The sequence below is a fragment of the Micromonospora sp. H61 genome, from assembly GCF_018070325.1.
Lineage (GTDB): Bacteria > Actinomycetota > Actinomycetes > Mycobacteriales > Micromonosporaceae > Micromonospora > Micromonospora salmantinae.
In genome coordinates this window covers 1-57,015 of sequence record NZ_JAGPXY010000039.1, presented here as the reverse complement: position 1 = coordinate 57,015, position 57,015 = coordinate 1, and the positions used below count along the sequence as shown (strand labels likewise).

The window sequence follows — 57,015 nt, the reverse complement described above, 5'->3', positions numbered from 1 at the left end:
GGAGGCGGCCCGTAGTGTCCGCATTCCTTCCGTGATTTGTTGCCCAGCCACCGCTGGGGCCGCCAACGAGGCGGCCGACATGTCTCGGGTCAGGCCCAACAGTCGGTTGGTGAATTCCTCGGCGCTGTCGGATTCGCTTCGCGCTCGGGGAAAAGGGTCAGCCGCGATGGTGAATCGCCATGTGAGCGACTTGATGGATTCGGAGAGGGCTCTGCCGACGTACCACCGTTCATTGGGGCGATTGGTGAGGAGGAAGACCTCGACGATCGAGGTGGCGGCGAAGGCGCCCGCCGCGAGCGCCGGGCCCGGGGCGAAATTGTCGAGTTTCCACGTGGCGACTCCCGCGATCGCGGCCACCAGGAGCAGGGACAGCCGCAGCGCGATCAGGGTTGCGTACACGCGTTGGCCGCGCTGCGACTCGTAGGACACGGCGCGCTGAAACGGGGGGAGATCCTCGGCCTTCAGCATGTCGTTGACCTCTCGACAGAACGTCCAGGGCGTCGGCGGGGGTGAACAGCGATCCCGACGAACAGTCGGTACGTAGGCGGTGTAGACAGTAGACCCAGCCGTCCACCCGGACCGCCCGCAGCGACGCCCGTCCCATCCAACGCCGTCCCCCACCGCTATCCCCGTTGAGCAAGGGGTTTGCGGCAGGACACCCGGGTTGGATGGCGCAAAGCTCTTGATCAACCGTGCTGGGGGTGGACGTGGGGGGCTACGGCTCGGTGGTCTTGTCGCAGGGGAGGCCGATGCCGAGGGTGACGCTGTCGTTCTGGCCGTTCGACGTCACGATGAGCGGTACGCAGGCGGCCTGCGCGACCCAGGTGCCGCCGACAAAGGCCATCCACTGACCCTGCCCACTCTCCGGCGCGCAGGCGTGCACCGTGACGGTCGACGCGGGGGTGCCGGTGCCGCCCCAGCCGAGCCGGGCCTTGTCCTGCCAGCCCGGTGCCACTCGCAGGTCGACGACCGTGCCGGCGCGGACGACGAGCCCCCATTTGGCGAACAGCCGTGCCGCCGGATCGGCCTCCCCGGAATCTTCCGCCGACAGCACGGGAGTGGTGGGCACCGCCACGTCTTCGCCCACCGACCGGTAGCCCGCCGGCGGTGCTGGCAGCGTGTCGACCGATGGCGTGCACGGCGGCCCACCAGCGCTGGCGCTCGAAGACGGCGCCGCGCGGTTGGCCGGCGGCGTGGTGTGTTGGCGCGAGTCACCTGCCGGCGTGCAGGCGGACAGGGCCACCGCCAGGTACAGGAATCCCCACCGGGCCGTGGCGCGGCCGATCCGGTGTTCGGTGGAATTCGAATTCATTCGATATTCATAGCAGATTACCGATGTACGCGTTGGTAACATTGCGGTGGGCGACCGTGCTCGCGCCGATGGTGGAGTTATGTCTAAATGAACGATCGCTCAGCAGTCGATCTTGCGTGTGACATATCCGACTGCCGCCTTTTCCAGCCGCCACAGGAATTGGGCGGGTAAACCTCGCCGGGTACGTTCCTGTCGTGCCAGACGCCTCTCGACAGTTGATTGCCGATCGCTATCGGCTGGTCCGTCCGCTCGGCCAGGGCGGGATGGGCCGCGTGTGGCAGGCCCGCGACGAGATGCTCCAGCGCGACGTCGCCATCAAGGAGTTGGTGGCGCCGCCCGGCCTGCGTGACGACGAACGCCGGGAGATGCGCGAACGGTCCATGCGCGAGGCGCGGGCCGTCGCCCGACTGGGCCACCCCAACGTGGTACGCGTCTTCGACGTGCTGCACGCGGGCGATGATCCCTGGATCGTGATGGAACTCGTGCCGTCCCGGTCCCTGCAACAGGTGCTCGAAGCCGAGGGGTCGATGCCGGCGGAGCGCGCCGCGCGGATCGGGCTCGGCATTCTGGGTGCGCTGCGCGCCGCACACCGGGCCGGCGTGCTGCACCGGGACGTCAAGCCGGCCAACGTGCTGCTCGGCGACGACGGCAGGGTGGTGCTGACCGACTTTGGTCTGGCCACCCTCCCCGGCGACCCACGGATGACCCAGACCGGGATGGTGCTCGGCTCGCCGGCGTTCCTCGCGCCCGAGCGGGCCACCGACGGCGACGTGGGACCGGCGGCCGACCTGTGGTCGCTCGGCGCCACCCTCTTCGCGGCGGTCGAGGGACACACCCCGTACCACCGCTCGTCTCCGATCGCCACGTTGGCAGCCCTCGCCACCGAGCCACCACCGTCGGCACAACGAGCAGGTCGGCTGACCCCGCTCCTGGCGGGACTGCTGCGCCGCGAGCCGGATCAGCGGATCAGCGCCGATGAGGCGGATCGTCTCCTGCGGCAGGCCGCCACCCCGGACGTGCCGGCCGCCGAGGTGAGCACCGCCGGCGGCGGGCCGCTGACCCGGATCACCGCCACGACCGCCACCGCCGTCGGCGATGGGCCCCGTCCGACGATCGTGCCCGAGTTCGTCACCGTCGAGCCCGACCCGCCCGCCGCACCGGCTGTTCCTGCCGCGCCGGCTGTCCCCGCGTCGGGGTCCGGGGCGGGCCGCAGGCGTCGGGCTCGGCTGATCGGGTCGATCGGTGCCGCCGCGCTGCTGGTCGTCGTGCTGGTCACCGCGTCCCTGCTGAAAGACGGGCTGTTCGGTGGCGCGGGGGACGGCGGAGTGGCGGCGCCGGCAGTGAACCCGTCGCCGATCGGCGAGACGCCGGTGTCCAGGGTGCTGCCACCGGCGCCCGCGGGTTGGCGCTACTACCGTGACGATCCCCGCTTCCTCGTACCGGTGCCGGACGGCTGGCAGGCGCGACGCGACGGTGCGCGCGCCGTGTTCCGCGAGCCGGACGGCAGCCGCGTGCTCGTCGTCGACGAGCTGCGGGCCGTCCCGGCGGACCTGGTCGCCGAGTTGCGGGAGCGGGAGGAGGCGCAACGCGGGCGCTACGCCGACTACCGGCAGGTACGGCTCGACGCGCTGCGCTACCAGCTGCGGGCCGCCGAGTGGGAGTGGGCGTACACCGACGAGGACGGCACTCCGATGCACACGCTGAGCCGTGCCTTCGTCGGTCACAACGGGCACGCGTACTCGATCGACTGGACCACCTCCGCCGCCGAATGGTCCGCGAGCGCGGCGGTCTTCGCGCTGATCGCGGATGGTTTCCAAGGCCTGCCGGTCGCCGGTGTCCCGCCGTCCCGACCCGCCGGTCCGCCACCGTCGGCGAGGGTGGGGCCGCCGTCGCCCGGAACTGGTAGCGGCACGACGACCGGCCCGGGGGATCCGACGCAGCAATCGGCTGCTCCGCCGCCGTCCCCCACGCAGGGCAGCACGCCAGCCGGCAAGCAGATCTCCAGTTTCGCCAGTGACCGCTGCATCGACATCCCGGACGGCAACGCCGTCGCCGGTGCGCGGCTGCAGATCTGGGACTGTCGGCGGACCGCGAAGCAGCTGTGGACCTTCCCGGCGGACGGCACGGTCCGTTCGATGGGCAAGTGCCTGGATGTCGCAGGGCACTCCACCGAGGACGGCGCAGCAGTGCAACTCGCCGAGTGTTCCGGCGCGGCATCGCAGAGGTTCACCCTCAACAAGGCGTACGACCTGGTGAACACCAGGGCGGACAGGTGCGTCGACGTGCTCGACTCGAACCCGGACAACGGCGCCCGGCTGCAGATCTGGCAGTGCAGCGGCAACGCCAACCAGAAGTGGCGGGCCAATTGAGCCCTGACGGCAGGGGCTGGGGTGGTTACGGTCGTGGATGCCGAGGTTCCCGACCGTTCGAGGAGTGATCGCATGCCCCCCTCTCCGTCCCGGCTCTTCGCCGAGATAGCGACGGCCGAACCACCCGCCGAGACCAGAGTGGTCATGCGGCGTGCGGTGGTGCTCGGTGGCAGCATGGCCGGGTTGCTGGCGGCACGGGTGTTGAGCGACCACGCCGAGGAAGTGCTGATCATCGAGCGGGATCCGTCCGATGTCGACGCCGGTCCACGGCCGGGTGTGCCCCAGGGCAGTCAGGTGCACGCGCTGCTGCCCGCCGGTCAGGTCCAGTTGGAGCGCTGGTTTCCCGGCATCGCCGACGAGGCGCTCGCGCTCGGCGCCCCGCCGCCACCGCGCGACCCGGGCACGGCGAAGGTCTTCGTGAACGGCATGTTGGGTCTGCCGCCCGCGGCGACCGGCACCGGACCGGCGCTGATCACCACGCGTCCGTTCCTGGAGGCGCTGGTCCGCCGACGCACCCTCGCCATCGACAACATCCGGATGGTGTACGGCCGGGCGGAGGGTCTGCTCTTCGACGAGCGGCGGGTCAACGGCGCCCGGTACGTGCCCGAGGGTGGCACCGAGCCCGTCGTCGAAGCGGCGGACCTGGTGGTCGACGCGATGGGGCGGTCCAGCCGGTTGAGCGACTGGCTGGCCGAGCACGAGTGGCCGCGCCCGCCGCTGCACCGCATGCCGATCAAGCTGAACTACGCCACGGCGCTCTTCAAACGCGACGAGTTGGTCAGCGATGCCTGGGTGGCGGTCTTCCACACCATGGCGGGCAAGGGGCGTACCGCCCGGATCGGTGGGATCAACTCGGTCGAGGGGGCCGCTGGATCATGCTGGTGGCCGGCTACGACGGGGACCGCCCCAGCCGCGACGTCGCCGACTTCACCGCCCGTTGCCGGGAGCACTACCCGCAGATGTTCGGTGACATCGCCGAACACGGGGAGATGCTCGGCGGGGTGGTCACCTACCACCAGGCGGACAGCCGACGCCGCGACTTCCACAAGCTCGACCGCCTGCCCGCCGGGTTGGTCGCCGCCGGTGACGCGGTCGCGTCCTTCAACCCGGTGTACGGCCAGGGCATGACCTCCGCGACACTGCACGCCTCTTGCCTGTCGAAGTACCTGCGCTCCGGTCCGAAGCCGCACGACGGTCCCGCGCACGCGTACTTCGACCAGGTCCGCGTGGTGGTCGACGCCGCCTGGCAGATCTCCACCACCGCCGACATCGAGCTGCCGCACGTCGACGGGCCGTACCCGCCCGGCTACAAGGTCACCAAGTGGTTCGGGGACCTGCTCTTCCGGGCGTCGCTGACCGACCCGGTGCTCAACGCCCGGCTGGGCCGGGTCACCACAATGCTCGACCACCCGGCCGCCCTGAGCCGCCCCGGCACCCTCTTCCGGGCCCTGCGGCTCGGCCTGCTCGGCGGCTCCCGGCGGTGATTCGTCGCCAAACCCGCCGCCCACCGCCGGGCGCGGTGGAGAATGGTGGGCCGGGGAGGGGTGCCGCGACGAACCGGGGGAGCGGTAGTGCTCGGAACCAGCCTCCTTGGCCGGCTTCGCCGCCGTGACCCGGGTGACGCCATCCTGCGACGTGCGGCCCGGCTGACGCTCGTCGCGTCCGTCGTCTTCTACGGCTGCCGGTACGGCGCGGACAACTCGACGCTCGCCACGTACGGGTTGTTCGGCACGATCGCCGCCGGGTCGTTCGCTCAGCTACCTGGTCCGGCGCCGCAACGGGCGCGGATCCTCGTGCTGTCGCTGCCGGTGGTGTGGGCGCTGATCGCGGCGGGCTCGCTGTTGGCGTGGAGCACCTGGGCGGCAGCCGGTGGCATGCTGGTCGTCGGGTTCGTGGTGGCGTTCGCCGGGGTCGGCAACCCGCGCCTGGTGGGGTTGGCCAGCGCCTTCCAGCTCTTCTACATCCTGGCGTCGTTCCCGCCGTACCAGCCGGGCACCCTCCCGGAGCGACTCGGCGGGGTCACGCTCGCCGTCGTGCTGCTCGCCGCGGCCGAGGTGTTTCTCTGGCCCGACCCGGTGCCGGTCTCCTACCGGCAGCGCCTGGCCGAGGCGGCGGACGGCGTCGCCGCCTTCATCGACGCCGCCGCCGGGCGGTTGACCGACCCGCACGCCGCTGCGGGTGATCGGGACAGGCGGCGCGAGCGGGCGTACGACGTGGTGGCGGCGATCGAGCTGAACCGCAGCCCTCCGGCGTGGGCGCCCACCGCGGCGGGCGCTCAGGATCGGGCGTTGCGGATCTGCGCGGCCGCGTTACGGGAGGTGCTCGCCGAGGCGGACCGGTTGGCGGCGGACGCCCCGCCGCAGCCGATCCCGGACCTGGCGGCGGCGCGTCTGCTGCGCTCGTGTGCGGACACCACCCGCGCGGCCGGTCGGAGCCTGTCGCCGGGTGCCCCGGCGGTGGCCCCGGCCGACCTGGACGTGGCGGTCGGACGAGCCGAGGCGGCGTACCCGGTGGGAGACGGCCAGGTCCGCGACTCGCCGGACGTACCCCGGTTGTGCCGGGACGCGACCGCCGTGGCCCTCGCGGACCAGGTACGGGTCTTCGTCGTCGGTTCCCGGGTGGCCACCGGGGCGCGGCTCGGCGGCGACGACGCCTCCTCGGCGCTGTTCGAGTACGCCCGGCGCAGCCCGTGGACGCTGTACTGGTGGCAGTTCCGCTCCCACCTGGCGCCGCGCTCGGTCCACCTGCACAGCTCGCTGCGGCTGGCCGTGGCGCTCGCCATCGCCCGGGTGGCCGCCGGGGTGTTGCAGCTGACCCACGGCTTCTGGGTGCTGCTGGCCACCCTCACGGTCCTGCGCACGTCGGCCGCCGACACCCGCACCGCCCTGCGGCCGGCCGTGCTGGGCACGATCATCGGTGCGGTCGTCAGCGGCGGGGTGATGCTCGTCGTCGACGAGCCGATCGTGTACGCCGTCGTCCTGCCGGTCACCCTTCTGCTGGCCTTCGGCGTCGGCCGCCTGCTCGGCCCGGTGTGGCAGCAGGCGCTGTTCACAGTGCTGCTGACCGTCGTCTTCGCCCAGCTCAGCCCGGAAGGGTGGCGGATCGCCGAGGCCCGCCTCGTCGACGTGCTGCTCGGCACGGTGATCGGCGTGCTCGCCGGGGTGGCGATCTGGCCGCGCGGCGCGGGCCACGACCTGCGGCACAACGCCACCCGCTACCTGGCGGCCAGCGCGGACGCTGTCGAACAGACGGTCCAGGCGGTGCTCGGCGACGCCCCGCCACCCGAGGCTGCTCTCGGCCGGGTCCGTCGCCGGATGGTCCTGATCGACTCGTCGTACTGCCAGTACCACTCGGAGCGGCACGATCCGCACCGTCAACAGGTGAACTGGGACGCCGTGCTGAGCGCCGGGCACCACGTCGTGCCCGGCGCGGAGTCGCTGCTGCGCCGCAACCCACCCGGCTGCCTCGCCGGTTGGCCCGGTGCGGCGGCGCTGCTGCGGGACTCCGCCGGGCGCCTGCGATCGGCGTACGGCCTCCTCGCCGACGAGGTCGCCCACGGCCGGACATCGGAGCGGGCGCCAGTCTCAAGCACCTGCGTCGACCACCTGGACCGGATCCGTCCGCTCCTCGGCGAGGCCGACCATCAGTCGGTCCGGCACCTGGTGGAGGTCGACCGGTGGCTCGCCGGCCTCGCCGACAGTCTCGCCCGGATCCACCCGCCGCCCGGTTCCGCAGGGCGACCGTGAGCCAGTCCGGGTCAGGGGATGACGGGTAGGCCGCTGTGGTAGAGGTGCTCGAACTGACGGTGGACCCAGAGGATGCGGCCGTCGGGGCGTACCACCTTGCGGAGGTCGGCGATGGTGACGTCCTGGGCGCGGAGCGCGACGTGCAGCATCCGGAGGGTGGCGCCCTCGGCGTGGACGGGAGCCGTTGGTGCGGTGGGGGCCTGTTCCGCGAGCCCGGCGCTGTGGTCGTCCGCGGTGAGGTGGTTCGCGGCCTCCGCCGCGGCGTTCAGCGTCTCGTTCGCCAGGGAGACCTGCTCTTCGATGGCTTTCCACTGCTCGTCGCTGAAATCGAGTTTGAGCTCGGCCAGCCCCACGCCCAGGAGAGGCTTGAGGAGCATTGTGGTGGCCTTCAGGAGTGGGACAGCTCTGGTCCACCACTCGCGGGAAACGTCCGTGTCGTAGACCCCGGCATCGTGCCGCGCAGGCTCGAGGACGTGCACAGGCTGAAGCGAGTGCTCGCAGTACAACGTCAGCCGCATCCGCTTGGTGGTCCACTGCGGGTTGCGAACGGACGCCTCGACGGGGGTGAGGGTGAAGAGGCGCGGTCCGTCCGCGGCCTCGTCGTTGAGCTGCCACATCAACGCGGTCAGCTGTGCGTTCACGCCCGCGAGATTGGCCTTGACGGTGTCGTTGAGCTCGGTCACCCGCTGACTCAGCCCGCGGACATGGTTGTCCATCAGCGCCACGCCGTCCTGCAGAACGGCGAGCGCGTCCTGGGTCGCGCCCGAACCGCCCAGCAGCGAGTTGATGGCGGGGAAGGCGTCGCAGCCGGATATCGGGCACTGCGCGATGCTCTGCCCGTGCCGGTCGCGCAGTTTGATGAGCTTGTCGACGTCGAACAAGCCCGCACCCGGCGTGGGCAGGCCGCACCCGTCCCGGCAGGCGACGAGGGCGACGGTGCTCAGGCCGGGCCAGAACCGCTCGATGCAGTAGCGGATCTCGTCGGTGACCTGGCGTAGGTAGGTGACGGCGTCCGGGCCGCGCACCTGGACCTGGACACCGACCCCGGTACGTACCGTGAGGAGCGCGCGGGCACCGTACCGGCTCTGCAGGACCATGCCCTGCTGCCAGTGCACACCCTGCAGGGAATCGGGCTCCGTGTAGCGCTGGTGGTGGAGTCGAACGATGAGCCGGTACATCAGGGAGTCGGGAATGACCACGCTACCTGCGGGACCTTCCGAGATCCGGCACACCTCCAGGTACTCGCGGTCGCCGGGGCGGAACTCGACCCATGCCATCCGCAGGTCCGGCTGTGCGGCAGGGACGAGTTGCGCGATGAGACTCACCGGCTCGGGTGCGGCGTCGAGGGAGACCTGGTAGGTCAGCTCGAAGCGCCCCATGAGTGCCAGGAACAGTCGCTGCTGTTCCCTCGTGTAGAGCGTGCTGTCGGGAGCCTGGGCGGCACTCCACAGACTGCCGAGCATGCGGTGTGAGACGAGACCGAGGGCGTCGACGGCGTCTCGACTGTCGAGGACGGCGGCGATCGCGACGTTGAGCCAGTCCGGTTGAAGAATCACGAACGCGGCCAACGCGTCATCGTCCGCGTAGTAGATCCACTTTCCCAGGTGGTGGGCATTACTGGCCAGCGTTCGTGCCTGGAAGTCGTTCAGGCCCTGCGCTGCGGCTACCGCTTCGTAGCTGCGGTAGTCGACCGCCTGCTGACCGCCGGCCGTGACTGCCTCGATCGTCCGCTGCCAGTTGGCCGGGTAGTTACGGTGTACGTGCGGGAGCGTGCCGGCGGTCATCGCGATCGCCTCCCGCAGCGCCTCCAGCCGATCGTCCGGGACGGCGCTGTCGACCTCGTGAAAACCAACGATCAGATTGCCGAAGCGCTGTTTCAGGTGAGCCTCGTCGATGGCATCGGCGCGAGAGGACGGCCCGCCGTGGGACGCGACCACGAGGACCCGGGCGTCCGGGGCCCGGTGGGCGATCATGGCGATCCACGATTCCACCATGCCGGCCGCGACACCCGGACGGGGTTTCCAGACAACGACGTAGACGGCCGGCGCACTGAAGAACAACTGGTGCGCCGGCTGGTATGCCTGTTGGCCGCCAAAATCCCACCCGTTGAGGGTGATCTCATGGCCGGCGTGACTCACCACCAGTGGCTTGATCTCCATGCCCTGCGTCTGGTAACGATCTTGCCAGGGCTCGCCGCGCAACGCCCCGAGCAAGGAACTCTTCCCAGCCTCTCCGGCGCCCACGAACAGCAGTTTCGCCTCCGAGATCGAGATCCCATCGGTGGCGACATCCCTGAGGAACGCCAGCAGCGCCTTCGTACCCTCCACCTCGGCGGCCAGCACCTCAGGCGGAAGTGGATTGCCCTGTACGACGAGCACCTGAAGCTCTGTGAGCCGACCAATGGCGTCGGGCAGGGTGGTGAGCTGGTTGTTGTCTAGGTGCAGCTCGGCGAGGGCGGTCCAGGCGGCGATGGCGTCGGGCAGCGTTTTGAGCTGGTTGCGGTCCAGGTACAGCTCGGTGAGGGCGGTCCAGGCGGCGATAGCGTCGGGCAGGGTGGTGAGCTGGTTGCCGTCCAGGTACAGCGCGGTGAGGGCGGTCCAGGCGGCGATAGCGTCGGGCAGGGTGGTGAGCTGGTTGCCGTCCAGGTACAGAACATCGAGATGGGCCCAGGCGGCGCTCGCGCTTGGCAGCGCCGTGAGCTCGTTGTAGTCCATATCGAGCTGTGTCAGGGCAGTCCAGGCGGCGACAGCGTCCGGTAGCGCGCTGAGCTGGTTGCCACCCAAGTTGAGTTGTGTCAGGGCAGTCCAGGCGGCGACTGCGTCCGGTAGCGCGCTGAGCTGGTTTCGGTAGGCACTTAGCAGGGTCAGGCCCCTCCAGGTGCCGACTGCATCGGGTAGCGCGGTGAGCCGGTTCTCACCCAGGTCCAGTTCGGTGAGGGCGGTCCAGGCGGCGACCGCGTCGGGTAGCGCGCTGAGCCGATTCTCACTCAGGTCCAGTTCGGTGAGGGAGGTCCAGGCGGCGACCGCGTCGGGTAGGGCGGTGAGCCGGTTGACGTCCAGGCGCAGCGTGGTGAGGGAGGTCCAGGCAGCGACGGCGTCCGGCAGGGTGTCCAGGTTGTTCTGGGCTAGATTGAGGCTGGTCACATCAGCGAAAGCCGGGATGTCGCGCAAGAGCTCGGCAAGGTCGCCAGCGGTCAGGCCGAGACTGCTGAGGTTGACATGCCCGCCGGTAGCGGCAGCTATCCGGTGCTTGGCCTTGGCAATCGCGCCGTCATCCATGCCGAAGCAGCGTAGTCCCTCATGCACAATCAGTATTGCCGGCTGGGTCGATTCTCGGCGCGGTCGGTCCGGCAACCGAGCATGCTCCCTGACAGGCCGCCGATCGCCGATTGGCAGTGCCCGTTCGACGCCACGCCGCCTAGCGTCGACGGCATGGAGATCGAGCAGGCGCAGAAGCTGTGGCAGCCGGAGCCTGGCTGGTTGAACACCGCCAGCTACGGGTTGCCGCCGGAGCCGGCGTGGGCGGCGTTGCAGGAGGCTCTCGCGGCCTGGCGGGTTGGTCGGACGTCGTGGGAGGGCTGGGGCGAGTCGGTGCACCAGTCCCGTGCGGCGTTCGCCGACCTGATCGGGGTGCCGGTCGGTGACGTGGCGGTCGGCGCGGCGGTGTCGCAGCTCCTCGCGCCGGTCGCGGCGGCGCTGCCGGCCGGTGCCACTGTGGTGGTCCCCGAGGTCGAGTTCACCTCGAACCTCTTCCCCTGGCTGGTGCAGGAGGAGCGTGGCGTCACGGTTCGCACGGTGCCGCTGGAGTCGCTGGTCGACGCCATCGACGCCGATACCGACCTGGTGGCGTTCAGCCTGGTCCAGTCGGCCGACGGGGCGGTCGCGGCGTACGACGAGATCGTGGCAGCGGCCCGCGCCCACGACGCGCTGGTGGCGGTGGACGCTACCCAGGCGTGCGGCTGGCTGCCGTTCGACGGCAGTCGGGCCGACGTGGTGGCGGTGGGCGGCTACAAGTGGCTGATGAATCCGCGCGGGACCGCGTACGCCTATCTGGCTCCCGGGTTGCGCGAGCGGCTGCGCCCCGACGCGGCGGGCTGGTACGCGGGCCGCGACCCGCACGCCTCCTACTACGGCCCGCCGCTGCGGCTGGCCGACGACGCCCGCCGGTTCGACATCTCACCGGCCTGGTTCAGCTGGGTCGGTGCGGCGCCCGCCCTGGAGGTGGTCGCTGAGATCGGCGTGTCGGCGATCGGGGCACACAACGTGGCGCTGGCCAACCGGTTCCTGACCGGGCTGGGCCGGGCGCCGGGGGAGAGCGCCATCGTCAGCGTGGACGTGCCGGACGCGGAGCAGCGCCTCGCGGCGGCCGGCATCCGGGCGGCGGTGCGCGCCGGACGGGTCCGGGCCTCGTTCCACATCTATTCCACCGAGGCCGACGTGGACGCCGCGCTCACGGCGTTGACCGGCTGAACCCGGCGCCGAGGACGGCCGGGCGCGCAGCCGGCCGTCCTCAGCGGCATCAGAGATGCGGCTCAGGCCAGGTGGCCGCCGATCTTCGTGTAGCCGCGCAGCAGGTCCCGCGAGATGATCAGCCGCTGCATCTCGTCGGTGCCCTCGAAGATCCGGTAGAGCCGGACCTGCCGGTACCAGCGTTCGATCGGCAACTCTCGGGTGTAGCCCATGCCGCCGTGGATCTGGAGCACCCGGTCGACCACCCGGTTGACCATGCCGGCGCCGTAGAGCTTGCCCATCGACGAGGCGTGCCGGGGGTCCAGGCCCGCGTCGACGGTCCACGCCGAGCGCAGCACCAGCCAGCGGGCCGCCTCCAGCTCCGTCTCGGAGTCGGCGATCATCCACTGGATGGCCTGGTTGGCGCCGATCTTCGTGCCGAAGGTCTCCCGGGTGTTGGCGTACTCGATGGCCATCTGCAACACCCGCTCGGCGATGCCGATGGCGTGCGACGGGATGGTGTAGCGCCCCTTGCCGATCCACTCCATGCCGAGCGTGAAGCCCTGCCCGATCTCACCGAGGATGTTGCGGTGCGGCACGCGTACGCCGTCGAAGATGAGCGACGCGGGCCCGCCCTCGCCCATCGTCTGGATGAACTCCGAACGCCAGCCCATCGACCGGTCCACCAGGAACGCGGTGGCGCCGCCGTTGCGGGCGCCCTTCTCCCGGTCGGTCACGGCGACCACGATGGCGAAGTCGGCGTCGTGGCCGCCGGTGATGAAGGTCTTCTCGCCGTCGAGGATCCAGTCGTCGCCGTCGCGGCGGGCGGACAGCCGGATGTTGGCCGCGTCGGATCCGGCGCCCGGCTCGGTGATCGCGAAGCAGGAGCGTCGCTCGCCCTCGATGGTCGGGATGAGGAACTCCCGCTTCTGCTCCTCGGTGGCGTGGAACAGGATGTTGTCGGCCTCCCCGCCGAAGCGGAACGGCACGAACGTGCGGCCCAGCTCGGTCCAGATCAACGACTGGAGTACGGCTGGCAGGTTCATCCCGCCGTACTCCTCCGGGGTGGCCAGGCCCCAGAAGCCGAACTTGCGCGCCTTGAGTTGCAGTTCGCGCACCTCGGAGTGGTCGAGGCCCGGCTGGTGCGCCCGTTCCCGGCGGAGCACCTCCGCTTCCAGGGGCATCACCTCGCGGGTGATGAACGCGCGCACCGTGTCTCGGACGGCGCGTTCCTCGTCGGACAGTGCGAAGTCCACGGTTCCCCCTCGGTCGGCGTGGTGGTGCGCCGCCACGGGCCGTGGCGGTCCCTCATAAACTAGCGGTGTAAGTTTTCATTCGTCCAGACCCCTTCTCCGGCCGACGTGGTGACGCCTGCCCGCAGGCGGTCCCCGATAGGGTGCGTGAACAGGTGGTTCCCACGGGGAGGGACACCGCAGACCGAGGAGTTCTGACGTGCCCCGACCTCGACGGCCTCTGCTCACCCGCGACCGGATCGTCGAGACGGCGCTCGCGCTGATCGACGCCGACGGGCTCGGCGCGCTCTCCACCCGCCGACTCGCCGCCGCGCTCGGCGTACAGGGCCCCTCGCTCTACAACCACTTCGCCACCAAGGACGAAATCCTCGACGCGGTCGCCGACACTGTCACCGGTGCCGTCGACACCAGCGGCTTCGCCAGCCGGGACTGGCTCGCCGCGCTGCGGGACTGGGCCTGGTCGTACCGGCGTGCCCTCACCGCGCACCCGAACATCGTGCCGTACCTGGCGCAGGGGCCGGGTCGTCGACCGGCAGCCCTCGCCATGGCCGACGCGGTCTACGGCGGGCTGGTCCGCGCCGGCTGGCCGCCGGCCCGCGCCACCCACATCGGCGCGGCGCTGCGTTACTTCGTGGCCGGGTCGGCGCTCGGCTCGTTCGCCCGTGGTTTCGTCGAGGACCCGGAGCTGTACGCGGCGCACTACCCACACCTGCGCCAGGCCCACCGGCTCGCCGAGCATCAGCAGAGCGTGGACGAGGGCGCCTTCGCCCTCGGCCTGGACGCCCTGCTGCACGGTCTGGCCGCCGAGTACACCCGCACCGTCGAGACGGTGGAGTCCGCCCGGCCCAACGGGTAGCGTCCAAACTCCCAGCGCTAGTTTCATCGCCCGTCCCGACCCCCGTCGCCATCGCCCATCGCCCACCCTCGAAGGGACGACATGGACCTCGCCGCCCCGCCGTCGCTGTTGCCCGACTCCCTGCGCCTCCGGCGCCACCTGCACCTCGGCGGGGAGTGGACGCCTCCCGCCGATACCGGTCTCATCGACGTGGAGAACCCGAGCACCGGGGAACCGATCGGGCAGGTGCCGGCCGGCAGCCCGGCCGACGTGGATCGCGCCGTGGCCGCGGCCCGCGCCGCGTTTCCCGGCTGGTCGGCCGCCACCCCCGCCGAGCGCTCCGCCCACCTCGACCGGCTGCACGCGGCGCTCACCGCCCGCGCCGACGACCTCGCCCGCACCATCGCCGTCGAGCTGGGCTCGCCGCTCAAGCTCGCCACCCGGGTGCAGGTCGGGCTCCCACTGACGGTGCTGCGCGACCACGTCGCGCTCGCCGCCCGCGCGCCGGTCGAGGAGAGCATCGGCAACTCCCTCGTCGTCCGCGAGCCGATCGGCGTGGTCGGCGCGATCACCCCGTGGAACTACCCACTGCACCAGGTGATGGCGAAGCTCGCACCCGCCCTGGCCGCCGGCTGCACCGTGGTGCTCAAACCCAGCGAGCTGACCCCGTTGACCGCGTACCTGCTCTTCGACGCGGTCACCGAAGCCGGCCTGCCGCCGGGCGTGCTGAACCTGGTCCCCGGCACCGGGCCGGTGGTGGGTGAGGCGCTCGCCGGGCACCCCGACGTCGACCTGGTCTCGTTCACCGGCTCCACCGCCACCGGCGCGCGGATCATGCGGCTCGCCGCCGACCGCATCGCCCGGGTCGCGCTGGAGCTGGGCGGCAAGTCCGCCAACGTGATCCTCCCCGACGCCGACCTGGCCACCGCCGTCAAGGTGGGCGTCGGCAACGCTCTGCTCAACTCCGGGCAGACCTGTACCGCCTGGACCCGGATGCTGGTGCACCGCGACCGGTACGACGAAGCCCTCCACCTGATCGCCACGGCGGTAGCCGGCTACCGCCTCGGTGATCCGTTCGACCCGGTGACCCGGCTCGGCCCGCTGGTCTCCGCCGCTCAGGCCGGGCGGGTGCGTGGCCACATCGACCGGGCCCTGGCCGACGGCGCCCGGCTGGTCGCCGGCGGGCCCGACGCCCCGGTGCCGACCCGGGGGCACTTCGTCGCCCCGACCGTCTTCGCCGACGTGCATCCCGACAGCGCGCTCGCCCAGGAGGAGGTCTTCGGCCCGGTGCTCGCCGTCATCCCGTTCGCCGACACCGACGAGGCGGTCGCCATCGCCAACAACTCGAAGTACGGGCTGGCCGGCGCGGTCTGGTCCGCCGACACCGACGCGGCGCTCGCGGTGGCCCGGCGGCTGCGCACCGGCGCCGTCGACATCAACGGCGCGCCGTTCAACCCGCTCGCCCCGTTCGGCGGCTACAAGCAGTCCGGCCTGGGCCGGGAGTTGGGCGTGCACGGGCTGGCCGAGTTCTGCGAGCTGAAGGCGATCCAGCGATGACCGACCCCGAGCTGTCCCCGGCCGCGCCCGCGGGCCGCATCGAACCGTCCCCGGCCGCGCCGGGTGGCGGCACCGAGCCGGCGTCCGCGCCGGTCGTTGTTCGCGCGCTGGTCGCGCGCGGGTCCGGCGCCGAGCTGCGGGTCGAGCGGGTACGCCTGCCCGCGCCCGGCCCCGGCGAGGTGCGGGTGACGATCAGGGCGGCCGGTGTCTGCCACTCCGACCTGTCCATGGTCAACGGCACCCTCGCCGCGAGGTTCCCGCTGGTGCTCGGGCACGAGGCGACCGGCGTGGTGGCCGAGGTCGGGCCGGGCGGCCAACTGACGGTCGGCACCCCGGTGGTGCTCAACTGGGCGCCGGCCTGCCGGGCCTGCTGGTGGTGTCGGCGCGGCGAGCCGTGGCTCTGCGCCGACACCACCGCCCCGACCGTGGCGCGCGGCGAGACCGACGACGAGGTTCCGCTGCACCTGACCCTCGGCCTCGGCGCGCTCGCCGAGGCGGTGGTGGTACCCGAACGTGCCGTCATCCCGATCCCCGCCGGGCTGCCGCCCGAGCAGGCCGCACTGCTCGGCTGCGCGGTGCTCACCGGCGTCGGCGCGGTCCGGAACACCGCCCGGGTGGCGCCCGGCGAGTCGGTCGCTGTCGTCGGGCTCGGTGGGGTCGGGCTCGCCGTGCTCAGCGCGGCCCGCCGGGCCGGTGCCACGCCGATCCTGGCCATCGACGTCGCCGAGGCGAAACGGGACCTGGCGCTCGCCGCCGGGGCGACCGACTTCCTGCTCTCCGACGACCGGCTCTCCAAGGAGGTACGGGCGCGCACCGAGAGCCGGGGCGTCGACCACGCCTTCGAGTGCGTCGGTCGGGCCGCCACCATCCGCGCCGCCTGGCGGCTGACCCGGCGTGGGGGAGCGGTGACGGTGGTGGGCATGGGCGCGAAGGACGACATGGTCAGCCTGGGCGCGCTGGACATCTTCCACTCCGCGCGCACGCTGCGCTCCTCGGTGTACGGCTCGTCCGATCCGGACCGGGAGGTGCCGGTGCTGGCCGCCGAGTTGGCCGACAGCGCACTGGATCTGGGTGTGCTGGTCAGCGGGACGGTTCCGTTGGACGAGGCGCCCGCGGCGTTCGACCGGTTGGCGCGGGGAGAGGGCGCTCGCTGGGTGGTCACCCTGGACTGACGCTCGTCACAGCTGTCGGGCGACTGGCGCGGTTGGCCAGGTGCCCTGGGTCGACCCGGGAAGGGCCAACCCTGGGCACCCGGGCGACGAGAGCCGGGCGACTGGTCAGAAGGGTGGGGCGTCCTCGCCCATCAGCGCCAGCACGACGCCGCCCTTGCCGCTCTTGAGGCCCTGGACGACGACCTTGCCGGTGCTGCCGTCGGGCAGCTCCAAGGTGAAGGTCTTGCCGACCGCGTTCTTGGGGCCGTTGCCGGCGCTGTTGGCGGGCCGGAAGTCGCCTGCCCAGGGCGGAATCCCGCCCCTACGGGCCGGCTCGGCGAAGAGCGCGGCGGTGCCGGGGGTCCTGGTGCCGTCTGAGGAAAGGAGCACTGAGGCGCTGCGAAAGGTAGCCATATGCGCCAAGGCTAACCCGGACCAAGCCGTTCGCGGCACCACAGCTGCCCGGAACGGCGATTCGGTCGACCCCTTGCCCCGGGAGTGATACCTAGCAGTACCATGCATCGTACCTCTAGGTTTGGAGCGTGAGGTTTCATGAAGGTCGCCAAGGATCTGGTCGCCGCCTCGGCGACGCCGATGGTGCTCGGCATCCTGGCTGAGGGTGAGAGCTACGGGTACGCCATCCTCAGGCGGATCAACGAACTGTCCGGGGGTGAGCTGGACTGGACCGAAGGGCTGCTCTATCCGTTGCTGCACCGGCTCGAGCGCCTCGGTCACCTGGAGTCGAGCTGGCAGGCGGTCGCCGGCGAGCGGAAGCGCAAGTACTACCGCGTCACCGACCGGGGTCTGGCCGAACTGGCCGAGCAGCGTCGGCAGTGGGACACAGTGGTGGGCGCGCTCAAGGAGATCTGGCACGACCGCGCGCCGCTGACGGTGCGCCCGTTGGAGGGCCTGGCATGACGGCGCACGAGGGGCCGCAGGAGTTGGAAACGCAGTTCGAGCAGTGGCGTCAGTACGTGCTGCGCCGCCGGGAACTGCAACCGGTGGACGCCGACGAACTGGAAGACCACCTTCGTGGCTCCGTCGACGAGCTCGTGGCCGCCGGCCTGAGCCCGGACGAGGCGTTCCTGGTCGCTGTGAAACGAATGGGCAGCCTCGACGACCTGTCCCGCGAGTTCGCCCGGGAACATTCCGAACGGTTGTGGAAGCAGTTGGTGCTGACCGGCGACTCCGGCAGCCCGGTCGGCGGCACGCGCTCCCGCCGGGACCTGTGGGTCATGCTCGGCTGTGCGGCGGGTGCGGTGGCGTCCGTCAAGGTGCCGGCGCTGTTCGGGCTGAGTTTCGCCGACGACGGCTCGTTCTACGCGCGGAACTTCACACTGTTCGCGCTGCCCTGGCTGGCGGCGTACCTGGCCTGGCGCCGGGGAGCCCGACGGGCGGTGATCGCGGCACTGGCGGTGCTCTTCGTCCTCGGCGCCGTGGCGGCCAACGCCTACCCCCTGGCGGACGATTCGCAGTCCGTTGTCGTCACCAGCATCCATCTGCCCATCGCCCTGTGGCTGGTGGTCGGCCTGGCCTATGTCGCCGACGACTGGCGCTCCTCCCGTCGACGCATGGACTTCATCCGATTCACCGGCGAGTGGTTCATCTACCTGGTGCTGATGGCCCTCGGCGGCGGCGTGCTCTCCGCGTTCCTGTTCAACACCTTCGCGGCCATCGGAATCGTCCCGGAGGCGTTCATCTCGCAGTGGCTGCTGCCCGGTGGCGCCGCTGCCGCGGTCGTGGTGGCCGGGTGGCTCGTCGAGGCCAAGCAGAGTGTCGTCGAGAACATCGCGCCGGTCCTCACCCGGCTGTTCACCCCGCTCTTCACCGCCGCCCTGCTCGCCTTCCTCGTCGCTGTCGTCTGGACCAGCCATGGCATCGACGTCGAGCGGGAGGCGCTGCTCCTGTTCGACCTTCTGCTGGTCGTGGTGCTGGGGCTGCTGCTCTACTCACTCTCGGCCCGTGACCCGCTGGCCCCGCCCGGTCCGTTCGACAAACTCCAACTCGCGCTGGTGGTCAGTGCGTTGGCCATCGACGTGCTGGTGCTGCTGGAGATCACCGGGCGCATCACCGACGAGTACGGCGGTACGCCGAACCGGGCGGCAGCGCTCGGCGAGAACGTGATCCTGCTGGTCAACCTCGCGTGGTCGGCGTGGCTGCTGCTGTCCTTCATCCGTCGGCGTACACCGTTCGCGACGCTCGAACGGTGGCAGACCGGCTACCTGCCGGTGTACGCCGCGTGGGCCTGGATCGTGGTCCTCGTCTTCCCGCCGCTGTTCAGCTTCGCCTAGGCGGGTAATTCTCGACGGCGTCCACCGTGCGCTCGGCTGGCTCGCCATGGCGATCTGCCGGTGAGCGGTATACCTCAGAGGCATAAACATGCCTCTGAGGTATACCGCTTGATGCCGCATCCGCCCCGACGAAGGTGACCGACGGCGATCGCCCTGGGGCTGCGGGTCACTTGCCGGTGACGATGCCCGGGTTGATGCAGAGCCCCGGGTTCGCGCCGTTCTTCTCCGCGATCTCCAGACAACGGGTCACCTTGTCGACAGTGGCGTTGGTCTCGGTGATCTGCTTGGAGATCTCGGCGTTCTTGCGGTCCTGCTCCAGGTTGCGGGTTTGCGCCAGCTTGTCCTGGAACGCCTTGATGTTGCCCTCGGTCTTGTCGTCGTGGTTCACCCGGGTGATGGTCACCGAGAGAATGTCCACGTCGGTGGCGAGGCGGGTCTCCGCGCTGGTCTTGATGTTCGCGGCGAACGGCTTCAGGTCGACGTTGAGGTCGCCGGTCTGGGCGTCGATCTTCTCCAGCGGGTTGTACGCGGCGAAGGCGTCGTTGACCGCGCTGTCGAGCTGCACACCCACCCGCTGACCCCGGAAGCTGCCGAAGTCGCCCTTGTAGTCCATGAACTGCTTCGGCGCGTTCTCCGGCTTGACCTGCCATTCGACGAGCACCTCGACGCAGGCGTCGGCGAGGGTGCCGGTGCGCACGCGTACGCAGTTGTCGCCGCCGATGTGGTCGTACTTCTGTCGGCCCGCGTCCCACTCGCCGACCTTCTGCCAGGGGGCCACCCACTTCAGGCCCGAGCCGGTCACCTCGCCGGTGGGCTTGCCGAAGCTGGTGACGATGCCGACCGAGCGGATGGGTACCGAGTGGGCGCTGGAGGCGATGCCGACCACCAGCGTGAGGGCGAGAAAGCCGAGCGCCGCGAGGGCGGCCATCCGCTTGAGCGGCCGTGCGGGGGCGACGAGTGCGACGACGGCGCTGACCGCCAGGGCGACGGCGAAGACGATCGCCATGGTGAAGCCGACGGGCATGGGGTGGGAACCTTCCGGTGGGCTGTGTGGATCATCAACCTAGGGGGTCCGGTCAAGTCGACGGCGCGGGGGAGTGGAGTTCACGCACGTCAATCGCGGGTCGAATATGGAGCCCATCGACATGGTTCGACTCCAGCGGCCCGCCGTAGGTTTCGTCCACGCGACGGGCCTGTGACCACGGTCACCGAACCCACCGTCGCCGCGACGTGCGGAGGATGAGGCGATGGCCGGGCAAGCGCTCCTGTCGGCCCGTGGGCTGACCCGCGACTTCCGGGGCTTCCGGGCGGTCGACGACGTCGACCTCGACGTGGCGTCGGACAGCGTGCACGCGCTGGTCGGCCCGAACGGCGCGGGCAAGACCACCCTGTTCAACCTGCTCACCGGCTTTCTGCGACCCAGTGGTGGCCGGATCGAGCTGGCCGGGCGGGACGTCACCGGGCTGCCCCCGGAGCAGGTGGCCCGGCTCGGCGTGGCCCGTTCGTTCCAGATCACCAGCCTCTTTCCCCAACTGTCCGCGCGCGAACACGTCGCGCTGGCGTTGCAGTCGCCCAGTGGGCTGGGCTGGCGGTTCTGGCGGTCGGCGAAGCTGATGGGCCGCTACACCGAACGGGCCGACGAACTGCTGGCCATGGTGGGGCTCGCCGAGCTGGCGCATGCTCCCTCGGCGTCCCTGGCGTACGGCCGCAAACGCGCCCTGGAGCTGGCCATCGCGCTGGCGCTGGACCCGAAGGTGCTGCTGCTCGACGAGCCGACAGCGGGCATGGGCCTGGAGGACGTCGACCGCACCGTCGAGCTGATCGGTCGGGTCCGCCAGGGCCGGACCGTGGTGATGGTCGAGCACAACATGAGCGTGGTCGGCCGTCTCGCCGACACCGTCACAGTGCTCCAGGCCGGCAAGGTCCTCGTCGAGGGCCCGTACGAGCAGGTCCGCGCCGACGAGCGCGTGATCACCGCCTACCTGGGAGCCGCCGATGCTGCGCATTGACAACCTGTCCGCCTCCTACGGCGAGGCGCAGGTGCTGCGTGACGTCAGCCTCGAGGTCTGCGCCGGCGAGGTGGTCACCCTGGTCGGCCGCAACGGTGCCGGCAAGTCCACACTGCTGCGCTGCGTGATGGGGCTGCACCCCGGTCAGCGCGGCACTGTGGAGCTGGACGGGCGGGACATCACCAGGCTGCCGGCGCACAAGCGGGCCCGCCTGGGGCTGGGCTGGGTGCCCGACGACCGGGGCAGCTACGCCACGTTGACAGTCACCGAGAACCTCACGCTGCCACCCACAGTCGGCCCCGACCCGTGGTCGCTGGAGCGGGTGTACGAGGCGTTTCCGGCCCTGTACACCCGACGGGACTCGGCGGCCACCATGCTCTCCGGCGGCGAGCAGCAGATGCTCGCGCTGGCCCGGGTGCTGCGGATGGGCGCCCGGCTGCTGCTCTGCGACGAGCCCACCGAAGGGCTGTCGCCACTGCTGGTGCAACAGGTCGGCGACCTGCTGCGCGAGGCCAAACGGCACGGGGTGACGGTGCTGCTGGTCGAACAGAACCTGCACTTCGCCACCGGTGTCGCCGACCGGCACTACCTGCTGGCCGAGGGCCGGGTCGCCGAGGCGATGGACAACTCCGACGTGCTTTCGCGCGAACGCGAACTGCTCGCGTACCTCGGGATCTGAATTTCTCAACGACGACCCGCGCGACGCCGCGCGGAATGGATGGAGTGGGCATGCGCAGGACGATGGGTGTGGCCGCGGCGTCGGCCGTGGTGGTGCTGGCCGCCGGATGCGGCGGCGGTGGCCCCCAGTCGAGTGGCGACCAGAAGCTGACCGGCGACAAGATCGTGCTGGGCGTGCTCAACGACCAGTCCGGGGCGTACTCGGAGTTGTCCGGAAAGAACTCGGTGGCGGCGGTGGAGATGGCCATCGCCGACTTCACCGCGAAGTACGGCGACAAGGCGGTGACCAAGAACATCACAGTGGAGACCGCCGACCACCAGAACAAGCCGGACGTGGCCAACTCCAAGGCCCAGGAGATGTACGACCGCAAGGGCGTCGACCTGATCCTGGACGTGCCCACCTCGTCGGCCGCGCTGAAGGTCGCCGACGTGGCGAAGGAGAAGAAGAAGCTCTACTTCAACATCGGTGCGGCGACCACCGACCTGACCGGCAAGAGCTGCAACAAGTACACCTTCCACTACGCGTACGACACGTACATGCTGGCCAACGGCACCGGAAAGACCACCACTGAGCAGATCGGCAAGAACTGGTACATCCTCTACCCGAACTACGCCTTCGGTCAGGACATGGAGAAGAGCTTCTCCACAGCGATCACGGCGGCCGGCGGCACTGTCGTCGGCAAGGACGGGGCGCCGTTTCCGAACACCAGCGGTGACTTCTCCACCTTCCTGCTCAAGGCACCGAACCTGAACCCGAAGCCGGACGTGCTGGGCACCATGCAGGCCGGCGCGGAGCTGGTCAACGTGGTGAAGCAGTACAACGAGTTCAAGCTGCGGGACAAGGGCGTCGGCCTGGCGGTGGGGCTGATGTTCCTCACCGACATCCACTCGCTCACCCCGGCGGCGCTGGCCGGCACCACGTACACCGATGCCTGGTACTGGAACTTCGACGCCAAGAACCGGGAGTTCGCCGACCGCTTCCAGCAGAAGGCCGGCACCCGGCCGACCTTCGCGCACGCCGCCAACTACTCCGCGGCGTCGCAGTACCTGGAGGCGGTGCAGGCCGCCGGCACCGACGACGCGGACGCCGTGGTCAAGGGCCTGGAGGGCAAGACGGTCGAGGACGTCTTCCTGCGCAACGGGAAGATCCGCGCCGAGGACCACCGGGTGGTGCACGACGCGTACCTGGCCCAGGTGAAGCCGCAGTCCGAGGTTGCCGAGCCGTGGGACTACGTGAAGGTGCTCAAGACGATCCCCGCCGCGGAGGCGTTCCGCGCGCCCTCGGCGGACTGCAAACTATGAGCGGATTCGCGCAGAACACGTTCAACGGGTTGGTGAGCGGGGCGTTCTACGCCCTGCTCGCCCTCGGGCTCGCTGTCATCTTCGGCATGCTGCGGGTCGTCAACTTCGCCCACGGCGCGTTCTACATGCTCGGCGCTTTCGGGGCGTACGTGCTGCTCAGCGAGGCGGGCGTGCCGTTCTGGGCCGCCCTGGTGATCATGCCGGTGGGGTTGGGTCTGCTCGGCATGGCGCTGGAACGCGCGGTGATCCACCGGCTGACCAAACTGGACCCGCTCTACAACTTCCTGCTCGCCTTCGGTCTGACGCTGATCCTTCAGGACCTGGTGAAACTGCGCTACGGCGTGCAGTCCAGCCCGTACGAGACGCCGTCGCTGTTGAGCGGTTCGGTCGACTTCGGGCTGTTCGACTTCCCGACGTACCGGGTGTTCATCCTCGGCTTCGCGGTGCTGCTCTGTGTCGCGGTGTGGTGGGTGCTGACCCGGACCCGGATCGGCATGGTGGTCCGTGCGGCCACCGAGCGGCCGGACCTGACCCGCGCGTTCGGCATCGACGTCGGACGGTGGGTGACCCCGGTCTTCGGTTTCGGCATCGGGCTGGCCGGTCTCGCCGGTGTGCTGGCCGCGCCGATGCGCGCGGTCAACCCGCTGATGGGCGCCGACCTGATCATCGTGGTGTTCGCCGTGGTGGTGATCGGCGGGCTGGGTTCGATCTTCGGGTCGGTCGCCGCCGGCTTCGGCATCGGACTCGTGCAGGCGTGGGGTGAGGCGTACCTCTCCAACTTCCCGCTCGTCTCGCAGACGATCGTCTTCGTGGTGATGGCCGGCGTGCTGCTCTGGCGCCCGGCCGGCCTGTTCGGTCGGGAGGAGGCCCCCGCATGACCAACACAGTGGACACTCCTACCGACGCGTCGCGTTCGACGCCACCGTCCGGGTTGATCGCCGTGGCCCGGGCCCCCGGCTGGGTCCGGTACGCGCTGCTCGCCGTCGGCCTGGCCGTCGCGGCGTGGCTGCCCAACGGCCTCTACCCGGCGGTCGCCGTTGACATCCTCTGCTGGGCGCTGTTCGCCGTGGCGGTGGATCTGCTGCTCGGCTTCACCGGGCTGATGTCCTTCGGTCACGCCGCGTTCTGGGGCACCTCCGCGTACGTCACCGGGCTGGTGGCCATCCACGTCGGCCTGCCGTTCCCTCTCGCGGTGCTGGCCGGGGCCCTCGCCGCGGCCGTGCTGGCGGTGCCGATCGGCTACCTGGCGGTCAAGCGGACCGGCATCTACTTCGCCATGGTGACCCTGGCCTTCGCGCAGATGGTCTACTACGTCGCCAACGAGTGGCGCTCGGTGACCCAGGGCGAGAACGGCCTGCAGGGGGTGCCCCGCGAGTTGTTCGGCCTCGACCTCACCGACGACTACTTCTTCTACTACGCGATCCTGCCGATCGTGCTGCTCGGGCTCGCCGCCGCCTGGCGGATCGTGCACTCGCCGTTCGGCCGGGTGCTGGTCGGCATCCGGGACAACCCCGCGCGGGCGCGGGCGCTGGGTTACCCGGTGCACCGCTACAAGCTCACCGCGTTCGTGCTCTCCGGGTTCATCGCCGGCCTCGGTGGCGGGTTGTTCGCTGTCGGCCACCGGTTCGTCTCGCTGGACGTGCTGCACTGGACCACCTCCGGCAAGGCGGTCATCGTGGTGGTGCTCGGCGGGATCGGCACCCTCTGGGGTGGGGTGCTCGGCGCCGCCCTCGTGGTCCGGTTGGAGGACTGGCTGTCGTTCTCCGGGTTCGAGGCGATCGGCCTGGTGACCGGCGGCATCTTCGTCCTCGTCGTGGTGCTGTTCCGGCGCGGCATCTGGGGCAGCGTCGCCGCGCTGGCCCACCGACTGGCGGCCCGCCGCCGCTGAAACTCACCCGAGGGCGCATCCGCCACGCGCCGTCCGAGCGAACCCCCGGGTAGAGACCGTCTACCCGGGGGTACGTCTGGTGCTGACCGATCCGATGCCGGCGGAGGCCGTGGAGATCGCGCACAAGCAGGTTTCGCTGGCGGCCGAGGACCTGGACGCCAACGGCGTCGCGACGCTGGTGCTGGAGTTGGTCGAGGCGTGGGGCGTGCCGGCGCTCTGGGAGCAGGTCTGCCGTCCGCTGCTGGCCCGGCTGTCGGGGCGTACCGCCGCCGAGATCGTCGTCGAGCACGCCCTCTTCGAGGGCGTCCGGGTCGGGTTGGACGCGTACCGCCGGGAGCCGGGCCGGGCACTGCCCACCGGCGGGGTGCTGCTGGCCGGCGCCGAGAAGGAGGCGCACAGCCTGGGTCTGCTGGCGCTCGCCGCCGCGCTGCGCGAGCAGGGCCGCGGCTGTCTGAACCTCGGCCCCGCGCTGCCCTGGTCCGCGCTCACCAGCGCTGTGTACCGGGCCCGCCCGCGCATCGTCGTGCTCTGGTCGCAGACGCCGCTCACCGGCCGCGCGTACCGCCTGGTGCGCTTCGCCCGGGACTTTCCGCTCCTTCGGGTGTACGGCGCCGGGCCGGGCTGGATCGAGCCGCTCGGCGGTCCGGCGGTCCGTCTCGGCACGTTGACGGAGGCCGTCGACGCCTGCCTGGCGGCCGCGCCCGGGCGTGATGCCCACCACATACGATACGGATCGGTGCCGTATCGTTAATACGCGTCGTAGGCTGACCCGCGTTACGAGTCTGACCCGTATCGTATTTCGTCGCGGGTGATCAGCGTGGGGGGAAAGCCAGGCATGGAGCTGCACGACAACACCGGACACCCGAGGCGGTGGGCGATCCTGGGGGTGCTGGTGATCAGCCTCCTCGTGGTCGTCCTCGACAACACGATCCTCAACGTCGCCCTGCGCACCCTGGCCGACCCGGTGCACGGTCTCGGCGCCAGCCAGGGCGAGCTGGAGTGGTCGATCAACTCCTACACGCTCGTCTTCGCCGGGCTGTTGTTCACCTTCGGGGTGCTCGGCGACCGCGCCGGCCGCAAGCGCTTCCTGATGATCGGTCTGGTGCTGTTCGGCCTGGCGTCGCTGCTCTCCGCGTACGCCCAGAGCCCCGGACAGCTCATCGCGGCCCGCGCCCTGATGGGGGTCGGCGGCGCGGCCATCATGCCGGTGACCTTGTCGATCATCTCCAACGTCTTCGACCCGCGCGAGCGTGGTCGGGCCATCGGGGTCTGGGCCGGCGCTGTCGGTCTCGCCGTGGCTATCGGCCCGATCCTCGGCGGCGCGTTGCTGGAGCACTTCTGGTGGGGCTCGGTCTTCCTGATCAACGTGCCGGTGGTCGTCGCCGGCGTGATTCTGGTGGCGCTGCTGGTCCCCGAGTCGCGTGACCCGCGGCCCGGTCGGATCGACGTGCTCGGCGTGCTGCTCTCCGTTGTCGGCCTGGTCGCCCTCTCCTACGGCATCATCGACGGCGGCGAGCACGGCTTCGGCCGCCCGGTGGCCTGGGGCTCGATCCTGGTCGGCGTCGCGGTGCTGGCCTGGTTCGTGCAGCACGAGCGGCGCAGCGACCACCCGTCGCTGGACGTTCGACTGTTCAAGGTGCCCCGGTTCGCCGCGCCGGTCGTGATCGTGGGCCTGGTGTTCTTCGCCGCGATGGGCTCGATGTTCTTCGGCTCGTTCTACCTGCAACTCGTGCGCGACTACAGCCCGTTGCAGACCGGTCTGCTCTTCCTGCCCTTCGCCGGCGCCCAGCTGGTCTTCGCGCCGCGCAGCGCCGCGATGGTCCGCCGCTACGGCGGTAAGGCAGTCGCCACCGTCGGGTTGGCGCTGACGGTGGTGTCACTCGGCGCGTTCGTCTTCATCGGCGACTCCACCCCGATCTGGATCGTGTTGCTCGTCTTCCTCATCCAGGGCGCCGGGATGGCCAACATCATGCCGCCGGCCACCGAGTCGATCATGTCGGCGCTGCCCCGGGAGAAGGCCGGAGTGGGCTCCGCGGTCAGCAACACCATCCGCCAGGTGGCCGGCGCGCTCGGCGTGGCCGTCCTCGGCTCGGTGCTCTCCGCCGTCTACCGCAGCGACATCGCTGACGCCCTGACCGGTCTGCCCACCCAGGCCCAGGACGCGGCCAACGAGTCGATCTCCGGTGCCTACGCGGCGGCGGGCCAGCTCGGCCCGGCGGCGCCGGGACTGATCTCGGCGGCCAACGACGCCTTCGTCACCGCCATGCACTGGGCGGCCGGGCTCTCCGCGGTCATCGCCGCACTCGGGATCATCGTGGTGCTGCGCTGGATGCCGGGCAAGGAGGACACGAGCGTCGCCCCGGCGGCGCCGGTCGCCGAGCCTGAGCTGGCCGGCACGGCATAGGTTCGGGGAGAATGGCGGACATGACGTCCACTGCCGATGCTCCGCGGTCGCCCGGTCGACCGCGGAGCATCCGCGCCGACGAGGCGATCATCGAGGCCACCCTCGACCTGCTCGCCGAGGGCAGCACCATCGAGGCGCTCTCGATCGAGGCGATCGCCACCCGCGCCGGGGTCGGCAAGGCCACCATCTACCGGCGCTGGGCCGGCAAGGACGCGTTGCTGCTGGACGCGCTGCGCCGCCTCAAGGGCGTCCTGGCCCAGCCGGCGGGCCACTCCGTCCGCGACGACCTGGTGCTGCTCGTCGGCGCGATCGGCAAGAACGTCGACCCGCGAGCGGCCAAGATCATGCCCTGCCTGGCACCCGCAGTGAACCGCAGCGCCGACCAGTTCCAGCTCTACCAGAACATCATCTCGCCCCGGCGGCAGCTGATGCGCGAGGTGCTGCGACGCGGCATCGACGAGGGGGTGCTGCGCGCCGACATCGACGTCGAGGTGACGATGGCGCTGCTCACCGGGCCGATGCTGATCCAGCGGGTGCTCCAGTGGAACCCGGACCTGGACGAGCAGTCCCTGCCCGAACGGGTCGTCGACGCCGTGCTGGAGGGCATCCAGGCCCGCTGACGCCGGGCGCCCGGTCGGCGGCGTTCGTGCCGCCGGCCGGCGTCGGTCAGCCGGCCGGTGCCCGCAGTCGGTGCAGGCGCAGCGCGAGCTGCACCTCCAGCGCCCGCTCGGGCCGCTGCCAGTCGACGCCGAGCAACTGCCCGACCCGCTCCAACCGCTGGGTCACCGTGTTGACGTGCACGTGCAGTTGCTCGGCGGCCCGGGCCAGGCTGCCACCCACCCCGAAGTACGCCTCCAGCGTCTTCACCAGAGCCGTGCCGCGCCGGGCGTCGTAGTCGAGCACCGGCCCGACGGTGGCGCCGAGGAACTCGGTCACGTCCTTCTCGCCCCGGTCACCGACAGTGCCCAGCAACAACCCGACGAAGCCCAACTCCACTGTGCTCGCGCCCTGCCCGGCGCGACCCAGCGCGCCCAGCGCCGTCAGGCACCGGTCCGCCTCCTGGAACGTCCCGGCCAGCGCCGCCGGCGTGTTCGACGGGCCACTCGCCCCGGCCGTCACCGGTCGACCGGTCACCCGGGACAGGTCCCGGGCCACCGCGCGGGCGCTGCCGCCCGCGTCCAACCCCGGCAGCAACAGCACCACCCGGCCGTCGCGCGCCGCGGCCAGCCCGCCGCGCGCCGAGGCGTACGTGGTGGCCCAGGAGAGCACCCGCTGCCGAGCCGAACCGGTAGCGGCGATCGCGTCGTCGCCCACCGCCACCAGCACGTGCGGCGCGTCCAGGTCCACCCCGAGCCGACGGGCCCGACTGCGCAGCGCGTCGGTGTCGCGCAGCGGTCGGGCGATCAGGTCGTCCAGCAACTCGCCACGCACCCGCCCCTCCGCCTCCGCGACCGTTCGGCGGAACAGCAGCAGCAGCGCGGTCACCAACGCGGCCCGCTCCAGGATGCGCTGGTCGGCGTCGACCAACTCGTCGTCAGGGCGCAGCACCAGGGCGCCCAGGTTCTCCGCGCCGGCCACCACTGCCGCGTACCAGAGCGGACCCCGGCGTACGCTGCGCCCCTCGGTCCGGGACGCGGCCACCGCCTCGACGATGTCCGCGCGGTCCGGCTCCTCGATCTCACCCACCCGGGCCAGCAGGCGGCCCTCGGCGTCCAGCGCCAGCAGCGCGCCGCCCAGCACCTCGGTCACCGCAGCCGCCACGTCCTCCACGCCGCCGCCGCGCAGCACCAGCGCTGTCATCCGGTCGTGTGCCGCCGCGGCCCGCTCCACCGAGCTGCTGTGCGCCCGGATGGTGGTGTTCGCCGCCGACAGCTCGGCCAACGCCGAACGGGTCTCGGTCAGCAGCCGGGCGGTGTCGATCGCCACCGCGGCGTGCGCGGCCAGCGACACCAGCAACGCCACCTCCTCCCGGACGAACGGCCGGGCCGAACGGTTGGCCGCGTAGAGCACCCCGATCGAGGTCGAACCGAGCCGCAGCGGCACCCCCAGGATCGCCACCAGCCCCTCCTCGCCCACCCCGGCGTCGATCTCGCCGGTGTGGTGGAAGCGCGCGTCCTCGCCGTAGTTGGCGGTGACGTACGGGGCACCGGACTGGGCCACCAGGCCACCGAGACCGGCGCCCATCGGCAGGCGCAGCCGCTGGAAACGGGCCGAGACCGACCCGTCGGTGACCCGCATGTAGGTGTCGCCACGTTCGTCGTCGTTGAGCGTCATGTACGCCACGTCCGCGCCCAGCAGGTGACGGGCCCGGTGCACGATCGCCCGCAACACGTCGTCCAGATCGCGCAGCCCAGCCAGGTCGCTGACAGTGTCGTACAGGCCGGACAGCTCGCTCTCCCGGCGGCGGCGACGCTCCAGCAGCGCGCGGACCCGCAACGCCACCGACTTGGCCTGCTCCAGCTCGGCCAGCCGGTCCGGCGGCAGCCCGGCGGCCCGCGCGGCCACCAGCGGTCCCTCGAACTCGACCGCCGCGGCCTCTCGGGCGAGCAGCTCCAGGAACTCCACCGGCGAAGACATGGTCGACATTGTGCTCAGCCCCACTAGTTGGCCGTCCAGCCCCCGTCGAGGGCGATCGACGCCCCGGTGATGAACGCCGCCGGCGGCGAGCAGAGGTACGCCAGCAGCTCGGCCACCTCCTCCGGCTCGATCAACCGTTTGATCGCGGCCCGGGCCAGCATGATCTTCTCGATCACCTCGGCCTCGTCGATGCCGTGACTGGCAGCCTGGTCGGCGATCTGGCTCTCCACCAGAGCGGTACGCACGTACGCCGGGTTGATGCAGTTGGCGGTGACCCCGTGCGCGGCGCCCTCCAACGCGACCACCTTCGACAGCCCCTCCAGGGCGTGCTTGGCCGAGACGTAGGCCGCCTTGTACGGCGAGGCACGCAACCCGTGCACCGAGGAGATGTTGACGACCCGTCCCCAGCCCCGCGCGTACATGTGCGGCAGCGCCCGGCGGATCAGCAGGAACGGCGCCTCCACCATCACCCGCTGGATGTACTCGAAACGCTCGACGGGAAAGTCCTGCAACGGCGCCACGTGCTGGAGCCCGGCGTTGTTCACCACGATGTCCACGTCCACGTCGAGCGAATCCACCGCCGCGGCGTCGGACAGGTCCACGCCCTCGGCCCGGCCACCGGCCTCGGCGGCCACCGCCTTGGCCGCCTCCAGGTTGCGGTCCACCACGAGCACCTTGGCGCCGGCCGCACCCAGCCGCAGGGCACACGCCCGCCCGATGCCGCCGCCGCCCCCGGTCACCAGGGCGGTCCGACCGGAGAGGTCGACCTGTACGACGTGGGGGACCACCACGGGTTCTGCCGTCATGGCGCAAGAAGTTACGAGCTGTGTGCTCCCCGGCACATGGGTCAGCGACACATACTCCGTACCAAAGCTGTGTGGCCCCACCCGCCCCGCCGCGCCTTGCCTCGTCCCGTCGTGCGCCCGCAGGATCGCCCAACCTCAGGATGATGCCGTCGGACACGTCGGGGCGCGGGGCGTGCAGCGGCGCGAGGGCGTGTCCCGTGGGGCTGGTGGGAAGGGCGCCGGTTAGGGTGTCGAACACACGTACTGCTGACGGCTGGGGAGGGGGCGGCGTGCGCGTGCTCGGTGTGGATCCGGGGTTGACCCGGTGTGGGGTGGGCGTGGTCGAGGGTGTGCCCGGCCGGCCCTGCACCCTGGTCGCCTACTACGTGGTCTACACCGACCCGGCCGACGACCTGGCGCTGCGCCTGTTGCACCTGGACCGGTCGCTGAACAAGCTGGTCGCCGAGCATCAACCGGAGAGCGTCGCCGTCGAGCGGGTGTTCAGTCAGCACAACGTTCGTACCGTGATGGGCACCGCGCAGGCCAGTGGCATCGCCGTGCTGGCCGGGGCGCGGGCCGGGCTGCCGGTGCAGACGTACACCCCGAGCGAGGTGAAGGCCGCCGTGACCGGGTCCGGTCAGGCCGACAAGGCGCAGATGACCGCCATGGTGACCCGGCTGTTGCGGCTGGACGAGCCGCCGAAGCCGGCGGACGCCGCCGACGCGCTGGCCCTGGCCATCTGCCACGTGTGGCGCGGCGGGACCCGCTCCAAGCTGGCCGCCGCAGCCGACCGGGCACGACGAGGAGGAGCGCGATGATCGCCAGCGTGCGCGGCACGGTGACCGCGACGGGTCCGGACCAGGCCGTGATCGAGGTCGGCGGGGTCGGGCTCGCCGTGCACTGCGCCCCGGGGACCCTCGCGGAGCTGCGGGTCGGCCAGGTCGCCCGGCTCGCCACCAGCCTGATCGTGCGGGAAGACTCGCTGACCCTCTACGGCTTCGCCGACGACGACGCCAAGTCGCTGTTCGAGCTACTCCAGACCGCCAGTGGGGTCGGCCCGCGACTGGCCCAGGCGGTGCTGGCGGTGCACACCCCCGACGCGGTTCGCAAGGCGATCGCCAACGCCGACACGGCCGCCCTGACCCGCGTACCCGGGATCGGCAAGAAGGGCGCGGAACGCCTGGTGCTGGAGCTACGTGACCGGATCGGCCCGGTGCCGATCGGCGCGGACGGGGCGGCCGGGGTGACCCGCGGCAGCTGGCCCGACCAGGTCCGGCAGGCGCTGGTGGGGCTGGGCTGGACGGCCGGGCAGGCCGATCAGGCGGTGGCCGCGGTGGCGGAGTCGATCGAGGGTGAGACCCCGCCGGTGCCGGTCCTGCTCAAGCAGGCCATCCGACTGCTGGGTCGCACCCGATGACCGCCCGGGTCGCACGATGAGCGAGACCGAGGGGCTCGTCTCGGCGTACGTCAGCGACGCCGATCGGGACGCGGAGGCCACGGTCCGGCCGAGGCGGTTGGCCGAGTTCATCGCCCAGGACCGGGTACGCGACCAGCTCGACCTGTTGCTGCAGGGCGCCATGCGGCGGGGGTCGCCGCCGGATCACATCCTGCTCTCCGGCCCACCCGGGTTGGGTAAGACGAGTCTGGCCAACATCGTCGCCGCCGAGCTGGGCGCGGGCATCCGGGTGACCAGCGGGCCGGCGATCGAGCGTTCCGGTGACCTGGCGGCGATCCTGACCAGCCTCGCCGAGGGCGACGTGCTGTTCATCGACGAGATCCACCGGATCGCGCGGCCGGCCGAGGAGCTGCTGTACAGCGCGATGGAGGACTTCCGGGTCGACGTGGTGGTGGGCAAGGGGCCGGGGGCGACGGCGATTCCGCTGGACGTCGAGCCGTTCACCCTGGTCGGCGCGACGACCCGCTCGGGCCTGTTGACCGGGCCGATGCGGGACCGGTTCGGCTTCGTGGCGCACCTCGACTTCTACGCCCCGGCGGATCTGGAGACGCTGCTGCACCGTTCGGCGCGGATCCTGGGGGTGCCGATCACCCCGGAGGGCGCTACCGAGATCGCCGGTCGGTCCCGGGGCACGCCGCGGATCGCGAACCGGCTGCTGCGCCGGGTCCGCGACTACGCCGAGGTCCGGGCGGACGGGGTGGTCGACCTCGACACCGCCCGCGCGGCCCTGATCGTGTACGACGTGGACGCGCTCGGCCTGGACCGGCTGGACCGGGCGGTGTTGACCGCGTTGGTCGAGTCGTTCCGGGGCGGCCCGGTCGGGTTGTCCACCCTCGCCGTGGCGGTGGGGGAGCAGCCGGACACTGTCGAGGAGGTCTGCGAGCCGTTCCTGGTGCGGGCCGGGCTGTTGGCCCGTACGCCCAGGGGTCGGGTGGCGACCGAGGCCGCCTGGCGGCATCTGGGGCGCACGCCGCCGAATGGTACATTTGGTGCGGATAGTCCACCTGTACCCGACTTGTTCTCCTTGGATGTCGATCAGCCGTGATGTGAACGTGATCTGTGCCGCATTCGGCGTTCCCAGGTGCAGGGTTTAGACTTCGCCGCGGTCTGTACAGGACGTGAGAATCCGCCTCCGCTCCGGCACCCCGGTGCCGAGCAGGTGGCCAATGGGAAGGTCAGTAACCGTGCAATTGGCAGCACCGGGTGGCGGGGCCGGCGGTATCACGCCGATCCTGATGATCGCCCTGCTCTTTGGCGTCATGTACTTCATGATGATCCGGCCCCAGCAGAAGCGCCGCAAAGAGGCGGAGGCGATGCAGTCCAACCTCGGCCCCGGCGACGAGGTCGTGACCATCGGTGGGCTCTACGGCACTGTCACCGGCATCGAGGACGACACCGTCCTGATCGAGGTCGCCCCGGGCGTGCAGACCCGCTATGCCCGCCCGGCCATCGCGCGGGTGGTCACCCGCGCGGAGCTGCCGAGCGAGCCGGTCACCGAGGACGCGGACACCGTCAAGGAGTGACCCCTCCCCCGGGAGCGGCGAGTCCGGCGTACGGCCGGTCGGCCGGCTTCCGGGTCGTCGCGCCCGAACGGGGCAGCGGGCGAGACGTGAAAACTGGATAGTTGGGTCGACGCCGGGCGTCGGCACGTTCCCGTGACCGTCGGCGTTCCGCGCCGGGGTGCCCGGTCCTCGTGTCGGCACTCCGTCGGCTCAAGGCAGACCCCGTCGGGCAGGACCCCCGGCCCGACACCGCCGCCGCTGCGACAGCGGCGCGACCGTACAGGGAGACAGGACAGCCGTGGCACCACCTCAGGGACAGATGCGCCCCGGGCGGCAGCTCGCCGTGCTCGGGTTCATCTTCGTGGTCCTCTATCTTTTGGTGTTCTTCGCTGGCGCCAGCGGCAGCTGGAAGGACCGGCTCGAGCCCAAGCTCGGCCTGGACCTCATCGGCGGCACGCGGGTGACACTGGAGGCGACCAACAGCGTCGACGGCAAGCCCCCGACGGCGGAGAACCTCGAGGAGGCCCGGGAGATCATCGAGAGCCGGGTCAACGCGTTCGGCGTGGCCGAGGCCGAGGTGGTCACCGAGGGCAACCGCAACATCGTCATCTCCCTGCCCGGTGAGAACCGGAACCTCGACGACGTGGGCGAGGCGGCCGAGCTGCGCTTCCGCAAGGTGCTCAAGGCCGCCTCCGGCAGCGGGGTGGCCGAGGCGCCGCCCGCCGCCACGCCGGCCCCGTCCGGCAGCGCCGCCCCGACCGGCAGCGCGACCCCGTCCGGCGCCGCGACCCCGACCCCGACGGGCAGCGCCTCGCCGAAGGTGACCTCGTCGCCCAGCGGCGGTCAGGGCGGAATGGCCCCGGCGTCGCCCAGCGCCACGCCGACCCCCTCCGCGTCCGCCACGGCCTCGCCGAGCGCCGCCGCGCCCAGCGCCGAACCGGTGCCGGCCAGTGTCGAGCAGCAGCGCAAGGTCGTCGAGCAGAAGGTCGGTGCCGCCGCGTGGCAGGCCGCCAACGGGTTGCAGGCCCCGGCCGATCTGACTGCCGACCCGTCGCTGGCCGAGAAGCTCAAGCCGTTCGGCACGCTGTCTCCGCAGGAGGTGGCGGTGCTGCCGGCGCAGATGCAGTTCAACGTGCCGACGATCAGCTGCGCGCAGCTCGACCAGCGCCCCCCGGCGTCGATCTCCGACCCGAAGCAGCAGGTGGTCTCCTGCGAGGACGGCGCGTCGAAGTACCTGCTCGACCAGGCCAAGGTCGAGGGCACCGACGTGTCCGACGCCGACGCGGTGCTCGACCAGACCAACGCCTGGGTGGTCAGCCTGGACTTCACCGGCGACGGCCAGGGCAAGTGGACCTCGCTGACCCGTGAGTCGTTCAACAACGAGGGCCAGGCCTGCGACGCGACCGCGCTGGGCCAGGACGGCAAGTGCCGAGTGGCCGTCGTACTGGACAACAAGATCGTCTCCTCCCCGGAGATCCAGGGCGTGCTGACCGGCAACTCCCAGATCACCGGCACCTTCACTCAGAAGGACGCCAGCACCCTCGCCGGTCAGCTGCGCTACGGCGCACTGCCGGTGACCTTCGAGCAGCAGGAGGCGCAGAACGTCACCGCCACGCTGGGCGCCAGCCACCTGCGCGCCGGTCTGCTCGCGGCGGGCATCGGCATGCTGCTGGTCATCATCTACTCGTTCTTCTACTACCGGCTGCTCGGCTCGGTGATCTTCCTGAGCCTCATCCTGTCCGCGCTGCTGGTCTTCGGCGCGCTGGTGGTGCTCGGCCGGCAGATCGGCTTCACGCTCACCCTCGCCGGCATCGCCGGCATGATCGTCTCACTCGGTGTGGCGGCGGACTCGTTCGTCATCTACTTCGAACGACTGAAAGACGAGATCCGGGAGGGGCGCAGCCCGCGTAGCGCGGTGCCCCGCGCCTGGATCCGGGCCCGCCGGACGATCATCTCGGCCAACGCGATCACCCTGCTCTCCGCTGTGGTGCTCTACGTGGTCTCGGTCGGCACGGTCAAGGGCTTCGCCTTCGCCCTCGGTCTGGCCACAGTGCTGGACCTGGTCGTGGTCTTCCTCTTCCGGCACCCGATCATGACGATGTTCGCCCGCACCCGGGCGTTCCTGTCCCCGCGGGTCAGCGGTCTGGGCCGGGCACTTCCGGCCCGCAACCAGCCGACTCAGCCCCGCAACCCGCGCGCCAAGGAGGCCTGAGATGGCTGAAAACGGTCTGGCGAGCCGCCTCTACAACGGCGAGGCCGGTCTCAACATCGTCGGCCGGCGCAAGCTCTGGTTCGGCGTCGCCGGGGTCCTGGTCCTGATCGCGATCCTCAGCTTCTCGATCCGTGGGTTCAGCCTGGGCATCGAGTTCGCCGGCGGTAACTCGTTCCAGGTGCCGGCGAGCGTCGGCACCCTGGACGACGCCGAGCGGGAGGTCAACTCGGCCCTCACCTCGGCGAACACCGGCGTTGAGGTGGCCACCGCGCAGAAGGTCGGCGGTCCCGGCGGTGACTCCTACGAGCTGCGCACGCCGCAGCTCACCGTCGACCAGGCCACCGCGGTCAAGGCCCAGATCGCCGAGGACCTCGGCATCAACGTCGACCAGATCAGCGACAACCAGGTCAGCGAGGCGTGGGGCAGCCAGGTGACCCAGCGGGCCATCCTCGGTCTGGTCATCTTCATCGCGCTGGTGATGGTCTACCTGATCCTGCGCTTCGAGTGGCGGATGGCCGTCGCCGCGGTCGCCTCGCTGATCACGAACCTGATCCTCACCGCCGGCATCTACTCGCTGGTCGGCTTCGAGGTCACCCCGTCGACGATCATCGGCTTCCTCACCATTCTGGGCTTCGCGCTCTACGACGTGGTGGTGGTCTTCGACAAGGTCCAGGAGAACACCCGGGGCATCACGGCCAACAACAACCAGACGTACGGCGAGGCGTCCAACCTGGCCATCAACCAGAGCCTGATGCGGTCGTTGAACACCTCGGTGGTCGCCCTGCTGCCGGTCGGCGGTCTGCTCTTCATCGGTGCCGGCCTGCTCGGCGCCGGCACGCTGAAGGACCTCGGTCTGGTGCTGTTCGTCGGTATGGCTGTGGCGTTCCTGACCTCCATCCTGGTGGCCACTCCGCTGCTGGCGCTGTTGAAGAACTACGACCCGCGGATCCAGGCTCACAACAAGCGCGTCCTGACCCGGCGGGGCGGGGCCGGCCGCGGCGAGGTCACCGGTAAGGGTGCTGCCGCGAGCCCGGTGGCCCAGGCCGATGCGACTGACGAGCCGGTCGACCAGGACGCCGCCGCGCTGGCCGGTGCCGCCCCCAAGGTGGGCGCTCGGCCGGCGGGCAAGCGGCCCACCGGCGCCCGGGGCGGTCGCCCCGGTGGCGGCGGCAACCGGCCGGGTGGCGCCAAGCGGCGCTGACCCGACAGGAAACACCCGAACGGCGTCCGGCATGCTGTTGCCGGACGCCGTTCGTCGTCGAAGGAGAGCGAAAAAGCCGTGACGGAGACCCACAGCACCGCAGCGCGCGGGGACAGTGGCCCGGAGGTCGCCCGACTGGTCGCCAGTCGGGTGCTGGACGTGCCCGACTTTCCCAAGCCCGGCGTCATGTTCAAGGACCTGATGCCACTGTTCGCCGACGGCAAGGTCTTCCGTGAGGTGATCGACGGGATCGTCGCCCACCACGGGCGGGACACCTTCGACGTGGTGGTCGGCATCGAGGCGCGCGGGTTCGTCGTGGCGGCGGCCATCGCGTACGCGACGGGGGTGGGTGTGGTGCCGGTGCGCAAGGCCGGCAAACTGCCCCGTCCGGCGCACTCGGTCTCCTACGAGTTGGAGTACGGCGAGGCCACCCTCGAAGTGCACGAGGACGCCTTCACCGCCGGGCACCGGGTGCTGGTGGTCGACGACGTGCTGGCCACCGGCGGCACCGCCGAGGCGACGCTGGACCTGGTCGAGCGGGCCGGCGGCACCGTCACGGGCTTCACGGTGCTGCTGGAGCTCGGCTTCCTGGGTGGGCGCGAGCGGCTGGCACCGCGTCCCGTGCATGCCCTGCTGACTGTTTGAGCCGGTCGATACTCTGCTGACCGTTTGATCCCGGACCCGTCGGACGGACCCGGCGCCGACCGTCCGGCGGAGCGGCAGGGGACCGTCCGTGCGGGTAGCATTGCCCTTTGCTGACGCCGGCGGTAACCCGTCCGGCGGGCGAGACCAGGTCGGCCGATCTTCGGCCGGCGTGTTTCCGGCGAGCGGTGAGGAGGCCGGTGTCCCACGATGTCGTCCCTCCGGCGGAGGGCACGGTGCACCCGACAGGCGACGCTGACGGCTCGGTGACCGACCGGACAGGCGACGCGCCGGCCCGGGTGACGGGCTCCGGCAACGGCTCCGGCCGGGCTCCCGGCGAGAGCGCGGTGCGTCCGACCAGCGGCCCGCCGAGCGCCGAGGCGTCCCCCGGCGCCGATGGCGTCGTGGTGCCGTTCCCGACCGACGCGGGCATCGACCCGTCGCCCAGCGGTGGCTTCGGGCTGTCCAACGCGCCCACCGGTCGGCGGGTCCGGGCCAGGCTGGCCCGGTTCAACGCGCCCTGGCAGACCTCCCAGGTCAGCGAGGTGCTGGAGCCGCTCATCGCCAGCCACCGGGACAACCACCCCAAGGCGGACGCCCGGCTGCTCCAGCGCGCCTTCGACACGGCCGCGCGGTGGCACTCCGGGCAGTACCGCAAGTCCGGTGACCCCTACATCACCCACCCGCTCGCGGTGGCGACGATCCTCGGCAACCTGGGGATGGACACCACCACGCTGGTCGCCGCGCTGCTGCACGACACCATCGAGGACACCGAGTACACCCTCGACCAGATGCGCGCCGACTTCGGTGGCGAGGTCGCCCTGCTAGTCGACGGCGTCACCAAGCTCGACAAGGTCAAGCTGGGCGACGCGGCCAAGGCCGAGACGATCCGCAAGATGGTCGTGGCCATGGCCAAGGACCCGCGGGTGCTGGTGATCAAGCTGGCCGACCGGCTGCACAACATGCGCACCCTGACCTTCCTGCCCCGCCCCAAGCAGGAGCAGAAGGCCAAGGAGACGCTGGAGATCCTGGCGCCGCTCGCGCACCGGCTCGGTATGAACACGATCAAGTGGGAGCTGGAGGACCTGTCCTTCGGCACGCTGTTCCCGAAGCGCTACGAGGAGATCAACCGGCTGATCGGGGAGCACCAGCCGCAGCGCGAGGCGCTGCTGCGGCAGGTGACGCAGAAGGTGCAGACCGACCTGAAGGCCGCCAAGATCAAGGCGGAGACCACCGGGCGGCCGAAGCACCTCTACTCGATCTACCAGAAGATGATCGTGCGGGGTCGCGACTTCAACGACATCTATGACCTGGTCGGTGTGCGGATCCTGGTCGACACGGTTCGCGACTGCTACGCGGCGCTGGGGGTAATCCACGCCAACTGGCAGCCGGTGCCGGGCCGCTTCAAGGACTACATCGCGATGCCCAAGTTCAACATGTACCAGTCGTTGCACACGACGGTCATCGGGCCCACCGGCAAGCCGGTGGAGATGCAGATCCGCACGTACGCGATGCACCGCACCGCTGAGTTCGGCATCGCCGCGCACTGGAAGTACAAGGAGCACAAGGGCACCCAGATCGTCGGCCCGCCCGCGCACATCGACGAGATGACCTGGCTGCGGCAGCTGCTCGACTGGCAGCGTGAGGCGGCCGACCCGAGCGAGTTCCTGGACGCGCTGCGCTTCGACCTGTCCAGCCAGGAGGTGTACGTCTTCACCCCGAAGGGTGACGTCATCCCGCTGCCGACCGGGTCGACGCCTGTGGACTTCGCGTACGCGGTGCACACCGAGGTGGGGCACAAGTGCATCGGCGCGCGGGTCAACGGCAAGCTGGTGCCGCTGGAGTCGACGCTGTCCAACGGCGACGTGATCGAGATCTTCACGTCTAAGTCCGAGACGGCCGGCCCGACACAGGACTGGCTGGGCTTCGTCAAGAGTCCGCGCGCCCGGACGAAGATCCGGCAGTACTTCAACAAGGAGCGCCGCGAGGAGGCGATCGAGGCCGGCAAGGACGCGATCGTCAAGGCGATGCGCAAGCAGGGCATGCCCCTGCAGCGGATGCTCACCTCCGACGCGCTCATGTCGATCGCGCGGGACCTGCACCTGGCCGACGTGGCCTCGCTCTACGCGGCGGTCGGCGACAGCCAGGTCTCCGCGCAGTCGGTGGTCCAGAAGCTGATGGCCGCGTACGGCGGCGAGGAGGGCGCGGCGGAGGACATCGCCGAGACCGCCGTCGCCACCCGGCCGCCGCGCAGCCGGCAGAGCAGCAGCGACCCGGGCGTGGTGGTCCGGGGCGTCAGCGACGTCTGGATCAAGCTGGCCCGCTGCTGCACACCGGTCCCACCGGACTCGGTGTTCGGCTTCGTCACCCGCTCCGGCGGGGTGAGCGTGCACCGCGACGACTGCGCCAACGCCGAGGACCTGCGTGCGCAGAGCGAGCGGGTCGTCGAGGTGAGTTGGAAGCTCACCTCCGCGTCGACGTTCCTGGTCGCCATCCAGGTCGAGGCGCTGGACCGGCACAAGCTGCTGGCCGACGTCACCCGGGTGCTCTCCGACGAGCGGGTCAACATCCTCTCCGCCACCGTCACCACCACCCGCGACCGGGTGGCGGTGAGCCGGTTCAGCTTCGAGATGGCCGACCCGAAGCACCTGGGCCACCTGCTGGCCACGGTCCGCAAGGTCGACGGCGTCTTCGACGCCTACCGGGTCACCTCCGGGGCCTGACGCCCACCGGGTCGGTCCCGCGGCCCGACGCGTACCCCCGAGAACGCGACAGCGCCCGCCGGCTCAGCCGGCGGGCGCTTCGTCGTGCGCGCGGGGGTCAGCCCTGCGGGTTGCTCATCGTGAGGTCCTTGATGATGACCTCCTTCTTCGGGTGGCCGCCACCGGCCTGCTGGGCGAACGCCCCGTCGTCGCCGGCCTTGGCCACGTCCTTGACCAGGTCCAGGCCGCCGGTGATGGTGCCCAGCACGGTGTACGCCGGGTCCAGCGGCGAGTCGCCGTAGACGATGAAGAACTGGCTGCCGGTGCTGCCCGGCTGGCCGGAGTTGGCCATCGCGATGACACCCTCCGGGTACGGCGGGCGCTTGTCGGTGGGCAGGTTCTCCTCGGGCAGGCGGTAGCTCGGGCCGCCCTGGCCGTCGGTGGGGCGCCAGCCGTTGCCGGTGGCGCTGGGGTCACCGCACTGCAACACCTTGATGCCCTCGGTCACCAGACGGTGGCACTTGGTGTTGTCAAAGAAGTTCTTCTCCGCGAGGTGGGTGAAGCTGCCCGCCGTGCACGGCACCAGCGACCGGTCGACCTTGGCGGTGATCGGGCCGAGGTTGGTGTCGATCGTCATGGTCTGCACGCCGGTGCCGGACTGCTGGTTGCTCGGCACCCCCACGTCCTTGATCTGCGGGGGCCGCTGCTCGGTGGGCAGCGCGTTGTACACGCACTCGGACGCGCCGGGCGCCGGCGCGGCGGTGTCGCTCTTGTTGTCGTCGTCGCCGCCGAGGCTCACCGCCAGCCAGACGGTGCCGGCGACCACGAGCACCAGTGCGGCACCCGCGCTGACGATCGCCGTCGTCTGCCGGCGCTTGCGGGCCTTGGCCGCGCGCTCGGCCATCTCCTTCTCGAGCCGGGCGCGTCGTGCCGCCGCTTGCTGCCGCTCTCTGGTGGACGTCACGCCTGGATCCTCCTGGCTATCTGCTGCTGGGTGCCGAGTAATTGGGTGGGGCGACCGGTCAGCCGGCGCTCGGGCTGCTGGCCGGGGTGCCGGAGGCCGACGGCGCCGGTGCCGCACCGGTGACCGGCTCACCGACCGTGAGGCTCTGGATCGTCACATCGGTGCTGGGCTTGATCTTCGCCCCGGTCCCATTGTCCACGGTCGGGAGGGCGCCGATCTTCTCCACCACGTCCAACCCGCCGGTCACCCGGCCGATGACCGGGTACTTCGGGTCGGCGGTGGTGAAGTCCTTGAAGAAGATCAGGAACTGGCTGCCGTTGCTGCCCGGCGGGTTGGAGACCATCGCCACCGTCCCCTTCGGGTACGTGGGCGGCTGGTCGGGGGCCGGACTGGCCGACGGCGACGCCGACGGCACGGTCGGCAACTCCTCGTCGTAGAACGAGTAGGTAGGCCCACCAAGACCCGTGCCGCTGGGGTCGCCGCAGCGCAGCGCGCCCTCCGCGGTGATCTCGTGGCACTTGGTGTTGTCGTAGAACGACCGGCTCGCCAGGTGGGCGATGCTCGCGGCCGCGCACGGGGAGTTGGTCAGGTTCAGTTCCGCGGTGATCGGCGCGCCCTGGTTGGTGGTCACTGTCATCGCCCGGGTGCCGTCGGTGGGCAGATCCTTGGTGGCCGGCGTGCCGACGTCCTTGAGGTTGGTGTTGGCCGTCGCGTCCTGCGGCGTCCAGAGGCAGGTCTCCTCCGCGGCCGTGTTCTGCTTCGGGTCGGAGTCGAACGCACCGAGCGCCCAGGCTGAGCCGGCCACTACCAACACGAGGATCAGCGCGGCGCCAACTCCGGCCTGGATCTGCCGTCGGCGCCGCGTCGAGGCGGCCCGGCGAGCCAACTGCCGGTCGAGCTTGGCCCGCGCCAGTTTGCGCTGCCGGTCCCTGCTGGAAGCCACCCGTGCTCCCCTTTCCTCTACCTGGTCGTCGCCGGCGGCCGGTCGCCCCGACCCGTCCGAGCGTCACGTGTGCCGCGCCACACGCCCGCCAGAGTGTACGGCTAGTGACTGGGAATGTGGTGTACGAGGTCCACCCGGTCCCGAGCAGCGCTTATCGGAGGTTGTCACTGTGCACTGCGGGGCCCCTGGGGCGGACGCGGCAAACTCGCTCGGCCCGCCCGATAGGCTGCTGTGCAGGACGACAGCTGCTCGACGGAAAGGACAGCGCCCGTGCTCGTGGCCGGCTTTCCCGCGGACGCCTTCGGCACCAACTGCTACGTGGTTGCCACCGCGCCGGGGGAGCAGTGCGTGGTGGTCGACCCCGGCATCGGGGTGCTCGACCAGCTCGACGCGCTGCTCGCCGAGCACCGCCTGCATCCGGCCGCCGTGCTGCTCACCCACGGCCACCTCGACCACACCTTCTCGGTCGCGCCGGTCTGCGGTGCCCGCGGCATCACCGCGTACGTGCACCCCGGTGACCGGGAGATGCTGGCCGACCCGTCCAAGGGCCTCTCGACCGACCTGACGTCGCTCTTCGGCGGCCGGCTGAGCTACACCGAGCCGGACGACGTGGCGGAGTTGACCGACGGCGCCACCCTCACGCTCGCCGGCCTGGAGATCGCCGTCGACCATGCCCCGGGCCATACCGGCGGGTCGGTGCTGTTCCGGCTGCCGGGCGCCGGGTCGAGCTGGGAGGCTGACGAGCTGTGCCTCTCCGGTGACGTCCTCTTCGCCGGGTCGATCGGCCGCACCGACCTGCCGGGCGGGAGCATGCCGGCCATGCTCACCAGCCTGCGCGACAAGATTCTTCCGCTCGCCGACGACACCGTCGTGCTGCCCGGCCACGGCCCCAGCACCACCATCGGCCGTGAGCGCGCCAGCAACCCGTACCTCATCGAGGTGGCTGGCACGTCGCCGGCCGCTCCCACCCGGGGCCTCTAGATCTTCTGTCCGCGCCGCGCGCGGACCCACGACACCACCGCGCCACCGGCGCGGAACCGCAAGGAGTACGCCGATGAGCAAGCCCACGCCCATCTCCGGCTTCCCGGAGTGGACCCCCGGCCAGCGGATGATCGAGCAGTTCGTGCTCGACAAGATCCGGGCCACCTTCGAGCTGTACGGCTTCGCGCCGCTGGAGACCCGCGCCGTGGAGCCGCTGGACCAGCTGCTGCGCAAGGGCGAGACCTCGAAGGAGGTCTACGTGATCCGGCGGCTGCACGCCGACGCCGAGGGTGCCGGTGGTGACGACCAGCTCGGCCTGCACTTCGACCTGACCGTGCCGTTCGCCCGGTACGTGTTGGAGAACGCCGGCAAGCTGAGCTTCCCGTTCCGCCGCTACCAGATCCAGAAGGTGTGGCGGGGCGAGCGACCGCAGGAGGGCCGCTACCGGGAGTTCGTCCAGGCCGACATCGACATCGTCGACCGGGACACGCTGGCCGCGCACCACGAGGCGGAGATGCCGCTGGTCATCGGGGACGCACTGCGCTCGTTGCCGATCCCACCGGTGACGATCCAGGTCAACAACCGCAAGATCTGCGAGGGTTTCTACCGGGGCATCGGGCTGACCGACCCGGAGGCGGCGCTGCGCGCCGTGGACAAGCTCGACAAGATCGGCCCGGCGAAGGTGGCCGAGCTGCTGGCCCAGACCGCCGGGGCGAGCGAGGCGCAGGCCAAGGCGTGCCTGGCGCTGGCCGAGATCTCCGCCCCGGACGCCTCGTTCGCCGACGCCGTCCGGGCGCTCGGGGTGAGCGACCCGCTGCTCGACGAGGGCATCGAGGAGCTGGTCCGGGTGGTGGACACCGCCGCCGAGCACTCGCCCGGTCTCTGCGTGGCGGACCTGCGCATCGCCCGTGGGCTGGATTACTACACGGGCACCGTCTACGAGACCCAGCTGCGCGGCTACGAGCGCTTCGGCTCCATCTGCTCCGGTGGCCGGTACGACAACCTGGCCAGCGCCGGCGCCGTCTCGTACCCGGGGGTGGGGATCTCGATCGGCGTGACCCGGCTGCTCGGGCTGCTCTTCGGCGCGGGGGAGCTGTCGGTCTCGCGGGAGGTGCCGACCGCCGTGCTCGTCGCGGTGACCAGCGAGGAGCAACGTACGGCCAGCAACCGGGTGGCCGAGGCGCTGCGGCGGCGCGGGGTGCCGACCGAGGTGTCGCCGAGCGCGGCGAAGTTCGGCAAGCAGATCCGTTACGCCGAGCGGCGCGGCATCCCGTACGTGTGGTTCCCCGGTGTCGAGGGAGCGCCGGACGAGGTGAAGGACATCCGCTCCGGTGAGCAGGTCACGGCCGGTGCGGGGGAGTGGACGCCGCCCCCGGGAGACCTGAAACCCACTGTCGGTTGAGTGTCCCCACTGGCGCTGACGGCCGCGGGGACCTACGGTAGCGTAAGTTACGCCACCGTAGGGAGTTTCTCGTGACCGTCAGCACCACAGTGAGCCAGACCGCGCTGCTCGTCGAGTTGGAGCCGGTTGTCGCGCGCAACCTGGACCGCCACCTCTCGCTCGCCAAGGAGTGGTTCCCGCACGAGTACGTGCCGTGGAGCGAAGGACGGACCTTCGACGGGCCGCTCGGCGGCGAGGCGTGGTCACCGACCGACTCCACCATCCCGGACGTGGCCCGCACCGCGCTGATCGTGAACCTGCTGACCGAGGACAACCTGCCCTCGTACCACCACGAGATCGCCACCCTGTTCGGTCGCGACGGCGCGTGGGGCACCTGGGTGCACCGGTGGACCGCCGAGGAGGGTCGGCACGGCGTCGCGATCCGCGACTACCTCACCGTCAGCCGGGCGGTCGACCCGGTGGCGTTGGAGCGGGCCCGGATGACGCACATGTCCGAGGGTTACACCAACGCCCACGGCGACGAGGTGCTGCACTCGCTGGCGTACGTCTCGTTCCAGGAGCTGGCCACCCGGATCTCGCACCGCAACACCGGCAAGGCCACCGGCGACCCCACCTGCGAGGCGCTGCTGGCCCGGGTGGCCGCCGACGAGAACCTGCACATGGTCTTCTACCGCAACCTGCTCGCGGCCGCGTTCGAGCTGGCTCCGAGCCAGGCCATGCGGGCCGTCGCCGACGTGGTGGCCGACTTCCAGATGCCGGGCAGCGGCATCGACGGGTTCGCCCGCAAGTCGGTGGCGATCGCCCTGGCCGGCATCTACGACCTGCGTCAGCACCGCGACGAGGTGCTGCAGCCGGTCCTGCGTCAGTGGGACGTCTTCAACGTGACCGGCCTCAACGCCGACGGCGAGGCCGCCCGCGAGCAGCTCGCCGCCCAGCTGGAGAACCTGGACCGCGCCGCCAGCCGCTTCGAGGAGAAGCGCGACGCCCGAGCCGCCCGCCTAGCCCTCCGCTAACCCCCACCCCCCCGGTCCCACCCTGTTGATCATGAAGTTGTTGCCACTCTCGTCGGCGTGTCGAGGCAATAACTTCATGATCAACCCGGGGGGTGAGGGGTGGGGTGGGGTTAGGGGGTTGGGAGGGGGAGGATGAGGCAGGTGCTGGTGGCGTGGGCTATCAGGCGGTCGGCGGCATCGGTGATGCGGGCCTCGGCCAGGGCCGTACGGCGGCCGCGTTGCAGCACCGTGCCCTCGCAGCGCAGGGTGCCGCTGTCGACGGTGACCGGGCGGAGGAACTTCACGTTGAGATCCAGCGAGGTGTAGCCGACTCCGGCGGGCAGCGTGGTGTGTACGGCGCACCCCGCGGCGGTGTCCAGCAGGGTCGAGAGCACGCCACCGTGGACGCTGCCGAGCGGGTTGTAGTGGAACTCCTGCGGAGTCAACTCGACGACGACCCGGCCCTCGTCGGCTTCCATTCTGGTCATGTCGAGAAGGTGCATCACCGGCGGCGCGGCCAGTTCTCCGGCGATCATCGCCCGGAGCATGTCCAGGCCGCTGCGTCGACCGACCTGGGCGGCGTTGACCGACGGGTCCGCCCAGGTGAAGGTACGGCTGCGCACTGGTTCCTGCGTCTGCGTCATGGACGCAGCCTGGCAGCAGGTTGCTGAGTCTGTCAACGAGATCTAGCCTGGTCGGATGCGACCCGCGGCTCTGGACTGGTCAGTGGAGAACTGCACCATCGCCCGCGCGATGGAGGTCCTCGGTGAGCGGTGGACCCTGGTGGTGCTCCGCGAGGTGTTCACCGGCGTACGCCGCTTCGACGACATGCGGGTACGCACCGGCATTCCCCGCCAGGTGTTGACCAACCGGCTCGCCAGCCTGGTGGAGCAGGGCGTGCTGAGTCGCGAGCCGTACCGGGAGCCCGGCAGTCGGCTGCGCCACGAGTACCGCCTCACGGAGAAGGGCCTGGATCTGTGGCCGGTGCTGGTCGCCGTCCTCGGCTGGGGCGACCGGTACCTCGCCGACACGGAGGGCCCGCCGCTCACTGTCACGCACCGCGACTGCGGCGCCGAGGTGCGCGCCGAACTGCGCTGCGCCGACGGGCACGACGTGGGTCGGCCCCGCGACGTGGTGCCCAGTCCGGGCCCCGGCGCCCGTCGCCGTATCCCCTGACCCGTTCCCGCCGCACTCCCTGGCGCCCGTCGCCTGACGCCCGTCGCGCGGCGCCGTGCCGTCCCGGCGTGCGGTGCATCCGACGCCCGGCGGGGAAGACATCGATGATCGTGCGCGTCGAAAGTGGGGCGGATGTCGGTTGGGTGTGACGGTGGCTGTTCGCCAGCGTGTCGGGGGTGTTGCGGCCGTGCGACCAACCGGGATCGGTGAATCCGGGCGAATTCAAGCCTTGTTAATGATCTTAAGTATGTGAATACTTCAGTCTCAGTCGGCCGGTTTCCCCAGATCGGCCGGGTTGCCCTCGGGTCAGCCGCCCCCGGCCAGACCCGCTCCCCCGCCCAGGAGGTTGTTACATGCGACCCACGAGGTCCTCATTCCGCGTTGCGGCTACAGTCGCCGTTTCCGGAACCCTGGTTGTCGGCTCGCTCATCGGCGCGCCGGCCCAGGCCGCTCCCGCCGCATCGCCCGACACCGCCGCCGCGATCTCCGCGGAACTCGGCGACCGCTCCGCCGGCTCGTACATCGACGCCAGCGGCAAGTCCGTCGTCACGGTCACCGACGCGACCGCCGCCAGCAAGGCCAGCAAGGCCGGCGCCGTCGTCCGCTACGTCACCCGCGGCGCCGCCGAGCTCAACCGGGCCACGGCCGAGCTGGAGCGCTCCGCCAAGATCCCGGGCACCGCCTGGTGGAGCGACCCGGTCACCAACCAGGTCGTCGTCTCCGTCGACAGCACCGTCACCGGGGCCAAGCTGGAGCGGGTCAAGGCCGCCGCCGCGCGGGCCAACGGCGCGGTCCGGATCGAGGCCGAGGCCGGCGTGCTGAGCACCCGGATCTCCGGTGGCCAGGCCATCTACGCAGGCGGGGGCGGGCGTTGCTCGCTCGGCTTCAACGTGCGCAGTGGCAGCACCTACTACTTCCTGACGGCTGGGCACTGCACCAACATCTCGGCCAGCTGGTACTCGAACTCCGCCCAGACCGCGCTGCTCGGCAGCCGTACCGGCACCAGCTTCCCGGGCAACGACTACGGCATCGTGCGGCACAACAACTCGGCCAACGCCGCCGGCAACGTCTACCTCTACAACGGCAGCTACCGCGACATCACCGGCGCCGGCAACGCCTCCGTCGGCCAGTCGGTGCAGCGCTCCGGCAGCACCACCGGCCTGCGCGGCGGCTCGGTGACCGCGACCAACGCCACCGTGAACTACGCCGAGGGCTCGGTCTCCGGTCTGATCCGCACCAACGTCTGCGCCGAGCCTGGCGACAGCGGCGGCTCGCTGTTCGCCGGCGGCACCGCCCTGGGTCTGACCTCCGGTGGTAGCGGCAACTGCCGCACCGGTGGCACGACCTTCTTCCAGCCGGTCACCGAGGCGCTCAGCCGCTACGGCGTCAGCGTCTTCTGATCCACGCACCGCTCGCGGGCCGCCGGAACACTCCGGCGGCCCGCGTCGCGTTGACAGCCACCGAACCCCGCCGACGCCGGGCGAACGCGACGACGCTCAGCCGGGCCCGGACGGTCCCGGTCGCCGCCGGGAGACCAGCACGGCGGCCAGCGGTACGCCCGCCTCGGCGGCCGCCGCCAGCCGCTCGGTCAGCCCGATCCATGCCCCGTCGGTGAAGAACTCGACGGCGAACCAGCCGACCAGCGCGAGGAGGACCACCGCCGCCGCGAGCGCCAGCCGGCGTACGAGAGCCGGCGGGTGGCGGTGGTCCCGGTCGGGGGACGGCCTCGCGCGGCGGGGCACCGCCAGGGCCGGCCAGACTGCCAACGCCGCGAACGCCACACCGGCGGCCACGGCGTGCGTCGTCGAGTCACCGGTCGGGCGCTGCGGGAACGCGACCAGGATCAGTGTCGCCAGCCCGCCCAGCGCGAGTAGCGCTCGGCCTGCCGGCGCGGCGCTGACCAGGCCGAGCGCGGTCGTCAGGTGACAGAGGCCCAGGCCGGCCAGCCCGACCGTCATGATCCAGCGATGCTCCGCACCCGTGGCGGCGAGCGCGCTGATGGTCTGCCGCACCGGGTCGAATCCGTCGGACTGGGCAGCCTGCGCCAGGGTCCACCCGCCGACGAGGAACAGGGGTGCGCCACCTGCCGACAGCAGGGCCCAACGGGGAACGGCAGACATCGGGCGATCGTAACGATCCGACCGGCGCGGTTTCCGGGCCGCGTGCTCGGGCTGACCGGCCGACGGTGCGGACCCCCTGAGCGGGCGAGGGCGACGAAGAGATCAGGCGGGACGACTCACGGCAGCAGGTCGGGGCGCCCGGGGGTCGGCCCGCTCGGTGGTCCGAGCGGATCCGGGGGTACGACGCCGATGGTCGGCAGGTCCGGGCCGACGCGTACGGTGCCGCCGGTCGACCAGGCGAGGTGCGCCCGCCGGGCGGAGAGGACAGCCAGCAGCGGCCAGAGGGAGACCGCTATCGCCGTCACCCGCTCGGCCAGCCCGGTGCGGGACCCGCTGGTCACCTCGAACGCGCACCAGCCGAAGAGCGCGAGCAGCACGAGCGTGGCGCTGAGCCCGACCGCCCGGCGGAACGCCCAGGGCGGCTCCGGTCGAGCGGGGTGCTCGGTGTCGCTACCACGCGGCAGCCGCAGTGCCGAGCCGGCCGGCCAGAGCACCAGGGCGAGGACGGCCACCGTCGCCGCGACGCCGTGGCTGAGTGAGCCGCCGACCGGCGGCCGGGGAAAGGCGACCAGCGCGATGGTGGCCACGCCACCGATCGCGAGCAGGAAGCGGCTGGGTAGTCCGGCCGCGTGCAGGACGGCGGCGACCGACAGGTAACAGCAGCCGAGCAGCACCAGGGCCACCACCATGATCCAGGCGTCGGTGGCGTCCTGTCCTGCCAGCTCGCTGATGGTGTCCCGGACCGGGTCGTACCCGACGGGCTGTCGGGCCTCCGCCACCGTCCAACCGGCCACCAGCAGCACGGGCGCCGCCGCCGCCGTGGCGACGGCCCAGTTCGGTACGGGCCGCATTTCGCCACGTTAACCGGCGCGGCCGCCGGCAGTGTCGGGTTCGCCGGTCCACCCCACCAGCGAATCGTGCCGGCCTGCCGGGTGCCCGGAGACGGGGCGGCCACCCCTGACAGAATGCGGGTGAGGACTGTTCCACGATGAGGAGTTGCCAGCCGTGATCCGTACCCACAATGCCGGAAGCCTGCGCGCCGCGGACGCCGGCTCGACGGTGACGCTCGCCGGCTGGGTGGCCCGCCGCCGCGACCACGGCGGGGTCATCTTCGTCGACCTGCGCGACGGTTCCGGTGTTGTCCAGGTGGTGTTCCGCGAGGAAGATGCGCACGCGCTGCGCAACGAGTTCTGCGTGAAGGTCGTCGGCGAGGTGACCCGCCGCCCGGCCGGCAACGAGAACCCGGAGCTGCCCACCGGCGAGGTCGAGGTCACCGTCGTCGAGTTGGAGGTGCTCTCCGAGGCGGCGCCGCTGCCGCTGCCGGTGGACGACCAGATCGAGGCCGGTGACGACATCCGACTCCGGTACCGCTACCTGGACCTGCGCCGCAGCGGCCCGGCGAACGCGCTGCGGCTGCGCTCGCGCGCCAGCCAGCTCGCCCGGGGTGTCCTGCACGAGCGGGACTTCCTGGAGATCGAGACGCCGACGCTGACCCGCTCGACGCCGGAGGGCGCCCGCGACTTCCTGGTGCCGGTGCGGCTTCAGCCCGGCAGCTGGTACGCGCTGCCGCAGTCGCCGCAGTTGTTCAAGCAGCTGCTGATGGTCGGCGGCATGGAGCGGTACTACCAGATCGCCCGCTGCTACCGCGACGAGGACTTCCGCGCCGACCGGCAGCCGGAGTTCACCCAGCTCGACATCGAGATGTCGTTCGTCACCGAGGACGACGTGATCGACCTCGGTGAGGCGATCGTCTCGGCGCTGTGGAAGGACCTGGCCGGGCACGAGATCACCCGACCGATCCCGCGGATCACCTGGCACGACGCGATGGCCCGGTACGGCTCGGACAAGCCGGACCTGCGCTACGGCGTCGAGCTGACCGAGCTGACCGAGTACCTGCGCGGCACCGAGTTCCGGGTCTTCGCCGGGGCGATCGACGCGGGCGGCTACGTCGGCGCGGTGGTGATGCCGGGCGGGGCGGCGCAGAGCCGCAAGGAGCTGGACGGCTGGCAGGACTGGGCGAAGGCGCGTGGGGCGCGCGGCCTGGCGTACGTGGTGCTGGACGCCGAGACCGGCGAGGCGCGTGGCCCGGTGGCGAAGAACCTCTCCGCCGAGCACCTGGGTGGGCTCGCCGACGCGGTCGGCGCCAAGCCGGGTGACGCGGTCTTCTTCGCCGCGAGCGCCACCACCCGGGAGGCGCAGGAGCTGCTCGGGGCGGCCCGCGTGGAGATCGCCAAGCGGTCCGGCCTGATCGACGAGAGTGCCTGGGCGTTCTGCTGGGTGGTCGACGCGCCGATGTTCGAGCGCACGGACGAGGGCGGTTGGACGGCCGTGCACCACCCGTTCACCTCGCCGAACTCGGAGTGGGTCGACCGGTTCGAGGAGGCTCCGGACCGGGCCCTGGCGTACGCGTACGACATCGTCTGCAACGGCAACGAGATCGGCGGCGGGTCGATCCGTATCCACCGGGGTGACGTGCAGAAGCGGGTCTTCGACCTGCTCGGCATCACTCCCGAGGAGGCGCAGGACAAGTTCGGCTTCCTGCTGGAGGCGTTCAAGTACGGCGCCCCGCCGCACGGCGGTATCGCCTTCGGCTGGGACCGGGTCTGCATGCTGCTCGCCGGCGCCGACTCCATCCGTGAGGTCATCGCCTTCCCGAAGACCCGGGGTGGCTTCGACCCGCTGACCAGTGCACCCACCCCGATCACCGCCCAGCAGCGCACCGAGGCCGGCATCGACGCCAAGCCCAAGCCCGCCGCAACCGCCCACACCGGCACGGCCGGCCCCGCAGCCCCGGTAGCAGACCCGGTCTGACCCCCGCTCCTGCTTGGTTGATCAAGAGGTTTGCGTCATCATCGCCCCGCGAGATGACGCAAACCTCTTGATCGTCAGTGGGGGAGTGGGCTGGGATGCGGGTGCTTGTTGTCGGGGGCAGTGGGTTACTCGGGCGGTCGGTTTGTCGGCGGGGCGTCGGCGCCGGGTGGTCGGTTGTGGGGACCTTTCATTCGGGTGAGATCGCGGTGCCGGGAGTCGCGGCACGACGGCTGGACGTGACCGACCGGTCCGCCGTGCGCGCGCTGGTCGCCGAGGTGCGGCCGGACGCCGTGGTCGGGACCCCCTATCGGTACGGGGACTGGGCGGTCACCGCCGACGGGGCGGCGCACGTGGCGCTCGCCGCCGCCGAGGTGGGTGCCCGGCTGGTGCACGTGTCCAGCGACGCGCTGCACGCCGGACGACCCGTGCCGTACGCCGACGACGAGCCACCCACGCCGGTGCACGCCTACGGTGCCGCGAAGGCGGCGGCCGAGACCGCAGTACGGGCGATCGACCCGGGCGCGGCGCTGGTGCGGACCTCCCTGATCGTGGGGGAGGGCAGTAAGCAGATCCAGCTCTGCCGGGACGCGCTCGCCGGCCGGGCCACCCTGTTCAGCGACGAACTGCGCTGCCCGATCGACGTCACCGACCTGGCCGACGCCGTGCTGGAGTTGGTCGCCTCGACGTACGCCGGTGTGCTCAACGTGGCCGGCCCGGACGCGGTCAGCCGGGCCGAGCTGGGCCTGCTGGTCGCCGAGCGGTACGGCCTGGACGCTGTCGGGTTGAGGACCACCACGAGCGCGGCCACCGGTGTGGTCCGCCCCCTGGACGTACGCCTGGACTCCGCGCGTGCCGCCGCCCTGCTGCGCACCCGGCTGCGCGGAGTACGCGAACTCCTCGCCCGCTGACGAGGGCACCTGCACACTTCCTATGCACACCTATTGTGCATAGGAAGTGTGCAGAGATAGTGTGCAGGCATGGCGAACGACGAAGGCGTCCTGCGGCCGGCGCCGCGTGAGGTGCGGATCGACAAACGGCAGGTCCGGGTGCTGGCGCACCCGCTGCGCATGCGGCTGGTCGGAGCGCTGCGGGTGAAGGGGCCCGCCACCGCGACCACCCTCGCCGAACTGCTCGGCACCAACACCGGCGCGACCAGCTACCACCTGCGGCAACTCGCCGAGGTCGGGCTGGTCATCGAGGATCCCGACCGCGGCAGCGGGCGGCAGCGCTGGTGGCAGGCGGCGCACGACGTGACCAACTGGGATCCGAGCGACTTCGACGACGACCCCGACGCCAGGGCCGCGATCGAGTGGATCCAGGGCGACCAGGTGCGTCTGCTCGCCGAGACCGCCGATCGCTGGTTCGCCACCCAGCACGAGTGGTCGGCCGCCTGGCGGGACGGGTTCGGCATGAGCGACATCTTCATGACCATCCCGCCGGCCCGGCTCGAGGAGCTCAAGGCGGAGGTGTGGCAGGTGCTGGAGCGGTATCACCGCGAGGCCGAGTCCGCTGCCGCCACCGACCCGGAGGCCCGCCCGGTGCAGGTGTTCCTGGCCGCCTACCCGTTGCGCGAGGGCCTCCAGTGAGCGCGCTGACCGTACGTCAGGTTCGGCGTCGTTACCTCACGCTCTACGGTCTGCGCTGGCTGCCCACGGGTCTGATGATCCCGGTGATGATCCTGCTGATGCAGGAGCGCGGCCTGTCGTTGCCGCAGATCGGCCTGGTCAGCACGGCGCAGGGGCTGCTGGTGCTGGCGCTGGAGTTGCCCACCGGCGGGCTCGCCGACGCCCTCGGTCGTCGACCGGTGCTGCTCGCCGCCGGGGTGCTGAACCTCGCCTCGCTGGCGCTGTTCGCGGTGGCCGACTCGTTCTGGCTGTTCTTCGTGGTCTGGGCTCTGCAGGGGATCTACCGGGCGTTGGACAGCGGCCCGTTGGAGTCCTGGTATGTCGACGCCACCCTGGCCGCCGACCCGGCGGCCGAGTACGAGCGCGGCCTCGGCTACGCCGGCACCGTCGTCGGTGGGGCCATCGGTGGTGGCGCGCTGCTCAGCGGTGGTCTCATCGCGCTCGGCCCGATCGGGCCGGTCAGCGCGCTCACGGTGCCCGTGTTCGCCGCCATCGTGGCGCAGGCGGCGGCACTCGTCGCGCTGGTCGTGCTGCTTGTCGAAGAGCGTCCGGCCACGGGGTTCGCGGCGCTGCGGGCCTCGGTGGTCCAGGCGCCCCGGATGATCGGCCAGGCCGTCGGCCTGCTGCGTCGTTCCCGGGTGCTGCTGGCGTTGGTGGCCGTCGAGTTGTTCTGGGGCTTCGGCATGGTCACCTTCGAGTCGCTGCTGCCGGTCCGGCTCGCCGAGGTGATCGGCGACCCGGAACGCGCCGCGGTGCTGCTCGGGCCGGCGAACTCGGCCGCCTGGCTCGCCTCGGCCGCCGGCGCGGCACTGACCCCACTGCTGCTGCGCTGGTTCGGCGCCGCGCCGGGTGCGGCAGTGCTGCGCATCCTCCAGGGCGTGACGGTGGTCGGGATGGGGTTGTTCGCCGGGCCGGTCGGCGTGCTGGTGGCCTACCTGGCCTGCTACGCCGTGCACGGCGCGTCCAACCCGTTGCACAGTGGACTGCTGCACCGGCAGGTCGACGGCCCGTACCGGACCAGCGTGCTGTCGCTGAACTCGATGATGGCGCAGCCGGCCGGCGCGCTCGGCGGGGTGGTGCTCACCGCGCTCGCCGCCGCCACCAGCGTCAGCACCGCGATGGTGGTCGGCGCTGTGGTGCTGGCCGTCGCCGCCCCGCTGTACCTGCCCGCCTGGCTGGCCGGCCGTCGGGCCGTCCCGGCCGTCGAGCCGACAGCGGTTCCGGTTCCCGCCGCGGACCGTTGAGAAGGGGCCCCTTGTCCGCAAGGGGCCCCTTCTCAACGGTCAGGCGAGGCGGATCGATCGTGCGGTCCAGGCTAGGAGCCGAGTGTCGAATGCCTCCGCGGGGCCGTCGCGGCGTGGCCGTCTCCACCGTCGAGATTGGCGAGTCGACCGATTGGGTACATCACGCGCCGACCTACTGGGAACCCCCACCGGAGGATTGACATGCTCGCCATTCTCGCGGCCATCGTTTTTGGCTTTGCCCTGCTGCTCGACCTGCTCGGCACCGACTTCGGAGCGCCCGACCTGTTCAACTGGAACACCCTCGTACTCATCGGGTTGCTCCTGCTCTCGCTCTACCTGGCCGGCGTGGGCAGCGGCCCGCGCGGCGGCGGCGGCGGTGGCGGCGGCCGTTGGTACCGGGGCCGTCGCCCCGGGCGTGGCTGACCGGAACCGATCACCGGTGGCGGGCCCGCGGCGCGATTCCGGCGTCGTGGGCCCGGCCCGGTACTGTCTTCGTGATGGAGTCCGACGCCCTCTTCTCCCTCGGTGAACCCGCCGGGTCGCGCAGCGCGCCCGACGGTCCCGCCGGTGTCGACGGCTTCACCGCGGTGGCCGACGATTCGCCCCTGCCCGTCCGGATGCGCCCGGTGACCCTCGACGAGCTGGTCGGGCAGGAACACCTGCTCGCTCCCGGCGCACCCCTGCGGCAACTGGTCTCCGGCGGCGCTCCGATGTCGGTGATCCTCTGGGGCCCGCCGGGCAGCGGCAAGACCACCATCGCGCACCTGGTGGCCGGGGCCACCGACCGCCGCTTCGTCGCCATGTCGGCGCTCTCCGCCGGCGTGAAGGACGTCCGGGCGGTGATCGAGGCGGCGCGCCGCCAGCGCCGTTCCGGCGGCCCGCAGACCGTGCTCTTCATCGACGAGGTGCACCGGTTCAGCAAGACCCAACAGGATTCGCTGCTCGCCGCCGTCGAGGACCGCACTGTCACCCTGCTGGCGGCGACCACCGAGAACCCGTACTTCTCGGTCATCTCACCGCTGCTGTCGCGGTGCGTGCTGCTCACTCTGCAACCGTTGGACGACGAGGCGGTGCGGGGTCTGCTGCGCCGCGCGGTCGCCGACAAGCGTGGCCTGGACGGCGCACTGGCCCTGACCACCGAGGCCGAGGATCACCTGGTCCGGCTGGCCGCCGGTGACGTCCGTAAGGCACTCACCGCCCTGGAGGCGGCGGCGGCCTCCGCCACGGCCCTCGGCGGCGGGCGGATCGACCTCGCCACCGCCGAGCAGGCCGTCGACGTGGCGGCGGTGCGCTACGACCGCGACGGCGACGCCCACTACGACGTGGTCAGCGCCTTCATCAAGAGCATGCGCGGCTCGGACGTGGACGCGGCGGTGCACTGGCTGGCCCGCATGCTGGTCGCCGGTGAGGACGCCCGGTTCATCGCCCGTCGTCTGGTCATCTTCGCCAGCGAGGACGTCGGCATGGCCGATCCCGGGGCGCTGAGCGTGGCGACCGCCGCCGCGCACGCGGTCGAGTACGTCGGGTTGCCAGAAGCGCAGCTCAACCTCGCCCAGGCGGTGATCCACCTGGCCACCGCGCCCAAGTCGAACTCGGCCACCACCGCCATCGGCGCCGCCATCGCCGACGTCCGGGCCGGTCGCGGTGGCCCGGTGCCGCGAGGGCTGCGCGACGCGCACTACGCCGGCGCCCGAGGGCTGGGCCACGGGACCGGCTACCGCTACCCGCACGACGACCAGCGCGGCGTGGTCACCCAGCAGTACGTCCCGGACGACCTGGTGGGCACCGACTACTACCAGCCGAGTCCGCACGGCGCGGAGCGGTCGGTGGCCAGCCGGTTGCCGGTGCTGCGCCGGATCGTGCGTGGTCTGCCGGCTCCGGCCGCGCGCCCGGAGACGCCGACATCCGAGCCGTCCGTAACGGCGCAGACCGCGCCAGCGCTATCCCCGGGGGCCGCCCGTCCGACGACGGGCCCGGGTGCCCCCGGCACGATGCAGGACAGCGGCACCGACGCCGCAGGAGAGGGTCAACAGTGAGATCGCGTGGTGGGGACCGCCCGGACGAGGGCCCGGACGAGCGGCGCGATCCCCGCGCCAAGACCCGCCGTTGGGGTCGGGGCCGGCCGGCTGAGCCCGAGCCGGAGCAGCCGGCCGCCGGCGAGGAGTTCGGCTGGATCGACGACCTGCGCTCGGCCAAGCAGCAACGCGCCGAGCTGGGCCCGGACGGCGCACCGGCGGAACCGAACCGGCCCCGTGGGGGCATGCCGCCGGCCGACCCGGCCGGGCCGCCGGCACAACCCACCCCGCGTACGCCGGGAGAGCCGGCCGGTGCGCGCGGCAGTGCGCCGGAGTCCTCGGGGCCGCCGGCCCCGCGGCAGACTGAAGCGGGCGGTGCCGCCGCCCGTCGACCGGTCGACGGGGCCAGGCGCGGAGAGTCG

Annotated in this window: 49 protein-coding genes and 3 pseudogenes (1 of these 52 only partly in view); 39 read left to right on the top strand and 13 right to left on the bottom strand. The window is 71.3% G+C overall.

Going from position 1 to position 57,015, the window contains the following annotated elements; translation table 11 throughout:
* Both KBX08_RS19915 and KBX08_RS19910 read right to left on the bottom strand, forming a co-directional pair.
* Positions 1–468, bottom strand: the 5' portion of a protein-coding gene (locus KBX08_RS19915; protein ID WP_210784967.1) for a DUF4231 domain-containing protein. 405 nt of this gene lie to the left of the window's left edge; the window shows 468 of its 873 coding nt (coding positions 1–468); the start codon lies at positions 466–468; the stop codon falls past the left edge of the window.
* A gap of 247 nt (positions 469–715) precedes the next feature.
* Complete coding sequence (locus tag KBX08_RS19910; RefSeq protein WP_210784966.1) at positions 716–1,312, bottom strand: hypothetical protein; 597 nt, start codon at positions 1,310–1,312, stop codon at positions 716–718.
* Positions 1,313–1,470: 158 nt separating this feature from the next.
* Here KBX08_RS19910 and KBX08_RS19905 point away from each other — a divergent pair.
* From KBX08_RS19905 to KBX08_RS19890, 5 genes and pseudogenes are all read left to right on the top strand, one after another.
* Positions 1,471–3,126, top strand: a pseudogene (locus KBX08_RS19905) (serine/threonine-protein kinase); the annotation flags it as partial.
* A gap of 63 nt (positions 3,127–3,189) precedes the next feature.
* The gene (locus tag KBX08_RS33905) at positions 3,190–3,681 is read left to right on the top strand and encodes an RICIN domain-containing protein (protein ID WP_238688679.1); all 492 of its coding nucleotides are present in this window, start codon (positions 3,190–3,192) and stop codon (positions 3,679–3,681) included.
* Positions 3,682–3,753: 72 nt separating this feature from the next.
* Positions 3,754–4,809 (top strand): NAD(P)/FAD-dependent oxidoreductase, encoded by a 1,056-nt coding sequence (locus tag KBX08_RS19900; protein ID WP_210784964.1) that lies wholly within the window; start codon positions 3,754–3,756, stop codon positions 4,807–4,809.
* Positions 4,806–5,165, top strand: coding sequence for a hypothetical protein (locus KBX08_RS19895; RefSeq protein WP_210784963.1), 360 nt, complete (start codon positions 4,806–4,808; stop codon positions 5,163–5,165). The genes KBX08_RS19900 and KBX08_RS19895 overlap by 4 nt, the downstream gene beginning before the upstream one ends.
* An 87-nt stretch (positions 5,166–5,252) precedes the next feature.
* Positions 5,253–7,427 carry an FUSC family protein gene (locus KBX08_RS19890; protein WP_307850594.1) on the top strand — a complete coding sequence of 725 codons (2,175 nt, stop codon included), beginning with the start codon at positions 5,253–5,255 and terminating at the stop codon, positions 7,425–7,427.
* An 11-nt stretch (positions 7,428–7,438) separates the two neighbouring features.
* Here the strand turns inward: KBX08_RS19890 and KBX08_RS19885 are convergent, their stop codons facing one another.
* Complete coding sequence (locus KBX08_RS19885; RefSeq protein WP_210784961.1) at positions 7,439–10,705, bottom strand: COR domain-containing protein; 3,267 nt, start codon at positions 10,703–10,705, stop codon at positions 7,439–7,441.
* Positions 10,706–10,858: 153 nt separating this feature from the next.
* Between KBX08_RS19885 and KBX08_RS19880 the strand changes: the two genes are divergently transcribed.
* The gene (locus KBX08_RS19880) at positions 10,859–11,896 is read left to right on the top strand and encodes an aminotransferase class V-fold PLP-dependent enzyme (protein WP_210784960.1); all 1,038 of its coding nucleotides are present in this window, start codon (positions 10,859–10,861) and stop codon (positions 11,894–11,896) included.
* Positions 11,897–11,958: 62 nt separating this feature from the next.
* Here the strand turns inward: KBX08_RS19880 and KBX08_RS19875 are convergent, their stop codons facing one another.
* The gene (locus KBX08_RS19875; protein WP_210784959.1) at positions 11,959–13,131 is read right to left on the bottom strand and encodes an acyl-CoA dehydrogenase family protein; all 1,173 of its coding nucleotides are present in this window, start codon (positions 13,129–13,131) and stop codon (positions 11,959–11,961) included.
* Positions 13,132–13,327: 196 nt separating this feature from the next.
* On the opposite strand from KBX08_RS19875, the gene KBX08_RS19870 reads away from it, so the two are divergent.
* The 3 genes from KBX08_RS19870 (at position 13,328) to KBX08_RS19860 (ending at position 16,692) form a co-directional block, all read left to right on the top strand.
* The gene (locus KBX08_RS19870) at positions 13,328–13,984 is read left to right on the top strand and encodes a TetR/AcrR family transcriptional regulator C-terminal domain-containing protein (RefSeq protein WP_210784958.1); all 657 of its coding nucleotides are present in this window, start codon (positions 13,328–13,330) and stop codon (positions 13,982–13,984) included.
* Between the two features lie 81 nt (positions 13,985–14,065).
* A complete protein-coding gene (locus KBX08_RS19865) occupies positions 14,066–15,520 on the top strand; it encodes an aldehyde dehydrogenase family protein (protein WP_210784957.1) in 1,455 nt (484 codons plus the stop codon).
* Positions 15,517–16,692: an alcohol dehydrogenase catalytic domain-containing protein gene (locus KBX08_RS19860; protein ID WP_247669696.1), complete on the top strand. Its 1,176-nt coding sequence runs from the start codon at positions 15,517–15,519 to the stop codon at positions 16,690–16,692. Before KBX08_RS19865 ends, KBX08_RS19860 begins: the two co-directional genes overlap by 4 nt.
* A 105-nt stretch (positions 16,693–16,797) precedes the next feature.
* Here the strand turns inward: KBX08_RS19860 and KBX08_RS19855 are convergent, their stop codons facing one another.
* Positions 16,798–17,061, bottom strand: coding sequence for a hypothetical protein (locus KBX08_RS19855; RefSeq protein WP_091402229.1), 264 nt, complete (start codon positions 17,059–17,061; stop codon positions 16,798–16,800).
* Between the two features lie 162 nt (positions 17,062–17,223).
* On the opposite strand from KBX08_RS19855, the gene KBX08_RS19850 reads away from it, so the two are divergent.
* Positions 17,224–17,589: a PadR family transcriptional regulator gene (locus tag KBX08_RS19850; protein ID WP_210784956.1), complete on the top strand. Its 366-nt coding sequence runs from the start codon at positions 17,224–17,226 to the stop codon at positions 17,587–17,589.
* Positions 17,586–18,962, top strand: a complete 1,377-nt coding sequence (locus KBX08_RS19845) for a permease prefix domain 1-containing protein (RefSeq protein ID WP_210784955.1) — start codon at positions 17,586–17,588, stop codon at positions 18,960–18,962. The genes KBX08_RS19850 and KBX08_RS19845 overlap by 4 nt, the downstream gene beginning before the upstream one ends.
* A gap of 166 nt (positions 18,963–19,128) precedes the next feature.
* On the opposite strand, the gene KBX08_RS19840 is transcribed toward KBX08_RS19845, so the two are convergent.
* A complete protein-coding gene (locus KBX08_RS19840; RefSeq protein ID WP_210784954.1) occupies positions 19,129–19,986 on the bottom strand; it encodes an SPFH domain-containing protein in 858 nt (285 codons plus the stop codon).
* Between the two features lie 223 nt (positions 19,987–20,209).
* On the opposite strand from KBX08_RS19840, the gene KBX08_RS19835 reads away from it, so the two are divergent.
* From KBX08_RS19835 to KBX08_RS19800, 8 genes are all read left to right on the top strand, one after another.
* On the top strand, positions 20,210–20,971 hold the full coding sequence (locus KBX08_RS19835; RefSeq protein WP_091401800.1) for an ABC transporter ATP-binding protein: 762 nt from the start codon (positions 20,210–20,212) through the stop codon (positions 20,969–20,971).
* Positions 20,958–21,650 (top strand): ABC transporter ATP-binding protein, encoded by a 693-nt coding sequence (locus KBX08_RS19830; RefSeq protein ID WP_210784953.1) that lies wholly within the window; start codon positions 20,958–20,960, stop codon positions 21,648–21,650. Before KBX08_RS19835 ends, KBX08_RS19830 begins: the two co-directional genes overlap by 14 nt.
* Before the next feature lie 50 nt (positions 21,651–21,700).
* On the top strand, positions 21,701–22,951 hold the full coding sequence (locus KBX08_RS19825) for an ABC transporter substrate-binding protein (protein WP_374101960.1): 1,251 nt from the start codon (positions 21,701–21,703) through the stop codon (positions 22,949–22,951).
* Positions 22,948–23,829 (top strand): branched-chain amino acid ABC transporter permease, encoded by an 882-nt coding sequence (locus KBX08_RS19820; protein ID WP_210784952.1) that lies wholly within the window; start codon positions 22,948–22,950, stop codon positions 23,827–23,829. Before KBX08_RS19825 ends, KBX08_RS19820 begins: the two co-directional genes overlap by 4 nt.
* Positions 23,826–24,839, top strand: a complete 1,014-nt coding sequence (locus KBX08_RS19815) for a branched-chain amino acid ABC transporter permease (protein WP_210784951.1) — start codon at positions 23,826–23,828, stop codon at positions 24,837–24,839. Before KBX08_RS19820 ends, KBX08_RS19815 begins: the two co-directional genes overlap by 4 nt.
* A gap of 79 nt (positions 24,840–24,918) precedes the next feature.
* Complete coding sequence (locus KBX08_RS19810) at positions 24,919–25,590, top strand: transcriptional regulator (RefSeq protein ID WP_307850593.1); 672 nt, start codon at positions 24,919–24,921, stop codon at positions 25,588–25,590.
* Between the two features lie 84 nt (positions 25,591–25,674).
* Complete coding sequence (locus KBX08_RS19805) at positions 25,675–27,243, top strand: MFS transporter (RefSeq protein ID WP_210784969.1); 1,569 nt, start codon at positions 25,675–25,677, stop codon at positions 27,241–27,243.
* Between the two features lie 11 nt (positions 27,244–27,254).
* The gene (locus KBX08_RS19800; protein ID WP_145795537.1) at positions 27,255–27,863 is read left to right on the top strand and encodes a TetR/AcrR family transcriptional regulator; all 609 of its coding nucleotides are present in this window, start codon (positions 27,255–27,257) and stop codon (positions 27,861–27,863) included.
* 46 nt (positions 27,864–27,909) lie between these two features.
* Here KBX08_RS19800 and KBX08_RS19795 read toward each other — a convergent pair whose 3' ends face one another.
* Positions 27,910–29,829 (bottom strand): helix-turn-helix domain-containing protein, encoded by a 1,920-nt coding sequence (locus KBX08_RS19795; protein WP_210784950.1) that lies wholly within the window; start codon positions 29,827–29,829, stop codon positions 27,910–27,912.
* Positions 29,830–29,843: 14 nt separating this feature from the next.
* Positions 29,844–30,626 carry a 3-hydroxybutyrate dehydrogenase gene (locus KBX08_RS19790; protein ID WP_210784949.1) on the bottom strand — a complete coding sequence of 261 codons (783 nt, stop codon included), beginning with the start codon at positions 30,624–30,626 and terminating at the stop codon, positions 29,844–29,846.
* Positions 30,627–30,895: 269 nt separating this feature from the next.
* Here KBX08_RS19790 and ruvC point away from each other — a divergent pair, with 269 nt between their 5' ends.
* From ruvC to KBX08_RS19750, 8 genes are all read left to right on the top strand, one after another.
* Positions 30,896–31,423, top strand: coding sequence for a crossover junction endodeoxyribonuclease RuvC (ruvC, locus tag KBX08_RS19785; protein ID WP_210784948.1), 528 nt, complete (start codon positions 30,896–30,898; stop codon positions 31,421–31,423).
* Positions 31,420–32,022, top strand: coding sequence for a Holliday junction branch migration protein RuvA (gene ruvA / locus KBX08_RS19780; protein WP_210784947.1), 603 nt, complete (start codon positions 31,420–31,422; stop codon positions 32,020–32,022). Before ruvC ends, ruvA begins: the two co-directional genes overlap by 4 nt.
* Before the next feature lie 16 nt (positions 32,023–32,038).
* Positions 32,039–33,106: a Holliday junction branch migration DNA helicase RuvB gene (gene ruvB / locus KBX08_RS19775; protein WP_210784946.1), complete on the top strand. Its 1,068-nt coding sequence runs from the start codon at positions 32,039–32,041 to the stop codon at positions 33,104–33,106.
* Between the two features lie 139 nt (positions 33,107–33,245).
* Positions 33,246–33,584 (top strand): preprotein translocase subunit YajC, encoded by a 339-nt coding sequence (yajC, locus tag KBX08_RS19770; protein WP_307850591.1) that lies wholly within the window; start codon positions 33,246–33,248, stop codon positions 33,582–33,584.
* A 277-nt stretch (positions 33,585–33,861) separates the two neighbouring features.
* Complete coding sequence (gene secD, locus KBX08_RS19765; protein ID WP_210784945.1) at positions 33,862–35,775, top strand: protein translocase subunit SecD; 1,914 nt, start codon at positions 33,862–33,864, stop codon at positions 35,773–35,775.
* Between the two features lies 1 nt (position 35,776).
* Positions 35,777–36,976, top strand: a complete 1,200-nt coding sequence (secF, locus tag KBX08_RS19760; protein ID WP_210784944.1) for a protein translocase subunit SecF — start codon at positions 35,777–35,779, stop codon at positions 36,974–36,976.
* A gap of 78 nt (positions 36,977–37,054) precedes the next feature.
* Positions 37,055–37,621, top strand: coding sequence for an adenine phosphoribosyltransferase (locus KBX08_RS19755; RefSeq protein WP_210784943.1), 567 nt, complete (start codon positions 37,055–37,057; stop codon positions 37,619–37,621).
* 197 nt (positions 37,622–37,818) lie between these two features.
* The gene (locus tag KBX08_RS19750; protein ID WP_210784942.1) at positions 37,819–40,341 is read left to right on the top strand and encodes a bifunctional (p)ppGpp synthetase/guanosine-3',5'-bis(diphosphate) 3'-pyrophosphohydrolase; all 2,523 of its coding nucleotides are present in this window, start codon (positions 37,819–37,821) and stop codon (positions 40,339–40,341) included.
* A 97-nt stretch (positions 40,342–40,438) separates the two neighbouring features.
* On the opposite strand, the gene KBX08_RS19745 is transcribed toward KBX08_RS19750, so the two are convergent.
* Together KBX08_RS19745 and KBX08_RS19740 are read right to left on the bottom strand one after the other, a co-directional pair.
* Entirely contained in the window at positions 40,439–41,284 is an 846-nt protein-coding gene (locus KBX08_RS19745) for a peptidylprolyl isomerase (RefSeq protein WP_210784941.1), read from the bottom strand.
* A gap of 58 nt (positions 41,285–41,342) precedes the next feature.
* Positions 41,343–42,227, bottom strand: coding sequence for a peptidylprolyl isomerase (locus KBX08_RS19740; protein WP_210784940.1), 885 nt, complete (start codon positions 42,225–42,227; stop codon positions 41,343–41,345).
* A 270-nt stretch (positions 42,228–42,497) separates the two neighbouring features.
* Between KBX08_RS19740 and KBX08_RS19735 the strand changes: the two genes are divergently transcribed.
* From KBX08_RS19735 to KBX08_RS19725, 3 genes are all read left to right on the top strand, one after another.
* A complete protein-coding gene (locus tag KBX08_RS19735) occupies positions 42,498–43,208 on the top strand; it encodes an MBL fold metallo-hydrolase (RefSeq protein WP_091401834.1) in 711 nt (236 codons plus the stop codon).
* 73 nt (positions 43,209–43,281) lie between these two features.
* Entirely contained in the window at positions 43,282–44,610 is a 1,329-nt protein-coding gene (hisS, locus tag KBX08_RS19730) for a histidine--tRNA ligase (RefSeq protein WP_210784939.1), read from the top strand.
* A gap of 71 nt (positions 44,611–44,681) precedes the next feature.
* The gene (locus KBX08_RS19725; RefSeq protein WP_181518646.1) at positions 44,682–45,623 is read left to right on the top strand and encodes an acyl-ACP desaturase; all 942 of its coding nucleotides are present in this window, start codon (positions 44,682–44,684) and stop codon (positions 45,621–45,623) included.
* 110 nt (positions 45,624–45,733) lie between these two features.
* Here the strand turns inward: KBX08_RS19725 and KBX08_RS19720 are convergent, their stop codons facing one another.
* The gene (locus KBX08_RS19720) at positions 45,734–46,246 is read right to left on the bottom strand and encodes a PaaI family thioesterase (RefSeq protein ID WP_210784938.1); all 513 of its coding nucleotides are present in this window, start codon (positions 46,244–46,246) and stop codon (positions 45,734–45,736) included.
* Positions 46,247–46,301: 55 nt separating this feature from the next.
* Here KBX08_RS19720 and KBX08_RS19715 point away from each other — a divergent pair, with 55 nt between their 5' ends.
* Both KBX08_RS19715 and KBX08_RS19710 read left to right on the top strand, forming a co-directional pair.
* Positions 46,302–46,778, top strand: a complete 477-nt coding sequence (locus tag KBX08_RS19715) for a helix-turn-helix domain-containing protein (protein WP_210784937.1) — start codon at positions 46,302–46,304, stop codon at positions 46,776–46,778.
* Positions 46,779–47,131: 353 nt separating this feature from the next.
* Positions 47,132–48,178 (top strand): S1 family peptidase, encoded by a 1,047-nt coding sequence (locus KBX08_RS19710; RefSeq protein WP_210784936.1) that lies wholly within the window; start codon positions 47,132–47,134, stop codon positions 48,176–48,178.
* Between the two features lie 96 nt (positions 48,179–48,274).
* On the opposite strand, the gene KBX08_RS19705 is transcribed toward KBX08_RS19710, so the two are convergent.
* Positions 48,275–48,898 carry a DUF998 domain-containing protein gene (locus KBX08_RS19705; protein WP_210784935.1) on the bottom strand — a complete coding sequence of 208 codons (624 nt, stop codon included), beginning with the start codon at positions 48,896–48,898 and terminating at the stop codon, positions 48,275–48,277.
* Between the two features lie 116 nt (positions 48,899–49,014).
* Positions 49,015–49,749 (bottom strand): DUF998 domain-containing protein, encoded by a 735-nt coding sequence (locus KBX08_RS19700; RefSeq protein ID WP_210784934.1) that lies wholly within the window; start codon positions 49,747–49,749, stop codon positions 49,015–49,017.
* 154 nt (positions 49,750–49,903) lie between these two features.
* Here KBX08_RS19700 and aspS point away from each other — a divergent pair, with 154 nt between their 5' ends.
* From aspS to KBX08_RS19665, 7 genes and pseudogenes are all read left to right on the top strand, one after another.
* The gene (gene aspS, locus KBX08_RS19695; protein WP_210784968.1) at positions 49,904–51,709 is read left to right on the top strand and encodes an aspartate--tRNA ligase; all 1,806 of its coding nucleotides are present in this window, start codon (positions 49,904–49,906) and stop codon (positions 51,707–51,709) included.
* Positions 51,710–51,804: 95 nt separating this feature from the next.
* Positions 51,805–52,617, top strand: a complete 813-nt coding sequence (locus KBX08_RS19690; protein WP_210784933.1) for a sugar nucleotide-binding protein — start codon at positions 51,805–51,807, stop codon at positions 52,615–52,617.
* Positions 52,618–52,686: 69 nt separating this feature from the next.
* Positions 52,687–53,295 carry a helix-turn-helix domain-containing protein gene (locus KBX08_RS19685; protein ID WP_210784932.1) on the top strand — a complete coding sequence of 203 codons (609 nt, stop codon included), beginning with the start codon at positions 52,687–52,689 and terminating at the stop codon, positions 53,293–53,295.
* Positions 53,292–54,563: pseudogene (locus KBX08_RS19680) on the top strand (MFS transporter); the annotation flags it as partial. The gene KBX08_RS19685 and the pseudogene KBX08_RS19680, both read left to right, overlap by 4 nt.
* A 216-nt stretch (positions 54,564–54,779) precedes the next feature.
* Positions 54,780–55,001, top strand: coding sequence for a hypothetical protein (locus KBX08_RS19675; RefSeq protein WP_210784931.1), 222 nt, complete (start codon positions 54,780–54,782; stop codon positions 54,999–55,001).
* A gap of 74 nt (positions 55,002–55,075) precedes the next feature.
* A complete protein-coding gene (locus tag KBX08_RS19670; protein WP_210784930.1) occupies positions 55,076–56,614 on the top strand; it encodes a replication-associated recombination protein A in 1,539 nt (512 codons plus the stop codon).
* Positions 56,611–57,015, top strand: a pseudogene (locus KBX08_RS19665) (hypothetical protein); the annotation flags it as partial. The gene KBX08_RS19670 and the pseudogene KBX08_RS19665, both read left to right, overlap by 4 nt.

Coding starts and splice junctions, on each gene's coding strand:
- KBX08_RS19910 (WP_210784966.1), bottom strand. CDS start 1,312: ATGAATTCGAATTCCACCGAACACCGGATCGGCCGCGCCACGGCCCGG.
- KBX08_RS19900 (WP_210784964.1), top strand. CDS start 3,754: ATGCCCCCCTCTCCGTCCCGGCTCTTCGCCGAGATAGCGACGGCCGAA.
- KBX08_RS19895 (WP_210784963.1), top strand. CDS start 4,806: ATGACCTCCGCGACACTGCACGCCTCTTGCCTGTCGAAGTACCTGCGC.
- KBX08_RS19885 (WP_210784961.1), bottom strand. CDS start 10,705: ATGGATGACGGCGCGATTGCCAAGGCCAAGCACCGGATAGCTGCCGCT.
- KBX08_RS19880 (WP_210784960.1), top strand. CDS start 10,859: ATGGAGATCGAGCAGGCGCAGAAGCTGTGGCAGCCGGAGCCTGGCTGG.
- KBX08_RS19865 (WP_210784957.1), top strand. CDS start 14,066: ATGGACCTCGCCGCCCCGCCGTCGCTGTTGCCCGACTCCCTGCGCCTC.
- KBX08_RS19860 (WP_247669696.1), top strand. CDS start 15,517: ATGACCGACCCCGAGCTGTCCCCGGCCGCGCCCGCGGGCCGCATCGAA.
- KBX08_RS19850 (WP_210784956.1), top strand. CDS start 17,224: ATGAAGGTCGCCAAGGATCTGGTCGCCGCCTCGGCGACGCCGATGGTG.
- KBX08_RS19845 (WP_210784955.1), top strand. CDS start 17,586: ATGACGGCGCACGAGGGGCCGCAGGAGTTGGAAACGCAGTTCGAGCAG.
- KBX08_RS19840 (WP_210784954.1), bottom strand. CDS start 19,986: ATGCCCGTCGGCTTCACCATGGCGATCGTCTTCGCCGTCGCCCTGGCG.
- KBX08_RS19835 (WP_091401800.1), top strand. CDS start 20,210: ATGGCCGGGCAAGCGCTCCTGTCGGCCCGTGGGCTGACCCGCGACTTC.
- KBX08_RS19830 (WP_210784953.1), top strand. CDS start 20,958: ATGCTGCGCATTGACAACCTGTCCGCCTCCTACGGCGAGGCGCAGGTG.
- KBX08_RS19825 (WP_374101960.1), top strand. CDS start 21,701: ATGCGCAGGACGATGGGTGTGGCCGCGGCGTCGGCCGTGGTGGTGCTG.
- KBX08_RS19820 (WP_210784952.1), top strand. CDS start 22,948: ATGAGCGGATTCGCGCAGAACACGTTCAACGGGTTGGTGAGCGGGGCG.
- KBX08_RS19815 (WP_210784951.1), top strand. CDS start 23,826: ATGACCAACACAGTGGACACTCCTACCGACGCGTCGCGTTCGACGCCA.
- KBX08_RS19805 (WP_210784969.1), top strand. CDS start 25,675: ATGGAGCTGCACGACAACACCGGACACCCGAGGCGGTGGGCGATCCTG.
- KBX08_RS19800 (WP_145795537.1), top strand. CDS start 27,255: ATGGCGGACATGACGTCCACTGCCGATGCTCCGCGGTCGCCCGGTCGA.
- KBX08_RS19795 (WP_210784950.1), bottom strand. CDS start 29,829: ATGTCGACCATGTCTTCGCCGGTGGAGTTCCTGGAGCTGCTCGCCCGA.
- KBX08_RS19790 (WP_210784949.1), bottom strand. CDS start 30,626: ATGACGGCAGAACCCGTGGTGGTCCCCCACGTCGTACAGGTCGACCTC.
- ruvA (WP_210784947.1), top strand. CDS start 31,420: ATGATCGCCAGCGTGCGCGGCACGGTGACCGCGACGGGTCCGGACCAG.
- ruvB (WP_210784946.1), top strand. CDS start 32,039: ATGAGCGAGACCGAGGGGCTCGTCTCGGCGTACGTCAGCGACGCCGAT.
- secF (WP_210784944.1), top strand. CDS start 35,777: ATGGCTGAAAACGGTCTGGCGAGCCGCCTCTACAACGGCGAGGCCGGT.
- hisS (WP_210784939.1), top strand. CDS start 43,282: ATGAGCAAGCCCACGCCCATCTCCGGCTTCCCGGAGTGGACCCCCGGC.
- KBX08_RS19720 (WP_210784938.1), bottom strand. CDS start 46,246: ATGACGCAGACGCAGGAACCAGTGCGCAGCCGTACCTTCACCTGGGCG.
- KBX08_RS19715 (WP_210784937.1), top strand. CDS start 46,302: ATGCGACCCGCGGCTCTGGACTGGTCAGTGGAGAACTGCACCATCGCC.
- KBX08_RS19710 (WP_210784936.1), top strand. CDS start 47,132: ATGCGACCCACGAGGTCCTCATTCCGCGTTGCGGCTACAGTCGCCGTT.
- KBX08_RS19705 (WP_210784935.1), bottom strand. CDS start 48,898: ATGTCTGCCGTTCCCCGTTGGGCCCTGCTGTCGGCAGGTGGCGCACCC.
- KBX08_RS19700 (WP_210784934.1), bottom strand. CDS start 49,749: ATGCGGCCCGTACCGAACTGGGCCGTCGCCACGGCGGCGGCGGCGCCC.
- KBX08_RS19690 (WP_210784933.1), top strand. CDS start 51,805: ATGCGGGTGCTTGTTGTCGGGGGCAGTGGGTTACTCGGGCGGTCGGTT.
- KBX08_RS19685 (WP_210784932.1), top strand. CDS start 52,687: ATGGCGAACGACGAAGGCGTCCTGCGGCCGGCGCCGCGTGAGGTGCGG.
- KBX08_RS19675 (WP_210784931.1), top strand. CDS start 54,780: ATGCTCGCCATTCTCGCGGCCATCGTTTTTGGCTTTGCCCTGCTGCTC.
- KBX08_RS19670 (WP_210784930.1), top strand. CDS start 55,076: ATGGAGTCCGACGCCCTCTTCTCCCTCGGTGAACCCGCCGGGTCGCGC.